49 protein-coding genes and 1 pseudogene (1 of these 50 only partly in view) are annotated in these 56,749 nt (G+C 72.1%); 29 read left to right on the top strand and 21 right to left on the bottom strand.

The features are described 5' to 3' along the window. Positions 1-763, bottom strand: the 5' portion of a protein-coding gene (locus EES43_RS28165; RefSeq protein WP_124271373.1) for a DeoR/GlpR family DNA-binding transcription regulator. 50 nt of this gene lie to the left of the window's left edge; 763 of the gene's 813 nt are visible here — the first part of the coding sequence; its start codon is at positions 761-763; the stop codon falls past the left edge of the window. Positions 764-1,636: 873 nt separating this feature from the next. Between EES43_RS28165 and EES43_RS28160 the strand changes: the two genes are divergently transcribed. Beyond that, complete coding sequence (locus EES43_RS28160; protein ID WP_164493296.1) at positions 1,637-4,402, top strand: helix-turn-helix transcriptional regulator; 2,766 nt, start codon at positions 1,637-1,639, stop codon at positions 4,400-4,402. 19 nt (positions 4,403-4,421) lie between these two features. On the opposite strand, the gene EES43_RS28155 is transcribed toward EES43_RS28160, so the two are convergent. Continuing rightward, positions 4,422-5,948 carry a cellulose binding domain-containing protein gene (locus EES43_RS28155; RefSeq protein WP_124271371.1) on the bottom strand — a complete coding sequence of 509 codons (1,527 nt, stop codon included), beginning with the start codon at positions 5,946-5,948 and terminating at the stop codon, positions 4,422-4,424. A 1,227-nt stretch (positions 5,949-7,175) separates the two neighbouring features. Between EES43_RS28155 and EES43_RS28150 the strand changes: the two genes are divergently transcribed. The 3 genes from EES43_RS28150 to EES43_RS28140 are packed head-to-tail and all read left to right on the top strand — an operon-like array spanning position 7,176 to position 9,066. Next, on the top strand, positions 7,176-7,712 hold the full coding sequence (locus EES43_RS28150) for a hypothetical protein (protein WP_124271370.1): 537 nt from the start codon (positions 7,176-7,178) through the stop codon (positions 7,710-7,712). Positions 7,713-7,723: 11 nt separating this feature from the next. Continuing rightward, positions 7,724-8,395 (top strand): hypothetical protein, encoded by a 672-nt coding sequence (locus EES43_RS28145; RefSeq protein WP_241192557.1) that lies wholly within the window; start codon positions 7,724-7,726, stop codon positions 8,393-8,395. A gap of 41 nt (positions 8,396-8,436) precedes the next feature. Next, positions 8,437-9,066 (top strand): hypothetical protein, encoded by a 630-nt coding sequence (locus tag EES43_RS28140; RefSeq protein ID WP_124271369.1) that lies wholly within the window; start codon positions 8,437-8,439, stop codon positions 9,064-9,066. Between the two features lie 110 nt (positions 9,067-9,176). Here EES43_RS28140 and EES43_RS28135 read toward each other — a convergent pair whose 3' ends face one another. The 3 genes from EES43_RS28135 to EES43_RS28125 all read right to left on the bottom strand — a co-directional run bounded on the left by EES43_RS28135 (position 9,177) and on the right by EES43_RS28125 (position 12,630). Further along, positions 9,177-10,142, bottom strand: a complete 966-nt coding sequence (locus EES43_RS28135) for a LysR family transcriptional regulator (protein WP_124271368.1) — start codon at positions 10,140-10,142, stop codon at positions 9,177-9,179. 543 nt (positions 10,143-10,685) lie between these two features. After that, positions 10,686-11,312 (bottom strand): hypothetical protein, encoded by a 627-nt coding sequence (locus EES43_RS28130; protein ID WP_124271367.1) that lies wholly within the window; start codon positions 11,310-11,312, stop codon positions 10,686-10,688. A gap of 442 nt (positions 11,313-11,754) precedes the next feature. Beyond that, positions 11,755-12,630, bottom strand: coding sequence for a hypothetical protein (locus EES43_RS28125; RefSeq protein WP_124271366.1), 876 nt, complete (start codon positions 12,628-12,630; stop codon positions 11,755-11,757). A 463-nt stretch (positions 12,631-13,093) separates the two neighbouring features. On the opposite strand from EES43_RS28125, the gene EES43_RS28120 reads away from it, so the two are divergent. Then, positions 13,094-13,321 (top strand): DUF6479 family protein, encoded by a 228-nt coding sequence (locus EES43_RS28120; RefSeq protein WP_124271365.1) that lies wholly within the window; start codon positions 13,094-13,096, stop codon positions 13,319-13,321. Positions 13,322-13,463: 142 nt separating this feature from the next. Here EES43_RS28120 and EES43_RS28115 read toward each other — a convergent pair whose 3' ends face one another. Continuing rightward, a complete protein-coding gene (locus tag EES43_RS28115; protein ID WP_124271364.1) occupies positions 13,464-13,925 on the bottom strand; it encodes an ATP-binding protein in 462 nt (153 codons plus the stop codon). Between the two features lie 136 nt (positions 13,926-14,061). Then, positions 14,062-14,919, bottom strand: a complete 858-nt coding sequence (locus tag EES43_RS28110) for an RNA polymerase sigma factor SigF (RefSeq protein ID WP_124271363.1) — start codon at positions 14,917-14,919, stop codon at positions 14,062-14,064. A gap of 202 nt (positions 14,920-15,121) precedes the next feature. Here EES43_RS28110 and EES43_RS28105 point away from each other — a divergent pair, with 202 nt between their 5' ends. From EES43_RS28105 to EES43_RS28095, 3 genes are read left to right on the top strand one after another with little or no spacing between them, the layout of a single operon-like run. Then, on the top strand, positions 15,122-16,456 hold the full coding sequence (locus EES43_RS28105; protein ID WP_241192556.1) for a PP2C family protein-serine/threonine phosphatase: 1,335 nt from the start codon (positions 15,122-15,124) through the stop codon (positions 16,454-16,456). Continuing rightward, positions 16,453-16,869, top strand: a complete 417-nt coding sequence (locus EES43_RS28100; protein ID WP_124271361.1) for an STAS domain-containing protein — start codon at positions 16,453-16,455, stop codon at positions 16,867-16,869. Before EES43_RS28105 ends, EES43_RS28100 begins: the two co-directional genes overlap by 4 nt. A 55-nt stretch (positions 16,870-16,924) precedes the next feature. After that, positions 16,925-17,257: an STAS domain-containing protein gene (locus EES43_RS28095; RefSeq protein ID WP_124271360.1), complete on the top strand. Its 333-nt coding sequence runs from the start codon at positions 16,925-16,927 to the stop codon at positions 17,255-17,257. Between the two features lie 122 nt (positions 17,258-17,379). Here the strand turns inward: EES43_RS28095 and EES43_RS28090 are convergent, their stop codons facing one another. The 4 genes from EES43_RS28090 to EES43_RS28075 form a co-directional block, all read right to left on the bottom strand. After that, positions 17,380-17,724: a sigma factor gene (locus EES43_RS28090; RefSeq protein WP_124271359.1), complete on the bottom strand. Its 345-nt coding sequence runs from the start codon at positions 17,722-17,724 to the stop codon at positions 17,380-17,382. Between the two features lie 79 nt (positions 17,725-17,803). Continuing rightward, positions 17,804-19,276 carry an FGGY-family carbohydrate kinase gene (locus EES43_RS28085; RefSeq protein ID WP_124271358.1) on the bottom strand — a complete coding sequence of 491 codons (1,473 nt, stop codon included), beginning with the start codon at positions 19,274-19,276 and terminating at the stop codon, positions 17,804-17,806. 110 nt (positions 19,277-19,386) lie between these two features. Next, entirely contained in the window at positions 19,387-20,163 is a 777-nt protein-coding gene (locus tag EES43_RS28080; RefSeq protein WP_124271357.1) for a DeoR/GlpR family DNA-binding transcription regulator, read from the bottom strand. A gap of 5 nt (positions 20,164-20,168) precedes the next feature. After that, complete coding sequence (locus tag EES43_RS28075; RefSeq protein ID WP_124271356.1) at positions 20,169-20,819, bottom strand: histidine phosphatase family protein; 651 nt, start codon at positions 20,817-20,819, stop codon at positions 20,169-20,171. A gap of 262 nt (positions 20,820-21,081) precedes the next feature. Between EES43_RS28075 and EES43_RS28070 the strand changes: the two genes are divergently transcribed. The 5 genes from EES43_RS28070 (at position 21,082) to EES43_RS28050 (ending at position 27,051) form a co-directional block, all read left to right on the top strand. Next, positions 21,082-22,137 (top strand): 2-hydroxyacid dehydrogenase, encoded by a 1,056-nt coding sequence (locus EES43_RS28070; RefSeq protein ID WP_124271355.1) that lies wholly within the window; start codon positions 21,082-21,084, stop codon positions 22,135-22,137. 52 nt (positions 22,138-22,189) lie between these two features. Further along, entirely contained in the window at positions 22,190-23,647 is a 1,458-nt protein-coding gene (locus EES43_RS28065) for an FGGY-family carbohydrate kinase (RefSeq protein WP_124271354.1), read from the top strand. 228 nt (positions 23,648-23,875) lie between these two features. Then, on the top strand, positions 23,876-24,973 hold the full coding sequence (locus EES43_RS28060; RefSeq protein WP_124271353.1) for a substrate-binding domain-containing protein: 1,098 nt from the start codon (positions 23,876-23,878) through the stop codon (positions 24,971-24,973). Positions 24,974-24,997: 24 nt separating this feature from the next. Beyond that, positions 24,998-25,801: an ATP-binding cassette domain-containing protein gene (locus EES43_RS28055; RefSeq protein ID WP_124271352.1), complete on the top strand. Its 804-nt coding sequence runs from the start codon at positions 24,998-25,000 to the stop codon at positions 25,799-25,801. 86 nt (positions 25,802-25,887) lie between these two features. After that, positions 25,888-27,051, top strand: a complete 1,164-nt coding sequence (locus tag EES43_RS28050) for a sugar ABC transporter permease (RefSeq protein WP_241192555.1) — start codon at positions 25,888-25,890, stop codon at positions 27,049-27,051. A 64-nt stretch (positions 27,052-27,115) separates the two neighbouring features. Here the strand turns inward: EES43_RS28050 and EES43_RS28045 are convergent, their stop codons facing one another. After that, positions 27,116-27,904: an SDR family NAD(P)-dependent oxidoreductase gene (locus tag EES43_RS28045; RefSeq protein ID WP_124271351.1), complete on the bottom strand. Its 789-nt coding sequence runs from the start codon at positions 27,902-27,904 to the stop codon at positions 27,116-27,118. Positions 27,905-27,994: 90 nt separating this feature from the next. On the opposite strand from EES43_RS28045, the gene EES43_RS28040 reads away from it, so the two are divergent. Together EES43_RS28040 and EES43_RS28035 are read left to right on the top strand one after the other, a co-directional pair. Then, positions 27,995-28,612 carry a TetR/AcrR family transcriptional regulator gene (locus EES43_RS28040; RefSeq protein ID WP_124271350.1) on the top strand — a complete coding sequence of 206 codons (618 nt, stop codon included), beginning with the start codon at positions 27,995-27,997 and terminating at the stop codon, positions 28,610-28,612. A 296-nt stretch (positions 28,613-28,908) separates the two neighbouring features. Continuing rightward, a complete protein-coding gene (locus EES43_RS28035) occupies positions 28,909-29,880 on the top strand; it encodes an aldo/keto reductase (RefSeq protein ID WP_241192554.1) in 972 nt (323 codons plus the stop codon). A gap of 418 nt (positions 29,881-30,298) precedes the next feature. On the opposite strand, the gene EES43_RS28030 is transcribed toward EES43_RS28035, so the two are convergent. Further along, a complete protein-coding gene (locus EES43_RS28030) occupies positions 30,299-30,652 on the bottom strand; it encodes a hypothetical protein (protein ID WP_124271349.1) in 354 nt (117 codons plus the stop codon). Between the two features lie 268 nt (positions 30,653-30,920). On the opposite strand from EES43_RS28030, the gene EES43_RS28025 reads away from it, so the two are divergent. Then, positions 30,921-32,201, top strand: a complete 1,281-nt coding sequence (locus tag EES43_RS28025; protein ID WP_124271348.1) for a sensor histidine kinase — start codon at positions 30,921-30,923, stop codon at positions 32,199-32,201. 93 nt (positions 32,202-32,294) lie between these two features. Here the strand turns inward: EES43_RS28025 and EES43_RS28020 are convergent, their stop codons facing one another. After that, the gene (locus EES43_RS28020; protein WP_124272186.1) at positions 32,295-32,966 is read right to left on the bottom strand and encodes a response regulator transcription factor; all 672 of its coding nucleotides are present in this window, start codon (positions 32,964-32,966) and stop codon (positions 32,295-32,297) included. A 501-nt stretch (positions 32,967-33,467) separates the two neighbouring features. Here EES43_RS28020 and EES43_RS28015 point away from each other — a divergent pair. The 10 genes from EES43_RS28015 (at position 33,468) to EES43_RS27970 (ending at position 42,651) form a co-directional block, all read left to right on the top strand. Next, positions 33,468-34,580: an LCP family protein gene (locus tag EES43_RS28015; protein WP_124271347.1), complete on the top strand. Its 1,113-nt coding sequence runs from the start codon at positions 33,468-33,470 to the stop codon at positions 34,578-34,580. A 110-nt stretch (positions 34,581-34,690) separates the two neighbouring features. Further along, positions 34,691-35,218, top strand: coding sequence for an ATP-binding protein (locus tag EES43_RS28010; RefSeq protein WP_346774338.1), 528 nt, complete (start codon positions 34,691-34,693; stop codon positions 35,216-35,218). A 268-nt stretch (positions 35,219-35,486) separates the two neighbouring features. Next, positions 35,487-36,227, top strand: coding sequence for a hypothetical protein (locus tag EES43_RS28005; RefSeq protein ID WP_206430138.1), 741 nt, complete (start codon positions 35,487-35,489; stop codon positions 36,225-36,227). Between the two features lie 224 nt (positions 36,228-36,451). Then, entirely contained in the window at positions 36,452-37,315 is an 864-nt protein-coding gene (locus tag EES43_RS28000; RefSeq protein WP_124272185.1) for an STAS domain-containing protein, read from the top strand. Further along, positions 37,312-37,752, top strand: coding sequence for an STAS domain-containing protein (locus EES43_RS27995; RefSeq protein ID WP_124271344.1), 441 nt, complete (start codon positions 37,312-37,314; stop codon positions 37,750-37,752). Before EES43_RS28000 ends, EES43_RS27995 begins: the two co-directional genes overlap by 4 nt. Next, positions 37,749-38,162 carry an ATP-binding protein gene (locus EES43_RS27990; protein ID WP_124271343.1) on the top strand — a complete coding sequence of 138 codons (414 nt, stop codon included), beginning with the start codon at positions 37,749-37,751 and terminating at the stop codon, positions 38,160-38,162. The genes EES43_RS27995 and EES43_RS27990 overlap by 4 nt, the downstream gene beginning before the upstream one ends. Next, positions 38,150-39,349, top strand: coding sequence for a SpoIIE family protein phosphatase (locus tag EES43_RS27985; protein ID WP_124271342.1), 1,200 nt, complete (start codon positions 38,150-38,152; stop codon positions 39,347-39,349). Before EES43_RS27990 ends, EES43_RS27985 begins: the two co-directional genes overlap by 13 nt. Further along, the gene (locus tag EES43_RS27980; protein ID WP_206430222.1) at positions 39,346-40,716 is read left to right on the top strand and encodes a PP2C family protein-serine/threonine phosphatase; all 1,371 of its coding nucleotides are present in this window, start codon (positions 39,346-39,348) and stop codon (positions 40,714-40,716) included. Before EES43_RS27985 ends, EES43_RS27980 begins: the two co-directional genes overlap by 4 nt. A gap of 248 nt (positions 40,717-40,964) precedes the next feature. Further along, positions 40,965-41,501, top strand: coding sequence for a hypothetical protein (locus EES43_RS27975; RefSeq protein ID WP_124271340.1), 537 nt, complete (start codon positions 40,965-40,967; stop codon positions 41,499-41,501). A 226-nt stretch (positions 41,502-41,727) separates the two neighbouring features. Then, positions 41,728-42,651 (top strand): NADP-dependent oxidoreductase, encoded by a 924-nt coding sequence (locus EES43_RS27970; RefSeq protein ID WP_124271339.1) that lies wholly within the window; start codon positions 41,728-41,730, stop codon positions 42,649-42,651. A gap of 112 nt (positions 42,652-42,763) precedes the next feature. On the opposite strand, the gene EES43_RS27965 is transcribed toward EES43_RS27970, so the two are convergent. Beyond that, a complete protein-coding gene (locus EES43_RS27965; protein ID WP_124271338.1) occupies positions 42,764-43,450 on the bottom strand; it encodes a DUF2848 domain-containing protein in 687 nt (228 codons plus the stop codon). Positions 43,451-43,615: 165 nt separating this feature from the next. Here EES43_RS27965 and EES43_RS27960 point away from each other — a divergent pair, with 165 nt between their 5' ends. After that, entirely contained in the window at positions 43,616-44,956 is a 1,341-nt protein-coding gene (locus EES43_RS27960) for an MFS transporter (protein WP_124271337.1), read from the top strand. Positions 44,957-44,989: 33 nt separating this feature from the next. Next, positions 44,990-45,808, top strand: coding sequence for a carbon-nitrogen hydrolase family protein (locus tag EES43_RS27955; RefSeq protein WP_124271336.1), 819 nt, complete (start codon positions 44,990-44,992; stop codon positions 45,806-45,808). A gap of 138 nt (positions 45,809-45,946) precedes the next feature. Here EES43_RS27955 and EES43_RS27950 read toward each other — a convergent pair whose 3' ends face one another. Next, on the bottom strand, positions 45,947-46,573 hold the full coding sequence (locus EES43_RS27950) for a GntR family transcriptional regulator (protein WP_124271335.1): 627 nt from the start codon (positions 46,571-46,573) through the stop codon (positions 45,947-45,949). Between the two features lie 121 nt (positions 46,574-46,694). Further along, entirely contained in the window at positions 46,695-48,926 is a 2,232-nt protein-coding gene (locus EES43_RS27945; RefSeq protein WP_124271334.1) for a sulfatase-like hydrolase/transferase, read from the bottom strand. 243 nt (positions 48,927-49,169) lie between these two features. On the opposite strand from EES43_RS27945, the gene EES43_RS27940 reads away from it, so the two are divergent. After that, positions 49,170-50,009 (top strand): formylglycine-generating enzyme family protein, encoded by an 840-nt coding sequence (locus EES43_RS27940; protein ID WP_241192731.1) that lies wholly within the window; start codon positions 49,170-49,172, stop codon positions 50,007-50,009. Positions 50,010-50,127: 118 nt separating this feature from the next. Here EES43_RS27940 and EES43_RS27935 read toward each other — a convergent pair whose 3' ends face one another. The 4 genes and pseudogenes from EES43_RS27935 to EES43_RS27920 form a co-directional block, all read right to left on the bottom strand. Next, entirely contained in the window at positions 50,128-52,170 is a 2,043-nt protein-coding gene (locus EES43_RS27935; protein ID WP_124271332.1) for a beta-galactosidase, read from the bottom strand. A 2-nt stretch (positions 52,171-52,172) separates the two neighbouring features. Continuing rightward, on the bottom strand, positions 52,173-54,428 hold the full coding sequence (locus tag EES43_RS27930) for an FAD-dependent oxidoreductase (RefSeq protein WP_124271331.1): 2,256 nt from the start codon (positions 54,426-54,428) through the stop codon (positions 52,173-52,175). Between the two features lie 157 nt (positions 54,429-54,585). After that, entirely contained in the window at positions 54,586-56,334 is a 1,749-nt protein-coding gene (locus EES43_RS27925; protein ID WP_124271330.1) for a glycoside hydrolase family 35 protein, read from the bottom strand. A gap of 122 nt (positions 56,335-56,456) precedes the next feature. Continuing rightward, positions 56,457-56,749, bottom strand: a pseudogene (locus EES43_RS27920) (hypothetical protein); the annotation flags it as partial.

Raw genomic sequence — 56,749 nt, 5'->3', positions numbered from 1 at the left:
TGGTCGTCGTCACACCGATCTTCCGAAGGGCCGCGACCATCGCGGCATTCGCGTGCGAGTCGGTCACCAGAGTGTGCACCGATCCGGTGTCGACGATCTTCGCCTGGCGGACCCGGCCGAGTTTCGTGCTGTCGGCGACGACTATCCGGTGTTCCGCCTGCTCCAGCATGATGCGGTCGATCTCCGCGCCGCGTGTGCTGTGCCGGGTGAAACCCGCTTCGGGGCTGATCCCGTCCGCGCCGACGATCGCGAAGTCGAAGCGGTAGGAACGCAACGACTTCTCGGCGCCCTTTCCGACCAGGTCGTTCGAGAGCGATCTCGCGGTCCCGCCGGTGACGACGACCTGGACCAGTTGCCGCGCCATGAGCGATGTCGCGGTGTCCAGCCCGTTGGTGACGACCGTCAGATCGCTGCGGGCGGCCAGGCTCTTGGCGACGAACCCGACCGTACTGCCGCCGCTCAACGCCATGACCAGCGGCCGGGAGGGGATGAGGGAGGAGGCCAGGGCCCCGATACGGCGTTTGGCCTCGGTGTTCTGCGAGTGCCGCAGACTCACCGGAAGCTCGGCTCCGCGCCGGGCCGCGGTGATCTTGCCGTAGGAGCGGCGTATGAGCCCGGTGCTCTCCATCACCGCCAGATCACGTCGGACGGTGGCACCGGAGACACCGAGAATGTTCGGCAGGAAGCGGACCTGGAGTTCACCGCGCTGCGAAAGCAGCGTGAGCATGACCGAGATGCGCTCGTCGCGTTTCCGGTCACTCATCGGCTGCTCCGCTGAACAAGTCCGCCAGAAATCCGGCCGGATCCACCATGAACAACAGTGGGCCACCTTTTGCCACTCGAATATGCCGAAAGGGCGGGGCTCGAATCTTGGTTACCAGATTTCATGGATTTTCCGTATGGCTGTACCGGCGGAGTTCCGCCAAGCGGCAATGGATTTCTGGGGCGCTCTTCGGCCGCCCGGAATTCGCCTGTTCCTCCGGCACCATCCGCAGCGTCACGACAGGCGGGCCGCAAAGGCCCGCTACATACCAACCAAGCGCCCACTGCGCGAGGCAGCAGACTGTTTCACCCACCGGTGGCAGGCACTCACCCGACAGCTGCCTCTTCGTCCGTTCGGCGGGATTCCCTCTCGCATTGCCCGGACGGACCGTCGGAGGCGACGATTTTGATGCAACTGTAAGGGCGCTCTATCGCATGGCTATCCCTTACGTGCTGAAGTGATCAATCAGACTGAGCATTTCAGGCCGTCGCGTATCCGCAGCTCAACGATTCGGGGACATATACCCCCAGCCCCGTCGGCCGGGCAGCGCCGCACCACGGCGGGCGTCGCGCCCGGCGATCCGCGCGGTACGCGCAGGCCGACGGCAACTCTCTCTCGTACACGCTCCGTGCGTACCAGGGAAAATCCCTAGGACGAGTCGCCGGGCTGTCAGGGACCGTGGTGAGGGAGCAGCGACGCGGCGCCCCGGACGGGGTCCGCCGACGTCAGGCCGCTTGCCGAGGCCGTGACGGACGGTTCCGGGCGCTCTCTGCCCACCGTTCGGATGGATATATCCTGGACTTCGCAAACCGGCCCATGACGGACCGCTTGTCACGGAGCGTGACGCCATCCTTCGAGCGCCGAGGCGGTGAAATGGACGACGATCCGTCCCGGCCGTTCGTCGGCCGCTTCAGAGAGCTGGAACGGCTCCGCAGCGCGGCGGCCACAGCGACGGCGGGCACTCCGACCGTCGTCCTGGTCTCCGGCCCCATGGGCATCGGCAAGTCCGCCCTGGTCGACACGTTCGTCGCCTCGGTCCACGAGCACTTCAGCGTGCTCTCCCTGGAAGGCTCGGCGCACGAGAAGAACAGCCCCTTCGCCGCCGCCGACCGGCTGCTGGCCCCGGTGCGCCCAGGCGGCCTCGGCGCCGCCGGGACGGGCGGCGGCCGGACGCGCGCCGGCGCGGCGCACGAGGGAGGCGACACCGCCGATCCGTCCGTGCTCGACGTCGGCGCCGAGCTCCTCGGCGCGCTCGACTCCGCCCGCCCCGTCCTGCTCCGCCTGGACGACGCCCAGGACGTCGACTTCAACACCCTTCAGGCGTGCGGCTTCGCGCTGCTGCGGCTCCGCGGCGACCGTGTGCTCGTCGTCATCGGCACGGACCGGCCCGCGCGCACCGTCGCCGACATGGGCATCAAAACGATGGAGCGGCGGCTTGAGCGCATCGAACTGGGCGGCCTGACCGTGCCCGAGGCCCGTTCGTACGTGCGTGAGCGGCTCGGCCGGACTCCCTCCGAACCATGGGTGATGACCCTGGTGGAGTGGAGCCATGGCAACCCGCTCTATCTGGAGGCCGTGCTGGGCGCACTGCCCGGCGTGCCGGCCGACCGCCTCGCGATCCGTATGCCCTCGTCCCTGGCCGAGGTGGTGGCCGAGTGGGCCCGCACGTCCGACCCGGCCGGCCGCCGGATTCTCGACCTGCTCGCGGTGCTGGACACCCCGGCCCCGGTTCCGCTGCTCAGCCGCCTCCTGGAGTCGGACACCGTGCTCGCGGACGCGCAGCCGCTGGCGGACCGGCACATGGTGGTCTGGTCGCAGGAGAGCGGTGTGCCACTGCTGGGCCTGCTGCACACGGGCCAACGGCAGGCGCTGTACTCGGCGCTGTCCCAGCCCGAGAGGTCCCGGCTGCACCGCCGGGTGGCCGACATGGTCGAACCACCGGAGCGGTGGTGGCACCAGGTGGCCGCCGCCGAGCGATTCGACCCGGGCCTCGCGGCGACGCTGCGGACCGCCGCCCGGCAGGAGGCGGAGGCGGGGCAGTTGGCGCTGGCCGCCCGGTGCAGCCTGGCGTCCTCCCAGGTCGATCCGAGTTCGAGCGGGCGGCAGGAGGCGCTGCTGAGCGCCGTACGGTTGCTGGTCGTGACGGGGCAGTACCAGTCCGCCCTCCACCACCGGGAACGCGTGCTGCACACGCCGACGGGTGCTCGCCGCAGCGAGGTTCTCGGCCTCCTGGACTTCGCCGCGGGCCAGGACACCTCCGCGCACCGGCAGTTGCGGGAGGCATGGACGGCCTACGAAGCACTCGGCGACCGCGGGAGCGCGGCGGTCGCGGCGGCCGAATCCGGCATGACGGCCTGCTCGTTGGGGCGCGGTGAGGAAGCCATGGCGTCCTCGGTGTTCGCGCTCAGGCACAGCCCGGACGATGTCGTCCGGGGCATGGCCCACGCCAACGCGGCCTACGGGCAGGCGCTCGTCAGCAGCCCGGCGCGGGGACTGCTCCGTCTGGGGCACCTGCCCGACGATCCCGCCGACGTCCCCTCCGCGGAGACCGACTCCCTCACCTACCGCGGCATGTTCCGGATGCTCTCCGGCGACCTGTCCGGCGCTCTCGGCGACCTCTCGGTGGCCGCGCGCCGGCGGAACTGGGGCATGTCGCGGATCTCCATGACCGGCCCCCTGCTGTACAGCGTGTGGTGCCACTTCTTCCTGGGCGACTGGCGGGCGGCGGGGCGGACGCTGTCCGTGGCGCGCGACGTGGCGCGGACGGCCGGCCGGCCGATGGACTTCTTCGCCGTGCACGGCCTGAGTTCGGTCCTGCACGCCTTCGCCGGGCAGCCGCAGGAGGCCTCCGCCGACCTCCTCGAGGCCGCGGAGCTGGAGCTCTCGCTGGATTTCCCGGGGCCCGGGTTCCACCTCTCCGCCACCCGGGCGATCGTGGAGTTCGGGGCGCGGAACTACGAACGGGCGGCTTCCCACCTCGACCGCGCCTACCGGGATCCCGCCCACGCCGGCCGCGCCCGGCTCTACGCACTGCCGCATCTGCCGATCCTGGGCGTCGCCCGCGCGCGCAGCGGCGAGGTCGAGCGGGCCGCACAGGTGCTCCGGCGGTTGGAGGCCGCCGACGGCCGGGGCGCGCTGCACCCGATCGCGTGCGACTGGGTCCGGGGGGCCGTGGCACGGGCCCGGGGCGACTTCGACGGTGCGGCCCTGGCCTACCGGAACGCCCTGGCCGTGCCGCACGGTTGCGGCGATCCGGTGCTGATCAGGACGCTCGTACGGTGCGACCTGGGCGAACTGCTGCTGGAGCGGGGCGAGACGGACTCCGGAGCGGCGGCCCTGCGCGAGGCGGAGTCTAGCTTCCGGGTCATGGGCGCGGACGTCCTCGCGGAGCAGGCCCGCTCGCGCGCCGGGGACGGACCGGGGACGACCACGACGGCACGTGATGTCTGGGGGGACCTGTCGGACCGTGAGAAGGACGTCGCCGACCTGGTGGCCCGGGGCTGGACGAACCGTGAGATAGCGGCCGAACTCTGTCTGAGCGCGAAGACCGTCGAATACCACCTGGGCAACATCTACACCAAGCACGGCCTGCGCGACCGGCGCGAGCTCCGCGACCTCGTGCAGGAACGGCTGGCCTGAGGCTTCACGCCGGTCCGCGTCAGAACCGGCAGGGCCGGCCGTCGACCCGGACGTCCGAGAGCCAGGGTCCTTGCCGCCGGCCGCGCAGCACCAGCCCTATGGTGACGGTGGCGCCCGCCGCGTACGTCCGGTTGTAGGTGTCCGCCGTCACGGCGACCCGGTCTCCCCGCGTCGTGGCCCGCCCGTGCCAGACCCGTTCGGCCTCGGCTCCTTCGGCGAGCGCGAAGCTGACCACCCAGCCCTCCTCCAGCGCTCTGCCCGGTACGAGGGTGAGGTCGGCCTGTATGCCGTCGGGCCAGCTGTTGCTCACGTTCAGGCGCGCCGGACAGACCGGGGGCGGCGGATCCGCGGACGGCTCGTCGGCGGGAGGCTTCTCGTCCTGCGAAGCTCCGGGCGAGGAGCCGGGGGTCGTACCGGGCGAGGAGCCGGGCTTCGCGCCGGGCGTCGACGAACGTGCCGAGGGCGACGGGCTGTCCGTCGGACGGGCCGAGACCGTCGCCGTCCTGCCGTCCGTCGGCCCGCCGGCCCCGGTCGGTACGGGAACGGGCCCGGCCGGCCCCGGCGACGCCGCCCGCGGGGGCGCGTCGCCGTCGCTCGTGGCCCCGGCCACGACGATCGTCGGCAGCAGTACGGCGACGGCGACGGCCGCCACCAGCCGCAGACGGCCGCCGAACGGCGCGGCGCGAGCGGCCCGTGCCGACGGGTGCTCCGTATCGTCGTCCCGGCCGGTGGGCGCGGCGGCCCCTTCGGCGAGTTGCTGCCGCCTGCGGGAGACGTAGACGGAGCCGCGCCAGGGCAGTACGGCCTCGGCGGCCAGGACGGGGAGCATCGGGTTGCCGGGGCTGAGGCAGGTGAACGCCTCGGTGCAGCCCGCGCATCCGTCGAGGTGCTGGAGCAGGTCCGCGGGGATGGTGGGGGCGCACTCGCGGGCGGCGGCGTCCAGCAGTCCGGCGTACGAGCGGCAGACGGGGTCCGGCTGCTGGAGGGAGTGCGTCACCCGGCAGCGCTCCCGGAACCGCTCGGTGACCCGGTCCACCTCCACCGAGACGTACTCCTCCGGCCGGGCCAGTCGGCGGGCGAGTTCCGCGACGGGAACGCCTTCCACGCAGCTCCACCAGAAGAGTTCGCCGTCGGCCGGCTCGAAGTCCCGCAGGCCGCGCAGGGCGAGGGAGTCCGGAGCCCGACCCGTCCGGCGCTCGGCCCGGTCGCGGCTCATCCACTGGGCGAGGCCGGGGGCCAGGACCGCCGCCCTGCTCCCGGTGGTGGCCCACACGGCGGCGGTGTCCAGGACGCGCCGGAGTGCGACGGGCACGGTGGGCAGTGTGCCGGGTCGCTCGCCGCCTCTTCGCGGGCTGTGCAGTTCGTGGCTCGCCGACTGGGCGGCGAGTTCCGCCGCCGCGGCACCGTCCTTGGTGCACAGCCGCGCGTACGTCAGGACGGGACCGGGCTCGGCTTCCCAGAGGCGGCGCCCCAGGTCGGGCAGGGGCGGCGCGACATCGAGGATCGAGCGGCGCTTCGGCAAGGGGTCAGCGGGCCAGTTCGACAAGGGTCCTCTTTCATGGATGGCTCCGAGAAGCGAAACCGCCCGCCGACGGCGGCGCGAAGGGGCGCTCCACGCGCCGGGCCCGGTGTCTCCGTGCGCGTTCGTGCCGCTTCGACAGTGCCACGGCCTCTGGGCCGGGACAAGATTCCCCGGGTGCGCCGGGGCTCGGGCCGCCGGCTCGCGAGGAGTCGTGGCGTCGGGCGTCGCGGAGGCGGAGGAGCCGTTCCGGGCGTCTCGCGGAGCGGGGGCGGCGGGGGCTGGTCCCCCGGTGCTGACGTGCCCTCACCTGCCGTTCCGGACAAGCTGCTTGGCCTCTCCGGCGGTGACTCTCCGTAGCGGCGGTCAGGGGCCCTCGCGCCGCCGGCGGAGTCGCGGTCCGCGACCCACCGGTCCCGCCGGAGGAGCCCGTCCGCCGTCCCTCCCGACGCGCGGCACGGGCGTCCGCGCGGGGGCGGCCACCAGGTCGCGCCGGCAGGGCGGGCCGGCTCCGGTCCGTCACCCTGCGCAGCGCCTGGGGTATGCGGCGCCGATCGTCTCCCGGCCGCCCGGACGCCGTCGCGAGGGCGTTCCGACGCGGACGGCCGGGCGGGGTCGGCCCAGCCTCACGGGCCGCGGGTCGTCCGCGGCCGGGGCTCGGGGCGTGAGCGGGCAAACGTTCACCTTATGGCGAGCAGCGGTCCGCACGCGAACGGGAAGTGCTCACCTCGCGCGAGCGATCTTCACCCCATTTCAGGTCCGGCATTTCTCGGCGGAGCCTGGAAAACTCCCTCTTTGGCCCCGGAACGCGCCCGCACGTCCATCGCGAGAACCTCCGCGCCTCCGCACCCACCGGGATAACTCACCGGTAACAAAGAACGGTTCACAAGGGCTTCCTCGATAATAAAATGGGCAGAGCCCGGCAAAACGCCTCTTCCTCAACGGCATTCACAACAACTCCTTCCCGAACCGGGCTTTCTGTTGAACCGTTCCGGCCGTCGGCTGCAAGATGAAGCATCTTCGGCACGACGGAGCCGGCCGGTCCCCTCCCCCCACCTCTCCCCCGCCTCACCGGCGGGGCCCCGGGACGCCCGCCTCGTCCGACCTCCCGGCCCGACCCCGGCCACCGCTCCGCGGGAAATCCCCGGCGGACCGAGTGCCGCCGTGTCCCGTCGTGGCCGAGTGCCCGCAGTCCACGCCGCGGAGGCGAATGCGCGTGGGACATGCCCTTTCGAGCGACAGGAGTTACCGCGCATGGGAAGCAGGAAACGGAAGACCGGGCTGGCGCTGATCACGACCGCCGGAATCCTGGGGGTCGCCTGTGCGGCCACTCTCACCATCGGCTCGGCGGGCGCCGCCCCCGACAGCACCGGAAGCCACTGCGCCGGCAACGTGGACAACGACGAGCAGAAGTGCTTCGACACCCAGGCGGAGGCGGAGGCGTACGCCGCCCAGCGGATCAAGGACGGAGCGGGCAGCGCGCAGACCGGAGTCGAGCAGCCGACCGACGTGGTGATCGGCACGCTCTTCGAGAACTGGCGCTTCGGTGGCGCCTCGTTGACCCTGTGGGGCAGCCGCCCCTGCAACGACGACGACACGGCCGAGTTCTACTACAACCTCCCGCAGGAGTGGCAGGGCAAGGTGTCAGCCGTGCAGGGCTGGGCGGAGTGCGACGTCGTCCTGCACGACAAGCCGTACATCGAGGGCGAGGGCTCCCAGCCCTTCCCGCAGCTGACGCCGGTCATCGACGGGCCGTGGAACGACATCGCCCAGTCCGTCGAGTTCCGGTGACGGGAGAGACAGTGACCGACAGCACACACACCGAGGCGCGCCCCTCCCCCCGCACGGGTGCGCGGGCGATGATGTCGCGCAACCGTGCCCGCGGAGCGGCCGTGCTGGTGGCACTGGTCACCACCGGGGCCGGTCTGATCGCGATGCCCTCCGCGCAGGCGGCCGACACCCGCCCCAGCGACGCCGAGCTCCTGTCGAAGTGCGACAACGGAACGAAGTTCTGCGTGTTCCACCCCTCCGGCTCGATGGAGAAGGTGGCCGGACCGACCCGGAAGGTGGGGGACGAGGACTACAACTGCACCTCCCTCACCCAGCGTTCGAGCATCGGATGGTCCGACACCACGGAGGAGTCCAACAGCCTCGGACTCTCCATGACCGTCGGCCTCGGCTGGGAGGGCGTCTTCAGCACCAGCATCACGACCTCCTACGAGCACACGTGGCGGCACGCGACGACCGAGAGCTCCACCACCTCCGTGGACGTGCGGCCCGGCCAGGTCGGCTGGGTGACGCGCACCCCGGACATGCAGAAGGTGAAGGGGACCTACGAGCTGATCTTCAAGGACCGCTTCCACGGCAAGCGCTACTGGTACGTCCCGTTCGAGGCCACCGGCCCCCTCGGCACCAGCAGCATGGCGCAGCGCACCCGGCCCATGACCGATGAAGAGAAGGCGAACCACTGCTGACGGCATGCGCCGCGCAGGCCCGACGAAGGAGATCCTGAACCATGTCGCGTACCCGTGCCCGCTGGGCGGCCGTACTGGCCGCCGTCATCACCGGCGGCAGTGTAATCGCCATGCCCTCCGCCCAGGCCGCGGACACCCGCCCCAGCGATGCCGAGCTCCTGTCGAAGTGCGACAACGGAACGAAGTTCTGCGTGTTCCATCCGGCGGGTGACGCGGACATCGTGCCCGGCGAGGCGCACCAGGTCGGGGATGTCGCCTACAACTGCACGGAGGATCCGCAGATGTCCAGCCGGACGTGGGAGGACACGACCGGCGAGTCGAACACCATGGGCGTCTCGCTCCGTCAGGAGCTGGAGAGCAAGTTCCCGTTCGGGCCGGTGTTCAAGCTGGCCTTCGAGGAGTCCTACAAGCGCACCTGGGCGAGCTCGCACACCGAGACCCAGACCACCCTGCTCAACGTCCCGGCGGGCGAGGTCGGTTGGGTGACGCGCGCACCCCGGATGCAGAAGGTGAAGGGGACCTACGAACTGATCTTCAAGGACCGCTTCCACGGCAAGCGCTACTGGTACGTCCCGTTCGAGGCCACCGGCCCGACCTCGGAGCAGCCCAGCGTCAAGACGCAGCGGAGCCGGGCGATGACGGCGGAGGAGCGGGGCATGTACTGCGCGTAGACGTTCCGTCCGGTGACCGGCAGGGGTCGCCGGACAGCCCCCCGCGGAGCGGGACGACGACGCACGCGCCCCTGTGCGCTCGTCCCGCTCCCCCCGGCGTGCCGGCCCGGTCACTTCGGTGACCGGGCCGGCACGCCGCCTCCGCCCAGCGCCGTCGCGGCGGGGAGCGGGATGTCGGCGGCCCGGGTGAGAGCGGCGAGCAACTGCTGCAGACCGGGCGGTGTGGCCAAGGTGCTCCAGATGGCGGAGTAGTGGCAGGGCGGAGCGTCGTCCAGGGGGAGCGGCACGAGTCCCTGCGCGGGTTGTGCCATGTACGAGGACGGCTGGAGCATCACGGCTTCGCCGCTGGTGAGCCGGGAGTGCGCGATGCTGAGCCAGGTCTCCCGCACTTCGGTGGGGGGAGCCGTCGTGGCCGCGAGCCGCTGAACGGCGCGCCAGTGGCCGGGATGGCTGGAGCGCGGCCAGCTGAGCCACTCGTATCCCGCGAGGTCCGCCACCACGAGCCGCTCCCGGCCGGCCAGCGGGTGCTGGGCGCCCACCACGGCACACCAACTCTCGCGGGCCACCGCACGGCTGGTGATGCGGCTCGCGCGGAATCCGAGCTCCAGGCCCACTCCGAGGTGGACGCGCCCCTCGGCCACGGCGTTCCTGAGGCCGACCTCGGTGTGCTGCTCGCTGCGCAGCCGGAGTTCGGGGGCGGTGCGTTCGAGGAGGCCGACGGCGCGCGGCAGCAGCCGGTGCTCGACGGAGGCGGTGTGGCCGATCAGGAGGATCGCGCCCTTGTCGACGCCGGCCTCCCGGGCGTCGTTGATCGCCTCGTCCATGGCCTGCAGGACGGGTTGCATGCGTTCCAGGAGGAGTTGCCCCGACGGGGTCAGTCCGACGTTGCGTGTGGTGCGGAGGAACAGTTGCATGCCCAGGCTGGCCTCCAGGGAACGGACTTGGGAGGAGACCGCCTGCTGGCTGAGGAAGAGCCGCGCTCCGGCACGGGTGAAGCTCAGTTCCTGAGCGACCACCATGAAGGTCCGGAGGAGGCGGATGTCGATCAGATCGGCTTCCTGCTTCGCGTCGCCCATGTGCGTTCCTTTCTCCGGCCCCGCCGGGGCCCTATGTCGCCGGCCTTCGCCGAGGGGGACGGCAGGTCCGTCGGCCGGCCGGGAACGGCGGGGCCTGTCGTCCCTCCACTCTTGGCACGGCCATGCTGTCCGTCCGGATCACGGCACGTTCTGCCGGGCCCGCGACGGCGGCGGCGCGCCGTCGTACGGCGGTTGCGCGCGGACGGCACCGATGTGCGCGGCGGCCGTACCGGATGGAGCCGTCACACTCCGCACGGTCCCGACAAATCCTGTGAAAGTCCAGCTCAGCGGCGTAGACGCGGCAGGGGCGGCAGGAGTGCGGCGATGCCCGGCGGCGGCCGACAGGCGGTGTACGCCGTCGGATCGCGCCGATACCGCGAGGGCCGGGTGCGCTCGTTTCACTCACGGAACCTGAGCGGTTCGCCACCGGCCGCCGAGCCGGCGACGCCGACGCGGGACCGCCCGCCCCGCGCTCCGTCCCCCGGGCGACGGGGCGGAACCGGAATGGCCTGAGCCGGGGGCGGGCGGTCCGGATGAAGGCGTTCAGAGCCAGCCGAGCGCCCCGAACACGACGAGGGCGAGCGCGTCGATGCCGAGGATGACCCCGACCGTGATGGCCTTGGTGCGCACCTTGGGCATGTCGTGGACCAGGAAGCAGGCCAGGAAGAACGGCACGTATCCGACGAGGAAGAGCACGAACGGGAAGCCGGCCTGCCACCAGCTCCACTCCCAGGTCAGTACGCCGGCCTTGTTGAGCAGTATCTCGACGCCGACGGCCGCGGCCGAGTTGGCCGCGATCAGCACCGGACGGTTCGGCAGCCCCAGGATGCGGGTCTCGCGCGGGGGCAGGAACTTCGCCGCCACGATGCCCATGACGGCGAACATGAAGCAGATCTCGATGTTCAGCCCGATCAGGATCTGGTAGGCGGTGTCCCCTCGCGCACCCCAGACCGGGGCCCGGCCGGTGAAGTGGAAGACCAGTGCGTTCCAGATCTCGTTGAACCAGTCCATGCCCCAGAGGGCGAGACCGGCGAAGAGCACGTTCCAGTTCCTGCGCTCGACCTCCACCGCGTACACGTAGAGCACGAGCAGCAGAAGTGGGATCACATACCACTCGAACTGGCTCGCGTCACGTAGTTGTTCCAGGGCCGCACGCGCGTTGTCCGTCATCGCTTCCTCGTCTCCGTATGGCTGCCGCGGCCTGACGGCGCAGCCGCTGTCACCGGACGACGGACGGGCCGGACGGCGACGACAGCCCGATTACCGGTCGGTAACTGTGGTGGCCGGGGCCCGCCCGGTCAAGAGGGTGCGAGGCGCCGCGCCCCGGGGCGGAGGCGACGGCCCGCCACCGCTCAGGGAGACCGGCCGGGCCGAACCGCGCCCGGACGGGCGGGAGAACGGCGGCCACCCGGCCCGGCGCGGCCGGCGGCCCCCGTGTCCCGCCGGCCGGGAGCCCCGCCGCGTCCCGCCGGCCGGCAGCCCCGCCGCGTCCCGTGCACGAGGGGACCCCGGCCTGACGGCGGGTCACACTGCTCAGCGCGCGTGCGCGCTTTCCCGTACGGCGCCCGGCCTCACGACCGGAACCGGGCGGCGCCGGCTACCGGCGTACGGCTCAGCCGGTGATGCCGGAGGACGCCTTCTCCACCTTCGCGGCGTCGACCGACTCACCCGCCGAGGGGGTGGCCGGCACGTCGAAGGTCTCGCCGAAGCCCGACAGCCGGATTGCTTCCTTCTTCCCCGTCGTGGCCTTCAGCAGGTACGGAGCGCCCTCGGTGGCGACGTAGTAGACGTTCGTCCTCTTCTCGGCGCCCTGGCCTTCCTGGACCTCGACCGCGACCGCCTTCTGCCCGTCGACCGTGGCCACCGGCCCCTTCACCGCTTCGGGCGCGTCCTTCGCGAACGCGCCCCCGGCCAAGGCGTCCCCGAGCATGCAGGTCGCCGAGACCATGAGCAGGGAGAACGAGGACTCGGAGCTTCCGTACAGGTACTTGCCCTTGGCCTCGGGCACCTTCGCGAGGGTCTGCTTGCCCTCCGAGGTGTTCCAGTACGCGTCCTCCATCTTGAGCCACACCTTGTCCCCCTTCTTCAGGACCTGGCTCGTCGTGCCCAGGTTGGTGAAGGTCCCGGCGCAGTTGCCGGAGGTGTCCATCCTGAAGTCGGCGGAACCGGTGTCGCCGCCGTCCGCGGTGATCCGCCAGGTCCCGGCTTCCTTGAGAGCCTTCAGGCTCGCGCGCAGGATCTCGTTCGCGGGGCGCTTCTCCACTCCGGAGGGCGCGCTGCCGCCCTTGCCGCCCTTGCCCTCCGGCGCGTCGTCGCCGCGCTGGTCACCGCTCTTACCGCCGTCCCCGGCCGGGCTGCCGCCCTTGCCCTCGCTCTTCCTGTCACCGCTGCCGCTGTCGCCGCTGCCGCTGCCGCCGCCGCACGCGGTGACGCCCAGAACGAGCGCCGCGCACATCGCGGCCGTCAGGGCACTGCTCTTCGTCCTCATGGAATGCTCTCTCGTCGATCAGATGGGGTGGAGCGCCTCCGCAGGCGCGGCCGGCTACGGCCGACGTCGCGGACGACACGGTTCCGGCCCCTGGGGACGGTCACGACTAGACCACGCGGCACTGACAGTGCGGCCGGTTGGAACAGCGGTTGCGGAGGCGAGCATTCCGGCCGAACGGAGGGAGCCGCGAGAACAATGCCCGAGGCATTCCCGCAGGTCAGAGAGAGTGGGTGGCGTTCCTGGCGAGAAAGAGGAGAGCCCGTGCGGCACGTTCTCGGCAGCGTACGGAACGCTCACAGGCACTGAGCGGTGAGGCCGGCGCACCCGTCGAGGACCCAGCGGACCGCCCGATGGGTGCGACGGGCGAGGGGCGGCGGGTCACGGGGTCGGGCTGTCGGACGGGTCCGTCCGACTCGGTGTCCCCGATCGGTGACAGAAGCGGCAGAGGGGGTAGGCGGCCGGTATGAACGCTTCTTCCGTTCCTCTCGCGGCCGACGTCACTCCATCCCTCCTGTTGATCATGATCGGCATCGTGGTCGCCGTGCTCCTGCTGGGCGCGTTCTGGCTCGGCAGCCGCCGCGCGGCACGCCGCAAGGACCCGGGGGTCCGGCCCTCGCCGATGGACCAGAACCCGCAGGCCGCCGCGCGGCAGGACTCGTGGCAGACACCCGACGAGCGTCCGGACCGCTGACCGCGCCCCGCGCCGCCGACGTCGCGCGCCCGGTGTGTCCGGCCGACGGACGCACCGGGCGGCTCGATCCCCGCGCGGCTGAGGGCGAGGAGGTCGGACGTGCCTCCGCTTCAGCCCTGGACGTGCTCCCGCTTCAGCCCTGTCAGCCGAGCACGTCTCCGGCGGGGTCGTCGGCCAGCAGGACCGCGGCGACGATCTGCTTGCCGACGGGCTCCCGTCGTACGGTGAAGCTGTGGCACACGGCCATCACGATCTCCAGACCGTGCTGCCCGATGCGGGTCGGGTCGGGCGCCAGGATGGAGGGCAGCTTCGGGTTGCTGTCCCACACGCCCACCCGGACCGCACCGTCCTCGACGTCCAGCGTCAGCAGGCAGGGACCCGGGGCGTACTTGCGCACGTTGGTCACCAGCTCGGTGACCACGAGCTGGACCGTGCCCATCACACGGCCCGACACCGGCAGCCCGTGGACGCCCTGCACGTCTCCGAGGAACGCGCGGGCGACGTCGCGGGCCTCCGCGATGTCCTCGCCGCCCTCGAAGACGGCCGACACCCCCAGGGTCCCGTCGCCCCTCGACTGCTGATGGTCCTGCGCCGTCCGGTACATGCAACCGCCTGATCTGAGAATCGTCCGACCACCCTCGTATACCCGGGGAACCGCAGGTGACTCCCGGCCGCCGCGAAGCTCCGGCACGTCGCCCGTCGCGCCCGCCGTGACTCGTCGGGTGAGCCCCCTCGAAGGGTCAGTCCTCGTCCGACATGCCGGTGCGGAGCTTGCCGATGATGCGTGTGAGCAGGCGCGAGATGTGCATCTGCGAGAGTCCGAGGCGCTCGCCGATCTGGGCCTGGGTCAGTTCCTGGCCGAAGCGCATCTGCACGATGAGCCGTTCGCGCTCGTTCAGCGTCTTCATCAGCGGGGCCAGCGCGTGGATGTTCTCCACCAGTTCCATGCCGGGATCGACATCGCCCGTCACGTCGGCGTGGGTGCGGCCGAGGGAGCTGCCCTGCTCCGTCTCGGTGGGCAGGTCCAGGGAGTCGGCGACGTAGCCGTTGGCGGCGACGAGGCCCTCGACGACCTCTTCCTCGCTGATCTCCAGGTGGGCCGCCAGTTCGGCGACCGTGGGATCGCGGTCCAGCCGGCCGGCCAGGTCCTCCTTGGTCCTGGCGAGGGTGACGCGCAGCTCCTGGAGGCGGCGCGGGACGTGGACCGACCAGGTGGTGTCGCGGAAGTAGCGCTTGATCTCGCCCACGATGTACGGGATGGCGAACGAGGTGAACTCGACCTCCCGCGACAGCTCGAAGCGGTCGATCGCCTTGATCAGGCCGATGGTGCCGACCTGGATGATGTCCTCCATCTGGCCGTTGCCGCGGTTGCGGTACCGCTTCGCCGCGAAGTGCACCAGGGACAGGTTCATCTCGATCAGCGTGTTGCGCGCGTACTGGTACTCCGGAGTGCCTTCCTCCAGGACGTGCAGTCGGCCGAAGAACAACTTGCCCAGTGCGCGGGCGTCCTTGGGGGCGACCTTCAGCGGTTCGTCGATCCGCGGAAGCGGCGGCAGCGGTTCCGTGTCCGGTTCCGCGGTCTGTATGGACGTGGTCATGAAGATCGTTCCTCCGCCGGTTCGCGCCCCTTCGATCCCCCTGGGGCAAGCCACGCTTACCCGTGATGAGGGGCCTCACTCGCCTGGTGCGGCATCCGCTCGAAGGCCGTCGTGGCAGGGGGGCGGGCAGGGGGTGCCCCCGGCCTCCGGGCAACGTGGTTTCCTTGGAGCCCGACGCGTGCGAGGAGTGATGATCAGCCCGGTGACCGTTGACCTGGATTCTGTCGCGGGGGTGCGCGGAGACGGCCTTCCGGCCGCCCTGTCCGACCCGCTGCGGCTGGCGGCGGTGGCCGCCACCGGTCTGCTGGACACCGGGCCCGAGGAGGTCTTCGAGGACCTCGCGTCGCTGGCGGCGCGGGTGACCGGGTCGGGCCGGGCCTTCGTGACCCTGGTCGACGGGGAGCGCTCGTTCTGGAAGTCGTGCGTCGGGGTCGACGCGACCGCTGCGGCGGACCGTCAGAACCCCGTCCGTGAGAGCTTCTGCTACTTCCTGGTGGGGCTGGGCGGCGAGCCGTTCGTCGTGCACGACGCGGCCGGCGACCCGCGTACCCGCGACCATCCCTCGGTGGGGCCGATGCGCATCGGCGCCTGGGCCGGCTTCCCCCTCCTGGCTCCGGGCGGTGAGGTGTTGGGGAGCTTCTGCGTCATCGACGACTCCCCCCGGATCTGGTCGGACGCCGACCTGACCACGCTGGAGACCCTGGCCCGCTCGGTGTCCGCCGAGATCCACCTGCGCCAGTCGCTGGAGTCCGCCCGGCAGGCCCACCGCGTCTCCGCCCGACTCGCCCACTCCCTCCAGCAGGGCCTGCTGCCACCGGCCCTGCACGCGATCCCCGGTCTGGAGACGGCCGCCTCCTACCTCCCGGCCTCCGCCGGCGGCGTCACCGGCGTCGAGGTCGGCGGCGACTTCTACGATCTCTTCCCCACCCGCGGCGCGTCCTTCGCCGCGGTGCTCGGCGACGTGTGCGGCAAGGGCGTGGAAGCGGCCAAGGTCACCGCGATGGCCCGCTACACCGTGCGGGCCATCGCCTCCCGGGCCCCGTCGCCGGCCGCGCTCCTGGGCGAGCTGAACACCGCGATGCTCACCCAGCACGCGCCCCGCTTCCTGACCGCCGCCTACACGGCCTTCCGGCTCACGCCCGCCGGGCTCGCGGGCCGGATCAGCCTGGCCGGGCACCCGCCCGCGCTGGTACGCCGCGCCGACGGACGCGTCCACCGACTCGGCGCGCCCGGAACACTCCTGGGGGTGGTGCCGGACGTCCGCCTCGCCGACGTCAGGTTCCGGCTGGCCCCCGGAGACCTGCTGCTCCTGTACACCGACGGCGCCTGCGAGGCCCGCCCCCGGCCCGGCTCGCCGCTGGGCTCCGCGCAACCGGTGTTCGGCGAGGACGAACTCGCCGCCGCACTGGCCGGCACCCGCGGCCTGGACGCCGAGACCACGGTCAAGGAGATCTGCGGCGCGCTGGCCGCCCACCACGGCGGCTGGGCCAGCGACGACACGGCCCTGCTCGCGCTGCGCGTGCCCCCGTCGTCATGACCGCCGGACCGGGCTCCCGGGACGGGCGGACCCGTCATGACGCCGCCGCGCCGAACCCGCCGGGCCCGCCGACGGACCACGGCCTGCTCGTACTGGAGACGTGCTTCGGCAGCCCGCTCGCCCAGGTGCTGTCCCTGCGGGGCACCGTCGGCATCAGCGACGAGCGGGAGCTCGAAGCCGCCTTCGCCCGGGCCGCCGCGCCCGGACATCCCGTCATCGTCGATCTGGGCGCCCTGTACTTCGGCGACGAGGCCCTCCTCGGCCTGCTGCTCGACCTGCGCGGCAGCCGGCACACCCTCCTCGTCGGACCGCTCAGCCCGTCCTTCGAACGCCGCCTGGCCCGTACCGGCACCCGCGACCTGTTCACCGTCCACCCGTCCCTGACCTCGGCACAGGCGTCCCTGGCCCCTTGATCGTCCGCCCCGGCCCCCGCGCTGACGCGGTGTCACGCCCGACCATAATGAGCGCATGTCACACCACGAGCCCCGAAGAGACGACGCCTCCCCGCTGCCGGTGCTCGCCCCCGCCGGCGACCTGGACCACGACTCCCTCGACCCCTGGCGGACGGCCATCGACGACGCCGTCACGACGCACGGCGGCCTGGTCCTGGACGCCGGCGGCATCACCTTCGCCGACTCCGCCTTCCTCCAGGTGGTCATCGCCACCCACCACGCGGCCGACCTGCGGATCGCCGCCCTCCCGCCGGGGGTGCGCCGACTGTTCGCCGTGGTGGGCGTCGACACCTTCCTGAACCTGTACGCCACGGTGGACGACGCCCTCGCGGCCCCGCCCTCGGCGTGACGCACCCCGCGCGCCGCGGAACGGAGGAGCGCCCCGGGCGGGCGCTCCCCGGGGGCACCCCGTCGTCGCCCCCGACCACGCCACCACCCCGGTCAACCCGCCGCCTCCCCAGGACCAGGGCACTACCTGCCGGGAAGGGCGGTGGCCTCGTGCACGAGCCAGGCGATGGCGTGAGGTCCGGGCCGGTAGGACGGTGCGTGCTTCCAGATCCGGGCGTAGATGGCCCGCAGCTGGTCCTCGACCGGTGTGCCGGGTTCGGCCCGTTCCCTGGCGATGCCCCACAGCATGGGCGCCGTCAGATCGTAGAGCGTGGAGAAGGCGCTGCGGCCACCGTGGGCGACCTGTACGAGGAGGTCGTCGAGGCTTGTGCCGGAGGTCTCGCCGACCGGGCAGGCGTGTTCGGGCGCTGGGGTGTACGGGCTGATCCGCCGGAGGCCGGAGGATGTACCGGTGGAGCGATGGTTCACCCGGGTCACCCTACGGGCTGTCCCCCACGCCGTGCAGGCGCTCCACGACAAACGCGGCTCCCGGCCCGCACGCGTCGCGTCAGTCCTCGGGCAGCCAGCCGCGCTCGCGCAGCGCCGCCGTGAAACGGCCGTAGCCGTCGTCCAGGGCGGAGCGCTCGTCCGGCTCCGGCTCGACGAGGGCGCCGGCGCGCACCATGGCCTCGGCGCTCGCCGAGAGGTTCTCGTGCAGCGTGCCGCTCGCGGCGAGGAGTGCGGCGCCGAACGCCGTCTCGGCCCGCTCGACGACCCGGACCGGGCGGTTCAGGACGGTGGCCCGGATCGCCGTCCACACCGGGCTGCGGCTGCCGCCCCCGGCGGCGTACAGGGGGCCGGACACGGGGATGCCGAGGCGTTCCACCCGTTCCAGGGCCAGGCGTTCCACGAAGGCGACCCCTTCTAGCGCGGCCCGGTGGGCCTCCGCCTCGTCGCGCGGGGAGCCCAGCGCGAAGCCGCGCGCCGCGCCGGAGACGAACGGGAACCGTTCTCCTTCCCGGCGCAGCGGATAGCACACGTACGCGGCGGGGCCGCGCGCCCCGGCGGCGGCGTCCAGTGCGGGCAGGCGGGCCGGGTCAACGTCGGCCAGGCACTCGCCTCCGGTGTTGGACGCCCCGCCGGGGAGCCACCACCCGTCGGGGTGGCGGTGGCTGTAGAGGGCTCCGGTCGCGTCGCGGACGAGGTCGGCCGAGACGCCCTTGAGGACGTACGTGGTGCCGAGGACGCCGACGAACCGGCCCGGCTCGACCGCCCCCGTGGCGATCTGGCCCGCGCAACCGTCCGTCATGCCCAGGCGTACGGAGCACCCTTCGGGCAGTCCGGTGGCCTCGGCGGCGCGCGGGCCGACGCGTCCGGCCTCGGTGCCGGGGGCCCGCACGTCCGGCAGCAGGGCGAGCGGGAAGTCGAACGCGTCGAAGACCTCGTGCGCCCATTCCCCGGCCAGGGGGTCGTAACCGGTCTTGAGGGCGTGGCTCCAGTCGGCGGGGACGGGACGGCCCGTCAGCTCGCGGCCGACGACGTCGGGTGTGTGCAGGACGTGGCGCAGGCCGGAACCGTACGTCCGCAGGCACCGGACCGCCCGCCCGAGGGCCGCCGTGGGCCCCACCGACAGGCCGAGCGCGTCCCAGCGGGCCCTGCCGGCCCGCTGCGCCTCGGCGTTGGCGTCGGCCGCCCGCCGGTCGTCGTACATCAGGGCCGGTCCGAGCGGTTCGCCGTCGGCCCCGGCCGGCACGATGGTTCCCGACGTGGCGGAGACGGCCACCGCGACCACCTCGCGTCCGCCCCGCGGCAGGGCGCTCGTGGTGCGGCGCAGGGCGGACCGTACGGCGGGCCACCAGGACCGGGCGTCCTGCTCGCTGGCGCCGTCGCCGCCGCGCACGGGAGGCGGCAGGTCCCGGCGCGCCTCGGCGAGCACGTGGCCGCGTCCGTCCACGCAGAGCACGCGGACGGAGGCGGTGGCCACGTCGACGCCGATCACGGCCGGCGAACGGGGTGCGGTCGCGTGGGGTTCACCGCTCATGGTGGAGATCGCCCTTCTCCGGCGGGACGGCGTGCTCGACGCGTCCTCCGGCCGGAGCGTTCGCGCCCTGGGAGATCGCCATGCGCTCCATCATGGCGGGCAGGTCGGGTTCACCGCGCGACGGACGCCACCGTCACCCGGGTCTGTTCGCGGAGTCTGCCGAGGAGTTCCGCCTCGACGCCGTCGTCCACGACGAGGCGGTCCAGGTCGCCGACGGGGCCCACCCGGTGCAGCGCGGTCCGGGCCAGCTTGGTGTGGTCCATGAGCATGACCTTCGTCGCGGCCGACGCCAGCATCGCCCGTTTCACGAGCACCACGTCCTGCTCCTGGTGGTAGGCCATCCTGGCGTCGAGGGCCGATGTCGAGACCGCGACGAGGTCGACGGAGAGCGCCCCCACCGCCTCGACGCAGGGCAGGCCGAGGAAGGAGTCGTGGGTGCGCGAGTACTCGCCGCCCAGGGCGATCAGGCGGATCCCCTCGCACGCGGTGAAGACGTCGACCACGCGGCGGGCGTTGGTGACGACGGTGAGCGGTGCGAGGCCGAGGAGCAGCGGGGCCATGGCGAGCACGGTGGTGGAGTCGTCGAGCATCACCGACATGCCGGGCTCCACCAGTTCGGCGGCGGCGCGCGCGACGGCGTCCTTCTGCGCCGTGTTGACGCCGAGGCGGTAGTCGAGACTCGACTCGAACACCGTGGAGGGCAGGGCGGAGGCGCCGCCGCGGAAGCGCCGCAGCACCCCGCGCCGCTCCAGGTCGTCGAGGTCGCGGTGGACGGTCATCAGGCTGACGCCCGCGAGCCGGGCGAGGGCGGCGCCGGTGGCGGTGCCCTGCTCCACGACGTGGTCGGCGATGAGTCGGCGGCGTTCTTCGGCGGATCTCCTGCTCATGGCGGTCAGTCTCCCGCAGCCCGCGAGGGCGGTGCGGGGGCGGGGGCGAGGGTGGTGGGGACGTTGAGGGAGCGCAGCGCGGTGGCGCCGCCGCGGATCTCGATCTCCGTGAGGGCCGCGTTGTCCAGGCGCGGGAAGGCGTGCCGGTAGCGGCCGAGGGGCAGGCCGAGCAGGTCGCACAGGGCGATCCGCAGCAGCGTGTTGTGGGCGACGACCAGCACCCTGCCGCCGGGGTGCCGGCGGGCGAGGTCGCGCAGGGCCTCGGTGGCGCGGGCTGCGGCGAGGCCGACCGGCTCGGATCCGGGGAAGGCTCCGGAGTCGGCGTCCTCACGGAAGCGGCGTACGGCGTCGGGGTCCTCCCGGGCCATCTCCTCGATCGTCCTGCCCTCGCCCCAGCCGAAGTCCACCTCCCGCAGGCCGTCGAGGACCTCGGGCGTCACGCCGAGCGCCGCGGCGGCGGGGCCGGCGGTCCGGCGCGCGCGGCCGAGCGGCGAGCAGGCGACCGCGTCCACACCGCCGCGGCCGGCCCACGCGCCCAGTTCGGCCGCCTGGTCCAGGCCGCGGGGCGTCAGGGCGACGTCGGTGACGCCGGCGTACCGGTTCTCCGCGTGCCACTCCGTCTCACCGTGCCGGACGAGGAGGAGGCGAGAGGTCATCGGAGGTCCTTGCGGGTCGGGTCGGGGCGGAGTCCGGGCCGGGCCGTCGGCGGCCCGCGACACGCGGAGCGGGCCCGGTGGACGGGCGCGGCGCTCCGCGCGCATTGCCGCTTCACGCAGGCGCTGTTAAATTTAACAGAAATTTCCACAGGCCAAGGGGCCGTCGCCCCCGCTTACGCGCGCTCCGCGCTCCGGCCGGATCGCCCCTCTCGATCGTCCTCCCCGCACGCCCCGGCTCTCCTCGCAGAAGGAATCCGACGTCATGCGCATCCTCGCCGCAGGCGACCACTTCGTCCGTCCCGAGCTGATCCGCGAGGCGGTGAACCGGGAGCTGGCGCGCACGGGCGGCGAGCCGCCGGAGTTCGCCGAACTCACCCTCCCCTGGCCCCACGAGCCGTTCGGACCGGTCGCGGAGGTCCACGAGGCGAGCGGTACGGAGGACGAGATCGTCGAGGCGCTGGACGGGGCGGCCATGTGCGTGACGCAGATGGCCCCGTTCACGGAGCGGGTCCTCGCCGCGTCGCCCGCCCTCCGGTTCGTCGCCGTCTCCCGGGGCGGACCGGTCAACGTCGACCTGGCCGCCGCCACCCGCCACGGGGTCGCGGTGAGCTTCGCCCCCGGCCGCAACGCCCCGGCCGCGGCGGAGTTCGCCGTGGGGCTGATGCTCGCCGCCCTGCGGCACATCGGCTCCGCCGACGCGGAGCTCAAGCGGGGCGTCTGGCGGGGCGATCTGTACGCGTACGAGGAGAGCGGCGGCGAGCTGAGCGGAGCCACGGTCGGCCTCGTCGGCTACGGGGCCATCGGCCGGATCGTGGCCCGGGTGCTGCTGGCCTTCGGCGCGCGGGTTCTGGTGGCCGACCCGTACGCGGACCCGGCGGCCGTCCGGGACGACGGCGTCGAACTCGTCGAGCTGGACGCCCTGCTGAGCCGCAGTTCGGTGGTGAGCCTGCACGCCCGCCTGACCGAGGAGACCCACCACCTGCTCGACCGCCGCCGTCTCGGACTGCTGCCGCCGGGTGCGGTCCTGGTCAACTCCGCGCGCGGGGGCCTGCTCGACCACGCGCCGCTGCCGGACCTGCTCCGCGAGGGCCGGCTCGGGGCGCTCGCCCTCGACGTCTACGACGTCGAGCCGATCCCGGCCGACTGGCCCCTGCGCGATGCGCCGAACGTCCTCACCACACCCCATCTCGCGGGCGCGACACGCCAGACGGCGCACCGAGCGGCGGCGATCACCGCCGCCGAGGTCGGCCGCTTCCTGCGCGGCGAGGAGCTGTCCCACCTCGCGAACCGGGACGTCGTGGGTTCCGGCCGGCCATGACGGCCGGCTCGCGCGTCCTCGAACCCATCGGCCCGCACGGGAGGTACCAGGCGTGAGCACCGTCGTCGGCGTGGACGTGGGAACGTCGGTCACCAAGGCCGTGGCGTTCGACGGGAACGGGCGCGCCCTGGCGTCCGCCTCCCGGCCCTCGCGTCTGGACGTGGCTTCCGGCGGACGGGTCGAGCAGGATCTCGACGAGGTGACGGCGGGCGTGGGCGAGGTCGTGCGCGAGGTCGCCGCCTCGCTCGGCCGGACGCCGGACGCCGTGGCGCTCACCGGGCAGGGGGACGGCCTGTGGCTGCGCGACCAGCGGGGCCGCCCGGTGCGGCCCGCCATCTCCTGGATGGACGCGCGGGCCTCCGCCCTGGTGACGCGCTGGCTGGCGGACGGCACGATCCGCACGGCGTACGCGCACACCGGTTCCGGTATGTTCCCCGGGTGCCACGGCCCGCTGCTGAACTGGCTCCGGGAGCACGAGCCGGAGTCACTGGACCGGGCCGCCGTCGCCGGGTACTGCGTCGACGCGGTGGCCCAGCGCCTCACCGGACAGGTGTGCCTCGACGCCTCCGACGCGACGCTGCCCTTCCTCGACCCCCGTACGCGGGTCTACGCGCCCGCGGCCCTGGAGGCGTGCGGTGTGGCGGACCAGGCGCGGCTGCTGCCGCTCCCCGCCGCACCCGGGACGGTGCTCGGGCTCGACGGTCGCGGCGCGGGGCTGCTGGGTCTGCCGGAGGGGCTGCCGGTCGTGGCCGGACCCTACGATCTGCCGGCCTGTGCGATCGGCAGCGGGGTCCGCGAGGTCGGCGACGGCGTCCTCATCCTCGGCACCACACTCGCCAGCCAGGTGCTGACCGACCGCGTCGACCTCGATCCGCTGGCCGAACCGGCCGGCATGTGGCTGTGCACGCCCGCCCCCGGGCAGTGGCTGCGCGCCATGCCGGCGATGGTGGGGACGGCGGCTCTGGAATGGGTGCTCGCGCTGGTCGGCGCGACCACGGCCGATCTGGACGCCCTGCTCACCGAGAGCCCGCCGGGCGCCCGGGGCGTCCGAGCCTTCCCCTTCCTGTCGGAGGCCGGGGAACGGGCCCCCTTCGTCGAGCCGTCGGCGCAGGGCCGGCTCGACGGGCTCAGCCTGGCCACCGGCCGGGCGGACGCCGTCCGGGCCGTCTGCGAGGCGATCGGGTACGCGGCCCGGCACTGCCTGGAGACGGCGGGGCTCAGCGGCACGCTCGCCCTGTGCGGCGGAGGCGCGCGGTCGGCGATGTGGGCGCGGCTGATCGCCGACGTGCTCGGCCGGCCCGTGCGTATCCCGCTGGAGGAGCAGGTCGGCGCGCTGGGCGTGGTGTCGGTCGCCAGGGCCTCGCTGTCCCCCGGGTACCGGGCGCCCGTGCCGCCCGGCGAGGCGGTCGACCCGCGCGAGGACCTGCGGGCGCTGTACGAGGACGGATACGCGCGCTACCGGGCCGAGTTGGGGACCGCGCGCGGCCAGTGGGCCGCCGGCTCCCGCTGAGGGCCGTCCCGCGTCAGGGGCGCTGGGGGCGTCCCGTCCGGACCCCTTGTTATTTTTGACATGCCCATTGACAGTACTAACGCGGCCGACGTTACGTTGACGCGCGGGAGGTCTTCCGGCTGAGGACCGAGCAGTCGCGGGCCGGCCTTCCGCGCACTGCGGTGAGGCTCTTCTCACCGGACCGGCCCGCTCCTTCGGACCCCGGCGCGGAACTTCAAGGAGAATCCCGTGAGGCAACGTTCCCTCAGAACGCTGGCGGCGATCCTGTCGGTGACGGCGATGACCGCTTCGGGCGCCGCCTGCTCGACGAAGGCGCCGAACGGGTCGGCGGGACCCGGCGGTGCGGGCGGCGGACCGGGCGCGAACGCGAAGATCGCGTTCCTGATGCCCGACCTCGCCTCGACCCGCTACGAGCTCTACGACGCCCCGCTCTTCACGGCGAAGACGAAGGAGCTGTGCGGCGGTTGCGAGGTGCTGTACCAGAACGCGGGCGGCGACGCGGTCGAACAGCAGCAACAGGCGGACTCCGCCCTCGCCCAGGGCGTCGACGTCCTGGTGATCGACCCGGTGGACTCCGCCGCCGCGGCGACGACCGTCCGTACGGCGCAGGGGCGCGGGGTCGCGGTCATCGCTTACGACCGGCCGATCCCGGCCGTCCGCGCCGACTACTACGTCTCGTTCGACAACGAGAAGATCGGCTCGATGATCGGCCGCTCCCTGGTCGACCACCTCAGGGCCACCTCGGCCGAGGGTGGTCTGCTCCAGGTCAACGGATCGCCGACCGACGCGGCGGCGGGCCTCATCAAGAAGGGCATGCGCAGCGCCGTCGACTCCAGCGGTTTCCGCCTCCTCGCCGAGTACGACACCCCGGCCTGGGAGCCCGCCAAGGCGCAGAGCTGGGTCAGCGGCCAGATCAGCAAGTTCCCCGGCGGGATCGCCGGAGTGGTGGCGGCCAACGACGGCACGGGCGGCGCTTCCATCGCCGCGTTCAAGGCGGCCGGAGTGACGGTACCGCCGGTGACCGGAAACGACGCCGAACTGGCCGCCGCACAGCGGATCATCAAGGGAGACCAGTACAACACCATCTCCAAGCCCATCAAAACCGTCGCGGAGGCCGCGGCCACCGCGGCGTTCGCCTTCGTCCGGGGCGAGAAGCCGCGGGGGAACACCGTGCTCTTCGGCACCCCTTCCGAACTCTTCACCCCGACCGTGGTCACCCGCCGCAACATCGCGGAGGTGCTGGTCGGCGGCGGAAAGCCGCTCAAGGCATCCGAGGTGTGCACGCGGACGTACGCGGCGGCCTGCGCCGCGGCGGGCGTCGGGTGACCCTGTCACCGAGGAAGGTCGATCATGTCTGCCGAGTTCCCGTCCTCCCCGGGGCGAGGGGGGCCACTGCTCTCGCTGCGCGGGATCAGCAAGTCCTTCGGCGCGGTCGCCGCGCTCACCGAGGTCGACCTCGACGTCGCCGCCGGACAGGTCGTCGCCCTGGTGGGCGACAACGGCGCGGGAAAGTCCACCCTGGTCAAAGTCCTCTCCGGGGTGCATCAGCCCGATGCCGGCGCCATCGGCTTCGCCGGCCGGTCCGTGACCGTCCCCTCCCCCGCCGCCGCGCAACGGCTCGGCATCGCGACCGTCTTCCAGGACCTCGCCCTGTGCGAGAACCTGAACGTCGTCGAGAACCTCTTCCTCGGGCGCGAACTGCGCGGCCTGCGCCTCGACGAGGTGGCCATGGAGGTCCGCGCCCGCGCCCTGCTCGGGGAGCTGTCGGCGGGAATCCCCTCGGTACGGGCCCCGGTCGCGACCCTGTCCGGGGGCCGGCGCCAGACGGTCGCCATCGCGCGGACGCTCCTCGGCGACCCCCGCGTGATCATCCTCGACGAGCCGACGGCCGCGCTGGGTGTGGCACAGACGGCCGAGGTCCTCAACCTGATCGAACGTCTGAGGGACTGGGGCCTGGGCGTGGTGATGGTCAGCCACAACATGGCGGACGTGCGGGCCGTCGCCGACACCGTGGCCGTCCTGCGGCTCGGCCGCAACAACGGCGTGTTCGACGCGGCCGGCACGTCGGCCTCCGATCTGGTGGCGGCCATCACCGGCGCCACCGACAACGTGGTCAGCCGCCGCGCGACACGGGACAGGGGTCAGGCGTCATGAGCGATCCGGCCACGACCGCGTGCGGTGCCGCCGAAAGCGGGGGACGGAAACCCCCGGCCCCTTCCGGCGGCCCGCGCGACCGCCGAATGCGCGTGCCCGCCCGGCCGCGCGGCGGCGACCTCGGACTGCTGCCCGTCCTCGCCGGGCTCGTCGCGATCTGGGTCGTGATGCAGATCCTCAACCCGCTCTTCCTGTCGAGCGCCAACCTCACGAACCTGGCGCTCGAAAGCGTGCCGGTCGGGATCATCGCGCTCGGAGTCGTCTGCGTCCTCCTCGTCGGCCAGATCGACCTGTCGGTCGGATCGGTCAGCGGGCTCGGCGCGGCCGTCCTCGCCGTCCTCTTCGTGGACCGGGGTCTGCCGGCCTGGCTCGCCGTGGCGGCGGCGCTGCTGCTCGCCGGCCTGATCGGCTGGTTCTACGCCCAGGTGCACAACCGGATCGGCGTACCCAGCTTCGTCATCACCCTCGGCGGCCTCCTCGGCTTCCTCGGTGTGCAGTTGTGGGTCCTGGGGCCCAAGGGCTCCATCAACCTGCCCTTCGACTCGGGCCTGGTGGCCTTCGCCCAACTCCACTTCCTGCCGCCCTGGCTGGCGTACACCCTGGTCCTCGCGGGAGCGGGGACCCTGTACGCGACCGGGGCCGCCCGCGCGGCCGAGCGCCGCCGGGCCGGGCTGCCCGCCGCGTCGCACCGCCTGCTCGCCGGGCGGAGCCTGGCGCTGCTGGCCGGGTCGGGCGCGGCCGTCTGGTATCTCAACCGGGACCGGGGCGTGGGCTGGATGTTCGTGTTCTTCCTCGCCCTGGTGCTGGCGCTCCACTACGTCCTGTCGCGTACGGCGTTCGGCAAGGCGATGTACGCGGTCGGCGGCAATGCGGAGGCCGCCCGGCGCGCGGGCGTCCCGGTGCACGCCGTCCTCACGGCCGCGTTCGTGCTGTGTACGACGCTCGCTTCGCTCGGCGGCGTGCTCGCGGCCTCCCGGCTGGCGGCGGCCAACCAGAGCAGCGGCGGCGGTGACGTCAATCTCAACGCGATCGCCGCGGCGGTCATCGGCGGCACCAGCCTGTTCGGCGGCAGGGGTTCCGCGTTCGCCGCGCTGCTCGGGGTTCTCGTGATCCAGTCCATCTCCAGCGGACTCACTCTGCTGAATCTCGACTCCGCCTACCGGTTCATGGTCACGGGCGGGGTACTGCTGTCAGCGGTGGCCCTGGACGCTGTGGCCCGGCGTTCGCGGGCCGCGCGGGGCCGGGCGTGAGGGGCGGTGTCGAGGTCGCTCGCCGAAAGCGCCCCGGCCCCCGCGGCACACGCCCCCGCCCCGTTCATGCCTTGAGCGCCTGCCCGGTCGCCGCCACCACGACGCGGCGCGGGAGGAGCGAGGTGGCGACGATGGTCAGGCGGTTGCCCAGCCCGGTGACGATGCTGGGCGGAGTGGAGTCGCGGTCCAGGGCGCGCCGGGTCGCGGTGACGACGTCCTCGGCGGTGGCGGCCCGTCCCACCATGGCGTCCTGGCTGCCGACGACGTCGAAGAACTCGGTGCGGGTGGTGCCGGGCGACACGGCCAGCACCCGGAGCGAGGACCTGCGGGTCTCGTGGGCGACCGCCTCGGTGAGGCTGAGGACGAACGCCTTGGTGGCGCCGTAGAGGGCCATGTTCGGCGTGGGCTGGTACGCGGCGGTGCTGGCCACGTTGACCAGCGCGCCGCGCCCGTCGGCCATCAGGTCGGGCAGGAAGGCCCGGGTGATGTCGGCGAGCGCGCCGGTGTTGAGCTGGATCATGCGGGCGATCTCGTCGGGATCCTGCTCGCGGAAGGGACCGTATCCGCCGAATCCGGCGTTGTTCACGACGGTCTGGACGCTCACGTTCCGGTCGGTCAGCTCCGTGCGCAGCCGCTGTCCCGCTCCGGGGCGCGCGAGGTCCGCGTCGACGACGGTGGCGGTGATCCGGTGGCGGGCGACGAGGTCGTCGGCCAGGGCGTCGAGCCGGTCGCGGCGGCGGGCGACGAGCACCACGTCGGCTCCGAGGCGGGCCCACTGGCGGGCGAACTCGACGCCCAGCCCGGAGCTGGCGCCGGTGATCAGAGCGGTGGTTCCCCGGTAGGTCATGGGCATCGTGTTGTACTCCTCTTCAATGATCCCCGGATCATCAATGTAGGCAGTGCCATCATTGTTGTCAACGACAACATCGAAGGGGAGATCACGATGGGCGGTGGGACGTACCACCACGGCAACCTGCGGGCCGGCCTGCTGGCGCGAGCCGAGGCGGTGCTGGAGGAATCCGGGGTGGACGGGCTCTCGCTGCGGAGCCTCGCCCGGGATCTGGGCGTCAGCCACGCGGCGCCGGCCCGCCACTTCCGTGACCGGCAGGCGCTCCTGGAGGCGCTGGCCGCAGGCGGATTCACCCAGCTCAACGAACGTATGCGGGCGGCGGCCGAGGGCGGGGAGCCCGTACGCGAACGGATCGACGCCCTGGGACGCGCCTATGTGCACTTCGCGGTGGAGCACATGGCCCTGCTGAACCTGATGTTCTCCGTCAAGCACGACGCCGTTCCGGACGCGGAGCTGCGGGAACTCGGCCACCAGAGCCTGACCATCGCCGCCGGACTGCTCACGGAGGCGCAGCGGGCGTCGGTCGTCCGTCCGGGCGACCCGACGATGCTGGCGCAGGTCGCCTTCTCGACCCTGCACGGACTCGCGACCCTGTCGGTGGGGTCGCTGCTGGACGACACGCCGCTGGCCGACGCGGTCGACCTGGCGATCGAGGTGCTCATGAACGGGATGGGCGACAACGCGGCGAAGGACGCGGCGACGGTGTCCTGACTCCGCGTCGTGGCGGAGCGGCCCGCTCCGCCACGCCCCGGGCCGCGAGGGCCCAACCGATCAGATTCTCCGAGCGATTACGGCGGGTGCCGCGACCCTCCCCGGGATCGTGGCACAGCGGGCCTCGGGGACGCGTACGCCGGGGCCCGGCCGCTGAGGCCCGTCCTCCTCCGCCGCCACGGCACCGTAAGGACCGTGCCGTTCGCGCACCCCGCGGCGGGCCGGTCCTCCGCGTCGGCCCGGACCGGCCGCGACGCCGTTTGGCCGTGACGCCCGCCCGTGGAAGGGTGATCGTCATGACGACGAATGCGGACGCGGCCCAGAACCTCGACGGGGAGCGGCTGTTGTACGGGTGCATGGGGCTCGGCGGGGACTGGGACACCACACCGTACGGGCCGAAGGACATCGCCGAGGCCGAGGCCGCGGTGGAGGCGGCACTCGACAGCGGGATCACGGTCTTCGACCACGCCGACATCTACCGGCACGGGAAGTCCGAGGCGGTGTTCGGCGAAGTCCTCTCCCGAGCGCCCGGACTGCGCGAGCGCATCGTACTGCAGACCAAGTGCGGTATCCGGCTGGCGGACGGCGACCGGCCGGGCCTGTACGACCTGCGCGGCGACACCATCCTCCGCCGGGTCGAGGAGAGCCTGGAGCGTCTGCGCACGGACGTCGTCGACGTCCTGCTCCTGCACCGCCCGGATCCGCTGGCCGACCCGGCGGAGGTGGCCGGCGCTCTGATGTCGCTGCACCGGCAGAAGCTGGTGCGCGGCTTCGGCGTGTCCAACATGAGCGCCGCTCAGATCGCCCTGCTCCAGGCGCACCTGGACGTTCCCCTGGTCGCGAACCAGTTGGAGATGAGCCTGCACCGCAGGGACTGGGTGGAGTCCGGCGTACTGGTGAACACTCCCGGGGCGGCGTCCGTCGGGTTCCCGCACGGGACGGTGGAGCACTGCCGGGCCGAGAACATCCGCCTCCAGGCGTGGGGCGCGCTGGCGCAGGGCCGGTTCACCGGACGGCAGGAGACGGCCGCCGAGCGGGCCACGGCACAGCATGTCGCTTCGCTCGCGGAGGCGAAGGGCACCACGCCCGAGACGATCCTGCTGTGGTGGCTCCAGAGGCACCCCGCGCGGATCGCACCGGTCGTGGGCAGCGCACGGCCCGAGCGCATCCGGGCGTGCGGCGACGCGGCACGGCGGGCCCCGGAACTCACCCATGAAGAGTGGTACGAACTCTGGATCACCGCCCGCGGCGGCTCGCCTCTGCCGTAACCACGCCGGGGACGGCGGCGGCTGTCCCGCGGCCACGAGCACACATGTGAGGCCCCGGCCGGGACGGCCGGGGCCTCTGCCTCTCCGCCTGCCTCGCCCTCCCCCTCGCCGTCGCCGTACCGACGGCTTCCCGTGGCGTGCGGTGCCGGGACCAAGTCTCCCGCAGGGTTTCTTTGACCTCGCCGCAACACTCGACTAATACGCGCCCTCCTACCATCGCAGTGCGTTGACGCATGGCGCCGCCCTGCGACGCGACGTGGAGGCCGCCGGCCGCGGCCTCCACGCGACCTGCCGCAGCGCGCCGGCCCGTCCCCTCCCGGCTTCGGCCACCCGGAGCGGAACTCTCCGAAGCATCGTTACGACAGGCGAACACAACATGTCCCACTACCGACCGGATCCGACAGGATCACCCCGCACCTCAGCGCCCGATATCGTCGTTCATCGACACACCGCGCACGAGATCATTACGTTTCACGGGCACATGGAGGGCCACGACCGGGAGATCCGGCACGACATCCTGGCCGGGGTGAACCAGCGCCGCCCGCCCAGCGTCGTGATCGACCTCCGCCGGCTGCACCACGCCGATCACCACCTGCTGCAATTCCTGCTGGAAATCCAGCGCGCCCAGACGTCCGCCGGCCGCGTCCTGTTCATTTCGGGCCCCCTCCAGCCGGTCATCGGCCGCCTTTTCGACCTCACCGGCGCCCTCGTCTATTTCACGTTCACCGCCACACCGCCTCTTCCGCAGCGAGGATGCGAGAAGTGCGTGCATCCCGGCCGCCGTATCCCTCGGGGGCGACACAGAACACCGCCCTGTGATGCACCGCGTGATGCGCCGCACGCCGGCCCGTCAGGGACCACGGACAGTCTTTAGGGTAATTCCCTGATCCGCACGGCCCAGGGTCCGATTACGCTGACCCGCGAATTCCGGTGGCCGCCAGGGACCGGGCGAACGGCCCGCTCCCGACCCGACCGCGACGCGCCGCCATGGTTCGCCGAGAAGCACACGCAGAGATCCGGAAGGCGGAGGGCATCAGGCGATGAGGAGCCGCATCGCATTGCTGGCCAGCGTCTCCACGGCCCTATGTCTGATCCTCTTCGCACTTCCCTTCGTGGCCTATCTGAGGAGCAGCTACATCTCGGACGTGGACAAGCTGGCCGACGTCAACGTGCAGATGATCGCCAGCATCGCCGAGGAGCGATCGGCCAAGGTACCCGAGTTGCTGAACGCGCTCGAAAAGGAGCAAGTCCCCGAAGCGCAGGCCCTTGTGTCGCTCAACCGTGGAGCCGCGGTTTTCGGTGACCCCAGTCGTTGCCTGATCGATCGCGGAGCGGAGGCCGACGATCGCGGTACGTCCTTCTCGTGGTGCGGACCACTTCGCGTGGCGGCCAGGTCTCTCGCCCCAGCGGGCGAGCCGGACTCCTGGGCGGTCGTGGCGATCGACACCAGCGGCCAGTGGGATTCCCTCTTCCACACGACGATGATCACCTTGGGCGCGCTGCTCGCACTACCGGCGGTCGCGGTCGTGATCGCGAAGCGTCTGGGACGGTCGATCACCCGGCCCGTGGACCGGCTCGTCGGGGCCGCCCGCCGGGTGAGCCGAGGGGACCTGGGGGCCCGTGTGACGCCTTCGGGGCCGAAGGAGCTCCGCGTGCTGGGGAAATCCTTCAACGAGCTGGTGGGCAGGATCGAGATCCTGATGAAAGCCGAACGCGAGTCCGCCGCCGATCTCTCCCACGGCCTGAGGACTCCGCTCACCGCCCTCGCTCTTCAGGCGGAGACGCTGAAGCACCGACACGAGGCGGAGATGATTCGGAGCTCGGTGACCCGCGTGCAGGAAGTCCTCGACCAGATCATCGATCAGTCTCGCAACCCTGCGGGAGGACAGTTCGAGCGACTGACAGACATCGATGCGATCATCACCGACCGCTTCTTCTTCTGGTGGACCATGCTGGAGGACGAGAAGCGCCCCTGCGAGCTGAAGCGGGCCGGCAGAGCCGTCTTCGTCGCGCTCCCGCCGCGCGACCTCATAGCCGTGATCGACAATCTGATCGACAACGTCATCACCCACACCCCTCCGGGAACGGCCCTCGACGTCTCCCTCACGGTCACCGGGCCGTCGGTCACCTTGACCGTCGAGGACGACGGGCCCGGCATCCGCGACCACCGAGCCGTCGAACGCGGACGCAGTGGCCGGGGGTCCAGCGGCCTCGGCCTCGACATCGTCCGCAGCACCGCTCTTCGAGCCGGGGGCGACGTGGCGATCGAACGGTCGGCGTCCGGCGGAGCCAGAATCGCGGTGTCCTTCCCGACATGCTGACGATTCACCGCGCCGTACCCGCACCCGTCACTCACGGGAACCCCCGACTGAGGCCGCTGGTCTCAGGGCTGTCCCGTGACAGGGTGCGGTCCGTCAGCGTCCGGGGTTCACCACTTTGATTCCCACACCCCTCACCGTGTGGAGATAGGCGGGTGCCGCCGCCGTCTCGCCCAGGTGGCGTCGAAGCCAGGACAGATGCACGGCGAGCGTCTTGTCCGCACAGGACATCTCGTCCTCCCATATCTCCGCCCGCAGCTCGCTCTTGCTGACGACCCGGCCGGCGTTCTCCACGAGATAGGCGAGGATGCGGAATTCCTTCGGCCGGAGCGGCAGAACCCTTCCGTCCAGTTCCGCGGTGTGCCCGCGCGGATCGACGACGAGTCCGCCGATACGCAGTTCCTCCTGCTCGGAAGCCTGCCGGCATCGCCGGGTGACGGCCATCATCCTGGCGTTCAGGACGGAAACGGTGAAGGGCTTGACCAGGTAGTCGTCGGCCCCCAGGCCCAGTCCACGAACGATCTGCGCGTCCGCGTCCCTTCCCGAAGTGATCAGCACCGGGGTGGTCAGGGTCGTGCGCAGCATCTTCAGCACGTCCAGCCCGTCGAGATCGGGCAGACCGAGATCGAGCAGGATGAAATCCGGATTACGTGTCATGGCCATACCCAGGCCCTCGGACCCCGTTCCGCAGGTCACCACCTCGTGCCGCAAAGCCCTCAGCCCGTCGGCGATCCCCTCGCGCACCTTCTCATCGTCTTCGACGATCATTACTTTCACGGGCTGTGCACCTCGATGAGTTGACGCGAGAGAATCACCGATCGAGCATCATGGCATCTCACGCTTAACGTCGGGTTAAACGTGCGCCCGCACGCCGTGCGTCTTCGCGTGGCCTGCCACCGGGCCGAAAGCGCGAATGTCGTACGCCGGTCCGGCTCTCCGGCGTCGTTCCGACAACGCGGCGAGGTGCCGTAGCGGTCGTCCCGCGCCCGCCAGGGATCGCGGACAGCCCTCAGGGGCGTCCGTCTCCGTGGCGCGGCCGGTTTATCCGTCCTCGCACCTCGGTCCAGCGCGGCGTTCACCCCGCTCCCCCTACGTTGACGGAGAAGTCGTCGCCGGGCTCCGAACGCCCGGCTGTTCCCGGCCGTCGCGCGGAGAAACGTGGGCGGGTCCGTGGCGGATCGTCCGGCAGCGGTGGATCCGGACGACCGGCCGAGGACGAACGGGGCCGCCGGTGGACTCCGTCGTCCGCCCAGGGAGTGATGGAACAGCATGTCCGACCAGGAGAAGTCCACCGGAACCGAACCGCGGGCAGCACTCGCGCGCGACGGTGTGCGCGGCACGGGGCGTCATCGCCGGCGCACCGGCCGTCGCGGAGGAGCCGTGCTGCTGACCGTCGTACTCGGCCTGGGGGTACTCGGCGCTTCCGGCGCGGCCTACCTGCTGCGACGGCTGGACGACAGCCTCACCACGGTGGACGTCGACCGGGCCCTGGGCGACCGGCGGCCGTCCGCGGAACCCCGGGGCGCGATGAACATACTGGTCCTGGGCTCCGACTCACGGGCGGGTGCCGACGGCAGATTCGGCCGGGATGAGGGCGGAAGCCGTTCGGACACCGCGATGGTCGTCCATCTCGACGCCGCGGGGCACCGGGCGGACGTGGTCAGCATTCCACGCGACACCCTGATGCGCCGCCCCCGCGGTGCTCCCTGCCGGCAGCACGACAGCGGTGGCCGGATCATGTTCAACGAAGCGCTGTCGTCGGGCGGCCCGGCCTGCGCGGTGGCAGCGGCGGAGCAGCTGTCCGGTCTGCGGATGGACCACTTCGTCGAGATCGGCTTCCAGGGATTCGTCGAGGTGATCGACGCTCTGGGCGGAGTGGACGTCACCACCACCGAGGCGATCCATGACCGATACAGCCACCTCGACCTGCCCGCCGGCAGCCACCGCCTGGACGGGAGGACGGCACTGGCTCTCGTCCGCACCCGGCACGGCGTCGGGGATGGGAGCGACCTCGGGCGTATCGCCCTGCAACAGGCGTTCGTGAAAGCGCTCGCCGCCAGGTTCCGCGCGGTCGACGTGCTCAGGCAGCCCGCGAAGCTGTACCGCCTCGCCGGGATCGGGGCTCGCAGCATCACCACGGATTCCTCCCTCGGATCCGCCAGGGCGCTGGCGGGACTGGCCCACCGGATGGAGGGGGTGGACTCCCGGAACATCACCGCTGTCACGCTCCCGGTCGGCGCCGATACCCGCGATCCCAACCGGGTGGTGCCTCAGGAGGAGCCGTGCCGGTCGCTCTGGAAGGCCCTGCGCGCCGATCGGCGCGTCCCCGACCGAGTACGCGAGGCATCCGGTGAACGGGGAACGGCCGGCGTGGTCAGGTGAGGGCGGTCCCGCGCCAGCCCTGAGGCGGTCCCTGGCGGGAGCGGAGGACTGGGAATTGTTCCTGGGGCCGCGGCACCGTGCCGCACGTAGGAAGGAAGCGCCAGGCCCCTATGCGAATGAGGCTCCGTTGCCAGTCCGGGAGGTCTCTCATGACCAGCACGCGCAGTACCGCCGGGGCGTGCACCCCAACATCGCCACGTGCCCACCTGACCTGTAGCGCCACGCCGCGAACAGCGGTAGAGCCTGACTTCTCCAGAACGCTCCCGCACCGTCGGGACTCCGTGCGGACTGCCAGGTCCGTGACTCGCGCGGCCCTGTCCACCTGGGGTGTCGAGGAAGTCGCGGCGCAGGACGTCCTGCTCGTGGTCTCGGAGCTCGTCACCAATGCCGTCGAGCACGCCCAACCGCCTGTGTGCCTGCACGTCACGCAGAGCGCGGACCACCGCGTCGTCTGCATCGCGGTCGCCGACGGCGGGCCGGCGCCGGCGGACCTCGCTTCGACTCCACCGCCCGAGTCCTTCGACGAAGGCGGCAGAGGCCGGGACGTCATCGCCGCGCTGACCGCCAACCCCGAGACCTCCAAGGGCCGGTACGGGGCTGTTCACTGGGCGGAGGTAGCCGCGGGGGAAGCGGCCTGAGCTGCACGCGCGGGCGCGGGCGGGGCACGTGACCGACGACCGGCTCCGCGCCGGCGGGGTGGCCTCGGGGCCGTTCAGACCTGCGAAAACCGTCGGCCATCGCCGGCCGCCTGTATCACCCGTTCATTTAACTGAACGCCAACACGAGGGAAAAAATACCTGGTTGCTTTTTCTTGAAGTGGCGCTTGCGTACTGTTTGCCGCATTTCTCTTTTCCTCCGCATCGGCTCACGATAGCTTTTCCGGAAAGTCCACCGGAGGAGAAATCCATGCCCAAGTATTTCCGTGCCGTCGCCATGGCCACCGTATCGGTCGCGGCCATGACCGCAGCCGGCCTCACCCCGCAGGCCCACGCCGACGACGGGTCGAAGAAGTGCGAGTCGGACGGGATCTGCTATCTGGTGGTGGGCCCTTCCGACACCGCCGTACGGAACTGGCTTCTCAACGACGTCTGTCCACGGGACGGCGCCACGTGCGAGATCCAGACCGACGGGGTGGAGGACGGGTACGCGCCCGCCGTGAGCCTGGCGGACGCGGCCTCCGGCTTCTCAGTCCTCAACAACTGCGGTTCGGAGACCGCCGAACAGCGGGTGACCTGGGCGTACAGGTCGTCCACGTCGACCTCTGTGGAGATAGGCGGCGGGGCGTCCGTCGGCATAGAGGGCTTGTTCCAGGCGTCGATAGAAACCAAGTACGGAACGAGAGTGGAGGACACGAAGGAGGTCGGAGAGACCGACGTCCTCAAGGCGCCTCCGGGCAAACAGAGCTGGTTCGAACTGAAGCCCGCCGTCAAGACGTACACGGGAACCCTCAAGATAGACACAGGTGTCGACACCTATTTCGAGATCCCTGGGATCAAGGCCTCCTTCCCGAGCCCCGACCACGGATCGATCCTGACCGTACGGGAAGCGCCCGCGCAGTGCGCGACCGGAGCGGCGGTCAATCCGAAACAGCTCAAGGGCGTCGACGAGGGCACGGAAGTCTCCAGCAGGACAGTCGGTAGCTCGTGAGAGCCGTCTGAAAGCCGAGCTCCCGGGGCGGGAGCGGGGCGGAGGACCGTGGCGCGTCGTCCGCGGTCCTCCGTCCGCCGGACGCCGCCGGCTGTCCGCCATCCGCTGCTCGGGCGCCCGGCGACCGCCGCCCGTACCACACGGAAAGTGTCCTGGGTGGAACCCTGCGGCCACCCCGATGGCCTAAGGTCACAGGGAGACTGTCTGGTCTCCCCGTGAAGAGGATGTGTGCAGTGGCCGGTGAGGATGTTTCGGATCGTCTGATCGCCTTGTTGACGGTCCGGGGCGAAGACCTCGGCGCGGAGTGGGCGGACAAGGTGACCGGGTCGCTGGGCGGGCGGGTCAGCCGCGCGGAGGTCCAGCGGGAGCTGGGGGAGATCTTCACCGCGCTGGTGTCGGCTCTGGGCAGCGGCAGCCTGGACGGGCGCGGCGAGGCGTTCGGCGAGGTCCGCGCGCTGCTCGCCGAGCTGTCGCGCAACCGGGCGCAGCAGGGCTTCACGCCCACCGAGACCGCGGTCAGCGTGTTCGCGCTCAAGGAGGTCCTGGAGCCGTCACCGGACGGCGGGGACGGCGACCTGGGGGCGTATGTGACGTTCGCCGGGCTGCTGGACGCGCTGGGCCTGTTCACCATCGAGGTCTACACCCGTGCCCGCGAGGAGCTGATCTCGGCGCAGGCGGAGCAGTTGCTGGAGCTGTCGACGCCGGTCGTGAAGCTGTGGGACGGCGTGATCGGTGTGCCCCTGGTGGGCACGCTGGACTCGGCGCGCACCATGGTGGTGATGGAGAAGATGCTGCAGGCGCTGATCGACACCGGCTCCGAGCAGGCCATCATCGACATCACCGGCGTTCCCGCGGTGGACACCGAGGTCGCGCAGCACCTGCTGAAGACCGTCGTCGCGGCCCGGCTGATGGGCGCGGAGTGCACCATCTCGGGTATTCGCCCGCAGATCGCGCAGACGATCGTGGCCCTCGGAATCGACTTCGGCGACATCGTCACCAAGGCGACGCTGGCCGACGCGCTGCGGCACGCGCTGCGCCGCTCCGGCGTCGCCCTGTCGCGCGCGGTGCCGCAGGCCGGCAGCCGATGAGCGAGCGCGTTCCGGTCCTCCGGATCGGACAGGTGCTGCTGGTCTCCATCCAGACGGACCTCGACGACCAGGCGGTCATGCTGCTGCAGGACGATCTCGCGGCCACGGTGGTGGAGTCCGGCGCTCACGGCGTGGTCATCGACATCACCGCCGTGGAGATCGTGGATTCCTTCGTGGGCCGGATGCTGGCGACGATCGCTTCGATCTCGCGGCTGCTGGACGCGCAGACCGTCGTCGTGGGGATGCGCCCGGCCGTCGCCATCACGCTGGTCGAACTCGGCCTGTCCCTGGGCGGAGTGCGGACGGCGCTGACCCTGGACAAGGGGCTGCGCGTGCTGGAGCAGGCCCGTGCCGGGGCTCAGGGCGAACCTCTGTCCGCGTTCCCGGCCGAGGCCGGTTCCGAGGGCGTCGGGCCGGATACCGCGGCCGGCCGGTGAGCCCCGCCTCCCGTGGCCCGGAGGTTCTGGAGATCACTGCCAACGCCGGGGTGGTACGGGCACGTCAGCTGGTGCGCGCCCTGGCCCAGGAGTGCCGGTTCTCCCTGGTGGAGCAGACCAAACTGATCACGGCCGCCAGTGAGCTGGCCCGTAACACCCTCGTCCACGGCGGCGGCGGCACCATGACCGCCGCCCTGGTGGAGGAACGCGGCCGACGCGGAGCGCGTCTGGTCTTCACCGATCAGGGGCCCGGCATCGCGGACGTCGATCTGGCCCTGACCGACGGCTGGACGTCGGGAGGCGGCATGGGGCTGGGGCTGTCGGGCTCCAGACGGCTCGTGGACGATTTCGTCCTGGACACCGAAGTGGGGCGCGGCACCGTCGTCACCATCACCAAGTGGGTACGGTGACGACGCCCGAGCCACCGCTGCTGGTGGACTGCGAGGACGTGGCCTGGTTCCGCGATCAGCCGGAAGGGGCTCGCGGCGCGGCTGCCGCCCTGGGGCGGCGGATCGGTCTGGGCGAGCGGCGCACGGCCGAACTGGTGCTGGCCGTCGCCGAACTCGCGGGCAACGTCACCAAACACGCCGTCGACGGCTCCCTGCTGCTGCGCGTACTGCGCAACGAGGCCGTGGCCGGGGTGGAGGTCGTGGCGGTGGACGGAGGTCCCGGTATGGCGGACGTCCGGGCCGCTCTGCGGGACGGGATGTCGACGGCCGGCACGCTGGGCATCGGCCTCGGCGCCGTCCAGCGTCTGGCCGACACCTTCGACATCCACTCCCAGGCGGGAGTCGGCAGTGTGCAGTTGGCCCGCTTCTGGCCGCATCCCCGGCCTCGATCGGTGTCCGGTGAGCCCGCCGTCGGCGGGATCACCCGTCCGATCGGCGGCGAGCAGGTCTGCGGTGACGCGTGGTCCGCGCGCACGGACACCGGGCACGCGCCCCAGCCGCAGGACGCAACGCCCGCCGCTCCCGGCGCGGCGGGGCCGGCGCGGCACGACTGGTCGGCCCTGACCGGGATCCGGCCGCACGCGGACCCGCGGCGCGCCTCCGCCCTCGGCCGCTCGGTTCCGGTACGCGCCGCCCTCGCCGGTCCCGGCGAGGGCGTGCTGGTGATGTCGTGCGACGGGCTGGGGCACGGTCCGATGGCGTCGCTGGCCGCGCGGGCCGCGGTCCAGGCCTTCCGCGCCGGAGGCGCGCGGACCCCCGAGCAGGCGATGGAGCAGATCCACCGGGCCCTGCGCGGCACCCGCGGCGCGGCCGTCGCCGTCGCCCGTCTGGAGCCCGGCGGCCGGCTGCTCTTCTGCGGCATCGGAAACATCACCGCCGCGCTGGTCACCACCACGACCCGCGCCACTCTGCTCTCCCACCCCGGCATCGTCGGGCACCAGATGCACCAGCTCCGCACGTACGAACACCGCCTCCCCGACCACGGGGTCCTGGTCATGCACTCGGACGGGCTGAGCGAACGATGGACCGCCGCCGATCTGGCCGGTCTGCTGCACCACCCGCCGGCCCTCATCGCCGCCGGACTGCTGCGGCATGCCGGGACCCGTCGCGACGATGCCAGCGCGGTGGTCGCCAAGGCGCCACGGTGAACACGTCCGTTCCCCGTCCCCGCGATCACACCGCTCTACTGGTCTCGCCGCTCAGCACCGAGCAGGACGTCTTCGCGCTGCGCCGCCGCGCCAAGACCATCGCCCGGGCGGTCGGTCTGGACGGCCGCGACCAGGTACGGCTGGCCACGGCGCTCAGCGAGCTGGGGCGCGATCTGCTGCGCCCCGCCGTGATGACGGCCTCCTTCGCGCTGCAGCAGCACCCGCCCGCCCTCCAGGCCGTCCTGCAGTGGCGTGACGAGCGCACCCCGAGCAGCGAGTCGCTGAACGCCGTCACCCGGCTGCTGCCGCAGACCCGTTTCGAACCCGCTCCCGGCGCCGCGCACCTCCCGGCACCGTCCGCGCCCCGATCCTGCGGGGGCCGGATCGAGATCACCTGTGCCATCTCCGAACGTGCCGCCGGAGACCTCAAGGCGGAACAGGTCCTGGCGCTCCTGGAGTCCGAATCCCCGGCCAGCGCGATCGACGACCTCCAGGCCCAGACCCGGGACCTGATCGCCGCACTGCAGGAGGCCCACGCCCAACGGGACGAACTGGAACGCCTCAACGAGGAGCTGACCGAGACCAACGCCGGGGTGATGGCCCTGTACGCGGAGCTGACGGTCGAGCACAAGGACGTCGTGGAGCGCTTCGGGCAGGAGCACGAGCTGGCCCTGACCCTGCAACGTACGTTCCTGCCCGCCGCCCTGCCCCGTACGCCCGGGGCGGAACTCGCCGTCCGCTATCTGCCGGCCACCTCCTCGACCGAGATCGGCGGCGACTTCTACGAGGCCGTCAACACTCCGCACGGGCTGCTCCTCGCGGTCGGCGACGTCGTCGGCCACTCCCTCCGGGCGGCCACCGTCATGGGCGAGCTCCGGCACGCACTGCGCGCCTACGCGGCCCAGGACCACCAGCCGCACGTCCTGCTCCAGCACCTGGACCGCCTCCTGGGACTGCACCAGCCGGGATGGACCGCCACGGTCTGCATCGTGCTCATCGAACCGGGCAACGCCCGCCTGGAGGTGGCCAACGCCGGCCACCTGCCGCCCCTCCTCCTGACCCCCGGCACCACGCCGCGCTATCTGACGGAACACGGACCGCTGCTGGGCCTGGGCCTGCCGCAGCCCGTCGCCGTCAGCCACGCCATCGAGCCCGGCAGCCGACTGCTCATGATCACCGACGGCCTCGTCGAGACACGTGGCAGCGACCTCCAGGACCGCCTGCGCCTCCTGGGCGCCGCAGCCGCCGACGCACCCGGCGACCCGGAGGCCCTGTGCGACGAGTTGGTGGACGCCTTCGGCACCGACCCGGAGGACGACATCATCGTCTTCGCCGCGCGCCTGCACCCGCCGCCATCGCCCCACTGACACGGCGGCTCCGGCGTCGTCGCCGTCGTCGCGCGTTCGTGCTGTGAGCTGCCCGACGGCGTACGGTGCTTCGCGCACGCGGTGGTCGCCACGCTCGACGCCCCCAGACCGGACGACCGCCGACCGGTGGGCACAGAGGTGAACACCGCCGCGACATGCCTCGCAGGAACACCCACCGCGCGGACGGCGCGATAGGGAGTCTCCAACGCGGCCCGCAAGAGGCCGTCCACGCGAGAGGGATTCCCGAAGTGAACAAGCGCGCGTCGTCACTCGCCACCGTACTGCTGGCCGGCACCTGCCTCTTGGGAACGGCCACGGCCGCCACCGCCTCCGGCGACGGTGGCGACGGCAACACCAAACTCACGGCCATCGCCGTCTCCAACGGTTCGGGGCAGGCCAACGCCACGGTGAACGGCGCGGGCCAGCCGGGTTCCACCAACCCCACGCCTCCCGTGATCGGCGACCCCTCGACAGGCACGCTCCAGTACGGAACGACCGTCGACGCCACCATCGCGAGCGTCAACGTCAGCATGAGCTACTCCTGCCCCACGGGATCCCCCTCGGACTCCCGGATCGACGTCGTCGTCGGGCAGGACAACGGCTCGCAGGGGGTGGCCGGCACCACGGTCACGTGCGACGGGACCGTCAGAACCCTGCAGCTGAACGTCGCCGCCGCGACCACGACCCTGTACGTCCCCGGCCGCACCATCGTCACGATTCAGCTGTACTCCCCCAGCGACCCCAACGCGCTCTTCGTGCACTTCGACACGACAGTGAACATCTGACGGACGTGAGCGGCGGGGCCGGCGGAACACGGGCGGCGCGGGTCGCTCCGGGTGATGCCGGCACCCGCCGCACCGCACGCGCGCGCAGCCTTGTCCGAGCGGCCCCAGGGGAAGATCGGACCGCTCACTCCACCGCGCAGGTATGAACCGCGCCCGCCTCTCGGGCAACCGCCGGGCAACAATGTTGCACACGCCCGTATCACGCGTTTGCATGTATATTGTCGGTATGAAGGCCATAACACTCAAGCGCTACGGATCCGCCGACGACCTGGAGCTCTCCGATCACCCCGAGCCGAAGGTGGCTCCCGGCGAAGTGCTCGTCCGGGTGCGGGCGGCAGGGGTGAATCCGGTGGACTGGAAGCTCGCCGAAGGACGGCTGGACGGGCTGATGGAGAGCCGGTTCCCGCAGATTCCGGGGTGGGACGTGGCCGGCGTCGTGGAGCGCGTGGGGTTCGACGTCGCGGAGTTCGCGGTCGGCGACGAGGTCTTCGGTTACATCCGCAAGGACACGGTCCAGCTCGGCGCCTACGCCGAGCTGGTGTCGGCCCACGTCCGCATGCTCGCGCACAAGCCGGCGTCGCTCTCCTGGGAGCAGGCCGCGGGTCTGCCGCTGGCGGGGCTGACCGCGTACCAGGCCATCGAGCGGGTGAAGGTGGCCGCAGGCCAGACCGTGCTCATCCACGCCGCCGCGGGCGGAGTCGGTTCGCTGGGAGCGCAGATCGCGCGGGCGCGGGGCGCACGCGTGATCGGCACCGCGAGCGAGCACAACCACGCGTTCCTGCGCGGGCTGGGCGTGGAGCCCGTCGTGTACGGAGAGGGGCTGGCGGACCGCGTTCTCGCCCTGGCGCCCGGAGGCGTCGACGCCGTCCTCGACTTCGTCGGCGGAGAGGCGCTGGAGGTCTCCTGGCGACTTCTGCGCGAACCCGGTCGGCTGGCCTCGATCGTGGAGCCCGGGGCCCGGTCCGGCGGCGGCCACTACGTCTGGGTGCGTCCTGACGCCGACGGCCTGGCGGCGCTCGCCCGTCTCGCCGAGGAGGGCAGGCTCAGCGTCCCGGTGGCCCGCGCCCTCCCGCTGGCCGAAGCGGCGGAGGCATGGAGGATCAGCCGTGCGGGCCGCACCCGCGGCAAGCTGGTCCTGACCGTCGGCTGAACCGCACGCCACACCTCGGCCGCGCCCTCTCGCGCGCCCTTCGTCCTGGCCGCGGCGGAGGGCGGTGCGGGCCGAGGGCCGCCGTACGGCGGCTCCCGGCCCGGCGGCGTGGTCAGCCGATCGGTTCGGCCATCGGCACCACGTCGTAGGCCAGCTCGATCACCGCTCCCGTGGCCGGGTCCCCGAGTTCGACGCGCCAGCGGTCGGCGAACTGGTCGACGCCACCCGCCATGGGGATGGTGCCCGAGATCAGCACGGTCCCCGGTCGCAGGTCGCCGCGCTCGCGCAGCACCTCAACCCAGTATCCGGGCGTGAGCAGTTCGGCCAGCGTGCCGTCCTGGATGGCCGTCTCCCGGCCCGCGTGGCTCACCCAGGCCCGCAGCGTCAGGTCGTCCAGCCGCTCCTGCACGTCGGCCAGCCGCCATGCCTGCCGGGCCAGGACGTCAGGGCCCGCGTTCTTGCTCCACGCCACCCCGTGCACCTCCAGGTCGCGGTCGGTGTGGTCGCAGGCGGCGGTCAGCAGCACGTCCCCGTCGGCGTCCACCACCAGGGCCCACTCCGCCTCGCCCGACGTACGCCCGTGCTGCACGCTCACCTGGTCGGTGTGCTGGGCCAGGTAGGGGGCGACGGGGTAGAGAGCGGGGATCACCGACGGGGCCGGCACCCCCAGCTCGGCCAGTTCGGCGACGTGCGCGGCGACGTCCTCCTGGCTGCGACCGGCGTAGCCGGCGTTCAGCACCTGGACGACATCGACGCGCCGGGTGGTGCCGTCGGGCAGTTCGAAGGTCAGGAGTGCCACGGGTCTCTCCACATCTTTCAGGGGTCGCGACGTTGATTGTTTGCGCCAAAGCCTTGCGCATACGACCTGTATACAAGAAGTATGCCGCTAGGTCGATAGCGCACCTCAGCAAGGAGAGGCATCGTGAACGACAGCACGCATACGGGCCTGAGCAGGGAAGATGAGATGCAAGCTCAACGTTTCGAAGGGTCGGCGGTCCGCCGCGCCTTTTTCGCCAGTCTCACCGGTACCGCCCTGGAGTGGTACGACTTCGCCATCTACTCGGTGGCCGCCGCGCTGGTCTTCGGCGAGGTCTTCTTCCCCTCGGACGATCCGGCCACCGGCACACTGCTGGCCTTCTCGACGTACGCCGTCGGTTACGTGTCCCGACCTCTGGGAGGGTTCGTCTTCGGGCGGCTCGGCGACAAGATCGGCCGCAAGAAGGTCCTCATCGCGACACTCGTCCTGATCGGGGTCGCGACCCTCCTGATCGGTCTGCTTCCGTCGCACGCCACGATCGGCGTGGCGGCCCCCATCGCCCTGGTCGTCCTCCGCTTCGCGCAGGGTGTCGGCGTGGGCGGCGAGTGGGGCGGGGCGGTGCTGCTCTCCAGCGAGTTCGGTGATCCGAAGCGGCGCGGCTTCCTCGCGTCGGCCGCGCAGATCGGCCCGCCCGCCGGAAACCTGATGGCCAACGGTGTGCTCGCCGCCCTCGGCGTCATGCTGACCGAGGAGCAGTTCATCTCGTGGGGCTGGCGTGTGGCCTTCCTCCTCTCCGGGGTCCTGGTCTTCTTCGGCCTGTGGATCCGCGCGAAGCTGGAGGAGACCCCGGTCTTCAAGGCGATGGAGGCCGAGCAGACGCGGCCCGAGGCGCCGATCCGCGAAGTGTTCGCCTCGCACCCGCGCGCGCTGACCGCCGCGATCCTCAGCCGGGTCGCCCCGGACGTGCTGTACGCGCTGTTCACCGTCTTCGTGCTGACCTACGCCACGGGCGAGCTGGGCATGTCGCGCGGCGCGGCGCTCTCCGCCGTATTGATCGGCTCCACGTTCCAGGTCTTCCTCATCCCGCTGGCCGGAGCGCTCTCCGACCGGGTCAGCCGGCGCATGCTGTACGGCGTCTCGGCCGTGGCGGCGGGCGTGTGGCCCTTCCTGTTCTTCCCGATGATCGGCGAGGGCAACTGGCCGCTGCTCGCCCTGGGCGTCGTGGTGGCGCTTGCCATCCACTCGCTGATGTACGGGCCGCAGGCCGCGTTCATCGCCGAGCAGTTCTCGCCCCGGTTGCGCTACACCGGGTCCTCCCTCGCCTACACGCTGGCCGGGGTCATCGGCGGAGCCGTCGCGCCTCTGCTGTTCACCACGCTGCTCGACGCGTACGACTCCTGGATCCCGCTGGCCCTCTACGTGGCGGTCACAGCGGTGGTCACCATCATCGGCGTGAGCCTGGGCCGGGACGGCAAGGACGCCGATGAGGAGGAACTGCCCGGCGGAGGGAAGCCCGCCACCCTCGTCGAGCCCGCAACGAACCACTGAACGCCGTCGTCCGCAAGGGAGTTGGAACAGTCCATGCGCATCGCGCTGAGCCAGATCACCACGGGACCCGATCCGGAGCGGAATCTGGGACTTCTTCGCGCCGAGGCACGTCGGGCCGCGGCCGAGGACGCCCGTGTCATCGTCTTCCCGGAGGCCGCGATGGCGTGCTTCGGTACCCCGCTCGCGCCGCTCGCCGAACCGCTCGACGGCCCGTGGGCCACGTCGGTACGGCTCCTGGCCGAGGAGAGCGGGCTGGTCGTCGTCGCGGGCATGTTCACGCCGGCGCCGGACGGCAAGGTGGCCAACACCCTGCTCGCCACCGGCCCGGGTGTCGAGGCCGCCTACGACAAGATCCACCTCTACGACGCCTTCGGCTATGCCGAGTCCGACGCCGTGGCGGCGGGATCCGAGGTCGTGACCATCGACGTGGACGGCGTCCGGATCGGGCTGGCCACGTGTTACGACGTGCGCTTCCCCGAACTCTTCCGGGCGCACGCCGACGCCGGAGCCGTGCTCTCGGTGCTCCCGGCCTCCTGGGGCGCGGGCCCCGGCAAGCGCGAGCAGTGGGAGCTGCTGATCCGGGCGCGGGCCCTGGACGCCACCCTCTTCCTGGCCGCCGTGGGCCAGGCCGACCCGGCGGCCTCCGACGACGGAGCGGGCGGCGGACCGGCCGGGTCCACCGCGCCCACCGGGATCGGGCACAGCGCGTTCGTCGGGCCCGACGGGACCGTGCGGCAGCGGCTCGGGGCCGCACCCGGGATGCTCGTCGCGGACGTGGATCCGCAGGAGGTCGCATCGGTCCGGCGGACCATTCCGGTGCTGGCCAACCGGAGGCTGCCGCAGGCCCGTTGAGAGGGCACGCCGAAGAGCGGAGAGACGGGGCGGAGCCCCGGCGGAGGGGTGTCCGGCCGATCGGGGCCGGACACCCCCTGAGAGCTGCCCGGCAAGCTCTGGGGGTGGACGGCCCTCCACGTCCTGGCGGGACGGCCCTCAACCCGCGAGCAGGACCTTGAGCGTCGTCTCCAGGTGTGCGTCGATCGCCGCTCGGGCGGCCGGCCGGTCCCCGGAGGCGATGGCCGCCAGAATGTCCTGATGCTCGGTCAGGACGGACTCCTGCCTGCCCTGCTGGTTGTACAGCGCCACCACGCCGGCCCGGATCTGCCGGCTGCGCAGCCCGTCGTAGTGCCGGTCGAGCAGGGAGTTGCCCGCCGCCGCGACGATCGTCGCGTGGAAGAGGTGGTCCACGGCGATGAACTCCCGGGCGAACTCGGGTCGGCTCAGCGTCCGTTGGCGCTCCAGGAGTCCGGTCAGTCCGGAGATCAGGTCCGGCGCTCCCGGCATGACCCGCTCCGCCGCGTACCGCTCGACGATGCCGCGCAGCTCCATCAGCTCGGTGATCTCGCGCCCCGAGAGCGGAACGATCTGCGCTCCGCGCTTGGGGACCAGCCGTACGAGGTCCTCGGCGGCGAGCAGCAGCAGCGCCTCGCGGACGGGGGTGCGGGAGACGCCGATGCGGTTCGCCAGCTCCTGTTCGGAGAGGAACTCGCCCTGGCGGTCCGGATCGGTGAGAACGTCCTCCTTGAGGAAGGCGTACGCCTTCTCCCTGCCCGACGTCATCGGTCCCTCCGCGGCCACAACTGCATACAGCTAGTATACAGCTTCGAAGCGTGCCGGGACACGGTCTCGCACCTCGGACGCGGGCCGTGGCCGAGGGGCCGAGCGGCCCGCGTCCGGCCGGTCAGACGGTGATCCCGGCGTCCGCCCATGACGTGTGGTCGTACGCGCCGTTGCCGTTGGCGTCCTCCACGAGCAGCCGCAGCGCGAACACACCCGTCACGTCCACGTCGACGCGCTTCGGGCCTCCCGCGGCGGTCAGCGTTCCGCTGTCGAAGAGGGGCACGCCGTCGCCGAGGACACGGGCCCTGACCGCTCCGGCGTCGGACTGGCGGGCGGAGAAGTCGTCGATGCCGACGTGGGCGGTCAGGCGCTTCGCACGGCCGCCCAGATGGAAGAGGACGTCCGACCTGGCGTGCACGCCGAGTCCCTTCGCGTACACGGTTCCGCTCAGGCTGATCGGGGATCCGTCTCCGGCGGCCTGTTTGCCGTTGGAGGCGTCGCGCTCGACCGGCCCCCAGGCGTTGACGGCCGAGACCCAGGTCAGGTCGCTCATATAGGCGTCGGCGGCGGGAGGTTGGGGCAGCGACGCCACGGCGGTGACGGTTCTGGTGTCGCCGAACGCCAGAGCGCCGCCGCCGAACGTCGCGGTGGCCTCCGCGCGCAGGGTGGCGGCCGCGCCCACCCTCAGGGTCGAGGGCGGGGTCACCTCCCAGGTCACCGTGAACGAGCCGCCGCCGGCCAGGGAACTCGCGGTCGAGGGCGTGGTCGCGCGGGCCTGCCAGCCGGTCGGGACGACGAGCCGCACCTCGGGGCCGGCCCAGGCCGAGGCCGAGGCGTTGCCGAAGGACGTGTCGACCGTGAAGATCCGGCCGGGGACCGCGAGGGTCGTGCCCGCGAGCCTCACCCCGTACGGCTCACGGGGGTAGGAGTCGGCCCACGAGGAGCGCATCAGGGCGGTCAGTTCGGCGACCGCCGCCGGGTTGGCCGCGGCGATGTCCTTCGTCTCGCCCGGATCCTGGGCGATGTCGTACAGCTCCAGCGCCCACTGGCTGTCCGGCGCCGACCGGTCGCGGGCGGGCGCGAAGCGGATCGCCTTCAGGTCGCCCCTGCGGACGGCCTCCGCCAGCCGCTTCCCGCGGTTCCTGTCCACCTGCTCGCTGAGCCGGCCCGAGTAGGGGTCGTTGCGCATCCAGTACAGATACGGGTTCGGCGCGGTCGCGACGCCCGACAGCAGGGGCGCCACCGACGTCCCGTCCAGGTCGCCGGGTGCGGGCGCGCCGGCCAGCTCGGCGAAGGTGGGCAGCAGGTCGAGCTGCGGCGTCGGCCGGTCGGTGACGCCCGCCGCGATCGTGCCCGGCTGCCAGGCGATGAGCGGGACGCGCACCCCGCCTTCGTGCAGATTGCGCTTGTAGCCGCGCAGCGGGCCGTTCGCGTCGAAGAAGTCCGGGTTGACCGGGCCTTCGGGACCGCCCTCCTCGTGCGGTCCGTTGTCGCTGGTGACGAGGACCAGGGTGTCCTGCTCGATGCCGAGGGACTTCAGGCGGTCGGTGACGTTGCCGACGAGCGTGTCCAGGCGGGTGATCTGGGCGGCGTGCGCCTTCTCGGGCTTGCCCCAGGTCGTGCCGGCGTACGCACCCATGTCCTTGTCGGGGATCACGTTGGGGAAGTGCGGCAGGGTGGGGGTGAGGAAGAGCAGGAACGGCTCGTCGGCGTGGTCGTCGAGGAAGTCCAGCGCGCGCCGCTCGATCAGATCGGCCGCGAACGCTCCCTGGGCTCCGTCGGCGTTCTCCGGTATCGGGGACCACTCCGCGTTGCGCCACAGGTGGTCGGGGTAGTACTCGTGCGCGTGTCCGTGGTTGATGTATCCGTAGAACTCCTCGAAACCACGGGAGTTGGGGTGGCTGGGCTGGTCTGCCAGATCCGGCCCGAAGCCCCACTTGCCGATGCACCCGGTGCGGTAGCCGCGGGTGCGGAGCACCTCGGCGAACGTGGTGTCGCCTTCGCGCAGCCTGCCCTGGCCCTCGTCCCCGGCGAACGGGTTCTGCCGCACCGCCGCGTGTCCGCTGTGCAGGCCCGTCAGCAGCGAGCAGCGCGAGGGGGCGCAGACCGCCGCCGCCGAGTACGCCTGCGTGAAGCGCAGGCCCTGAGCGGCGAGGGCGTCGATGCGCGGTGTGGTGATCTTCTTCTGGCCGTAGGCGCCGAGTTCGCCGTATCCGAGGTCGTCGGCGAGGATCAGCACGATGTTCGGGGCGCGGCGGGCGGCGCGCGGCGCGGCGGCGGCCGGGGCCCCGGGCAGGGCCGCGAGAGCCAGTGCCGCGGCGGAACCGGCGAGGAACTGACGGCGGTTGGGCATGACGCCTCCATGACGGGAACGTGTTCGTGATCGCGTTCTTGTGCGAGTCTTTCCATGGTTCAAAATGTTTGCATCTGATGATCTCTGTTGGATCAGGAGGAGTCCATGGACGTGCACGACTCTGCTCCCCCGGCTGCCGGGAGACCCGGCGCCGGTTCGGCGTGCTGTGCGCCCGCCGGAGGTGGCGGCGCCCGTCCCGCGACGCCCGGCCTGCCGCGGGCGCGACGCCCCGTCGGCGCCGGCATGGTGGCGCTGCCCGGCGGCACGTTCCGTATGGGCAACGAGGACGCCCACGCCAACCCGGGGGACGGCGAGGGGCCGGTGCGCGAGGTCACCGTCTCGCCCTTCCGCCTGGACCGGACCGCGATCACCAACGCGCGCTTCGCCTCCTTCGTGAAGGACACCGGATACGTCACGGCCGCCGAACGCTTCGGCTGGTCCTACGTGTTCGCGGGTTTCCTCACCCCCGAGCGCGTACGCGCGACGCGCGGAGCGTCCGGCACCCCGTGGTGGCGCGGCGTCGAGGGGGCGGCATGGCGGACTCCCGAGGGGCCCGGCTCCGGCATCGGCGACCGGGCCCAGCACCCTGTCACGCATGTGACGTGGGACGACGCGCAGGCGTACGCGGCATGGGCGGGCAAGCGGCTGCCGACCGAGGCCGAGTGGGAGTACGCGGCGCGCGGCGGTCTCGACCAGGCCCGCTATCCGTGGGGCGACGACCTCACCCCGCGCGGCCGGTGGCGCTGCAACATCTGGCAGGGCGAGTTCCCCGTCGTCAACACCTTCGAGGACGGCTACCAGGGCACCGCTCCGGTCGACGCGTACCGGCCCAACGCGTACGGCCTGCACAACATGGTGGGCAACGTGTGGGAGTGGGTCGCCGACCGCTTCACCGCCTCCCACCCGGCGGCGCCCCGCACAGACCCGCGCGGGCCCGAGGAGGGGGCGAGCCGGGTCATGCGCGGCGGCTCCTACCTGTGCCACGACTCCTACTGCAACCGCTACCGGGTGGCGGCGCGCACCGCCAACACCCCGGACTCCAGCAGTGGCAACTGCGGCTTCCGCTGCGCGGCGGACGCCTGAGGCGCGCGGGGCGGACGCCCGGCCGGGGGCGGACACGCGCCGGCGGCCGGGACCGCCCGCGCGGTGCGCCCGGCCGCCCCGCGTACGGACGGCGGCTCGACGTGCCCGCCCGGGGCTGTCAGCGGTCCGGACCGACCACCCTCACCGCACCGGGCGGCACGGCGAGCGCGCCGGTGGTGCGTTCGCCGGTCAGCAGCTCGGTGCCGGAGTCCGGCAGTGGCACGCGGGCGGGCCGCGCGGAGTGGTTGACGACGAACAGGTAGTCGCCGCCGTCGCCCGAGCGGCGCACCACCTCCACGTCGTGGGGCAGGTCGTCGCGTTCGGCCAGCCCGGCGTCGGCGCGGGCCGCCCGCAGGACCGAGGCGGTCCCCGCCGCGTCCATCCGGGTGGACACGTACCAGGCGGCGCCCGCGCCCAGTCGGTGGCGGGTCACCGCCGCGCGTCCCGCCGACGGTCCGTCGTCATAGCTCCACACGGTCTCGGCCCCGGCGGGGACGACCGCCTCGGACCACATGTCCGCGCGGGCCGACGTCCCGTCCGGGCCGTTCACGCGGACCGTCTCGCCGGGCAGCAGCGGCGACCACTCCTCCACGGTCAGCCCCAGCACGTCGCGCAGGGCGCCGGGGTAGGGGCCCGGGTGGACCGCGTCGTGCTCGTCGACGATGCCGGAGAAGTACGAGACGACGAGGGTCCCGCCGTTCTCGACGTAGCGGCGCAGGTTCTCCCCCGCGCTCAGGGTGGTGAGGTAGAGCGCGGGCACCACCACGAGCGGGTAGCCGGACAGGTCCGCTTCGGGGTGGGCGAAGTCGACCGTCAGGTGCCGGTCGTACAGGGCCTCGTAGAAGCTGTCCGCACGCTCCTGGGGCCGGTGGTCGACGCTGGGCTGCCCCTCGGCGCTCTGCGCCCACCAGGAGTGCCAGTCCCACACCATGGCGGCGTCCGCCACGGTCCGGGAGCCCTTGACCTCGGCCAGCGCCTCCAGGCCCGCGCCCAGTGCCGTCACTTCGCGCCAGACGCGGGTCTCCGTGCCGCCCTGCGGAACCATCGCGGAGTGGAACTTCTCGCTGCCGCGCCGCGACTGGCGCCACTGGAAGAACAGCGCGCCCTCCGAACCGCGGGCCACGTGGGCGAGTGAGTTGCGGGCCATCTCGCCGGGGGCCTTGGCCGGGTTGCGGGGTTGCCAGTTGACCCCGGAGGTGGAGTGTTCGAGCAGCAGCCAGGGAGCGCCGCCCGCCACCGAGCGGGTGAGGTCGGCGGCCATGGCGAGGTTCACGTGGGTGCGGCGGCCGTCGGTGATCAGGTAGTGGTCGTTGGTGACGACGTCGACCTCCCGGCCCCAGGCCCAGTAGTCGACGGTGTCGCACTGGCTGAGCGCGGTCATGAAGTTGGTGGTCACCGGGACACCGGGCGAGAGGCGGTGCAGGATGTCGCGTTCGGCGCGGAAGTTCTCCCGCATGGCGGCGTCCGCGAACCGCTTGTAGTCCAGTTGCTGCGACGGGTTGCACGTCCCGGGGGTCAGGCGTGGCGGGTCGATCTGCTCGTAGGAGGTGTAGCGCTGGCCCCAGAAGGCCGTGCCCCACGCCTCGTTGAGGGCGTCGAGGGCGCCGTGGCGGTCGGCGAGCCATCTGCGGAAGCCGGCCGCGCAGGTGTCGCAGTAGCACGCGCTCACCGGCGCGCCGTACTCGTTGTGGACGTGCCACAGGGCGAGAGCGGGATGCCCGGCGTAGTGCCGGGCCACTTCGGCGGTGATGCGGGCGGCGGCCTCGCGGTAGGCGGGGCTGTTGTGGCAGATGGCGCCGCGCGATCCGAAGGAGTACCGGACGCCCTCGCGGGTGACGGGCAGCGCCTCGGGGTGCGCCCGGTAGAACCAGGCGGGCGGGGCCACGGTCGGGGTCGCGAGGTCGACGCGGACGCCGTGCTCGTGCAGGAGGTCGACGACGCGGTCCAGCCACCCGAAGTCGTGGACGCCTTCTTCCGGTTCGAGCAGGGCCCAGGAGAAGATGCCGACGCTGACCAGGTTGACGCCGGCCTCCCGCATCAGCCGGACGTCCTCCTGCCAGACCTCCTCGGGCCACTGCTCGGGGTTGTAGTCCCCGCCGAAGGCGAGTCCGGGCAGGCGGGCAAGGGTGTGCCGCGGAGCGGCGGTGCGGTGTTCCGGCATGGTCAGCCCAGCTCCGTTCCGAAGACGCGCAGCGCCACCACCGTGGCCCACTCGGACCCGTTGGTGGCATGGACCTTCAGCCGCAGGGCGGTGGCCGCGACCGGCTCGTCCAGGAGGTGGGACCTGCGGCGTTCGCGGTTGTCCCGCACCCGGGCCAGGGTCCGCCAGCCGCCGTCCACCAGCGCCTCGACGCTGTAGTCCCGCACCAGCTCGGGGACGACGGGGAACGGGGTGCGGTGGTGGTGGAGGTTGACGAGGTCGAGGTCGACGTCGTCGTTGAAGACGGCGTCGACGCAACCGATGGTGCGGGGCTCCGCCCAGTCGAGCCGGATCCAGGGCTCGGGGTCGGTGGCGAGCGACTGCGACGACCACATGCGCGGCCCGTCGTAGGGCCGTTGCAGCGGACCGGTCGCCTGCCCCGCCTCGTAGGCACTGCTCTCGCCCCTCACCACGACGGCCGGGCACCGGCGGCGCAGCTCCTCGGCGGACCAGGCGTTGGACTGCGGCCGGCCGCTGTCGGTGCGCGGTGTACGGCTCACCAGTCCCAGTACGCCGTAGGGTCCCGGCCGGTCGAGTACGACCAGGGCCGCGTCGGGGTTGCGGCGCAGCAGCACGACCACGTTCTGCCCGCCGGGCGCCTCGTGGGAGAAGGGGGCGCGCACCCACTGCTCGCCGGGCGCGAGTTCGAGCGAGGCGCGGTCCAGCTCCTTCACGGGGATGTGGTTCTCGCCGCCGCCGGTCGACCACAGCTCCAGCTCCACGGTCGTCGCGCGGGACACGTCGAGAAGGAGGTCGACGGCGTCGATGGCGGGCTCCACGGGCAGGACGAGCCCGATGTCGTGGCCGTCGAGGGGCTGCCGGCTCGTGTGCTCGCCGGGCCGGGGCTGGGCGCCGATCACGCGCAGCTCGCTCGACGCGGTGGCGCGGGCGGACCGTGCGAGGTCCGCGGGGTCGTGCCATTCGACGCCGAGCAGTGAGGCGTCGTGGCGCAGGAGCGTCTGCTGGAGCAGGTCGAGGTGTTCGCCGGCCAGCCGGCGCGGCGTCAGGCCGTCGCGGGCGCAGAGCGCGGCGGCGACGCCGGACGCCTCGCCGGTGACGGCGCAGGTGGCCATGACGCGGGTGGTGCCGAACGCCACGTGGCTGGCGGATATGTCGCGTCCGGCCAGCAGGAGGTTGCCGACGTTGCGCGAGTACAGGCTGCGGAACGGGATGTGGTAGAGACCGGCCGAGAACAGGTGCTTGGAGCCGTCGTCCTCCGCGTACATGCCGCCGGCCGGATGCAGGTCGATGGACCAGCCGCCGAAGCCCACCGCGTCCGGGAACCGCGTCTGCTCGATGATGTCCTGCTGGGTGAGGACGTGGTCGCCGACGAAGCGCCGGTACTCCCTCTTGCCCGGCACCGAGCCCACCCACTCCAGGGTGAGGGTGTCGGCGTCGAACTCGCCGGAGTTCTTGATGTGGTCCCAGATGCCGTAGACGACGGCCCACAGCTCGTCCCGGATCGCTTCGTTGTCGCCGACGGCGTCCAGCTCGCCGCCGTACTCGATCCACCAGTAGTCGCAGCCGTTGGCGGTCGTGCTGATGGGCCGGTTGCGCACGATGGAGGTGGCGGCGACGTCCTTGGCGATGGACGGCGGCACGAACCTGACGGGCTCTTTGGTGTCCTTCGTGTAGAAGAACATCGTGCTGCCCAGCATGTCGGAGTCCGCCTGGTCGGGGGCCCACTCCTCGCCGAACTCGTGCGCGGCCTCGCGCCCGGAGCGGTACCAGGCGCCCGCCTGTTCGCCGACCAGTCCGTCGCCGGTGGCGTCGACGAAGAGCGGGCTGGAGAAGCGGATGATCCGCTCCGATCCCATCTGCCACCCGCTGACGGCGCGCACGGTCCGGGCGTCGTCGGCCCCGTCCGCCTCCACCTCGCGTACGTCGGTGTTGAGGAAGAGCCGGATGTTGGGCTCGGCGCGGACGGCGTCCAGCACGACCTGGTCCCACAGGAACGGGTTGCCCTCGGGGTTGCGGTACTGGTTCTCGCGGAACAGCTCGCCCATGACGCCGGTCTCCCGGGCGTACTTCTGCGCGCCGTGCGCCGTCGCCCCGCAGACCCAGACCCGGATCTCGCTGCTCGCGTTGCCGCCGAGCACCGGCCGGTTGTTGATCAGGGCGACCCGGGCGCCGGTGCGGGCCGCGCCGATCGCCGCCGCGACCCCCGCGAGTCCGCCCCCGACGACGGTTACGTCGGTGTCGACCGATAGCCGCTGCATGCCAGCTCACCTTCTCGTGCGTGCGCCCCGGGAAAACCTGCCCGAAAGACTTTATCAATTGTGATGATCACATCTGAATTTCAGGAAAAACTTTATCAGAGGCTTCCGGTGTGCGCCGGTGGTTTCACCCGGGATCACGGGACGGCCCCCGGGCGGCCTACTCGGCCGGGCCGAGATCCGGACTCACGTCCAGACGCACCACGTCCGTTGCGCTGCCGTGGAGTTCGAGTACGACGACCTCGTTGGCTCCCGGGCGCAGGACGGGTCCGGGCACGTACAGCGAGTGCTGCGGCCCTCGGGACCAGAAGCGGCCCAGCGGGAAGCCGTTGACCCAGGCGTTGCCCTTGGTCCAGCCCGGGAGGTGCAGGAACGTGTCGGCCGGCTCCGCCACCTCGAACGTTCCCCGGTGGAACGCCGGACCGGCATCGGTCCCGGCCGGCGAGAACGCCAGGGCCGCCGGGTCGTCCAGCGGAAGCGGTGTGCAGGTCCACCCGGACAGCGGCTCGCCGTCGAAGGTGACGGGGCCCGCGACGCCCTTCCAGTCGCGCAGCCCCGCGCCGTAGTTCACCCGGCCCTGGTTCTCGACGAGGAGCGTGAGGCTCGCTCCGGCGGCCGGCGACCGCAGGCTCAGCGCCTGCTCGCGCCGCTCCCGCTCCAGGACGCCGATCGGCTGCCCGTCCACGAAGACCTGGCAGCGGTCGTGGACCTCCCCGAGGCGCAGTACGCCGTCGCCGGCGGCGGGCAGCGTCGTCCGGTACAGGACGAAGCCGAACGCCTGGCCCAACTCCTCCATGGTGAGCGGCCGTTCCGCCTGCCGGGCGGTGCCGAGCCGGTCGGCCTGGGCGAGCAGGGAGGCCCGTTCCGTGAGCCGGATGTCCGGCAGGCTCAGCTTGCGGCTCGCGGGCGGCACGGGCTCGGCGGGCACCGTCGCGTACCGGGCGATGATCTCCCGGAACCTGCCGTACTTGTCGGTGGGATCACCGGCCTCGTCGAGCGGGGCGTCGTAGTCGTAGGAGGTGATGGTGGGCCGGTAGTGCCCCTTGTCGTTCGCCCCGTTGGTGAAACCGAAGTTGGTGCCGCCGTGGAACATGTAGATGTTGACGCTCGCGTCCGCCGCGAGGATCTCGTCGAGCGTGCCGCAGACCTCGTCCGCGGATCGCCTGTTGTGTCCGCTCCCCCACCGGTCGAACCAACCCGACCAGAACTCGCCGCACATCAGCGGGCCCCGGGGCTGGTGCTCCCGCAGGCTCCGCAGGCGGGCCGCCGCTCCCCGGCTGAAGTTGACGGTGCGCAGGATGCCGGGAATGCCGCCGTCGGCCAGGTCGCCCGCCTGGTCGGAGGTGAAGAGCGGAACGTCGACCCCGCCCTGCTGGAGCAGGGTCACGAGGTGGGCGAGGTGAGCGCTGTCGCGCAGCCCCGAGGCCCCGTACTCGTTCTCCACCTGGACGGCGACGACAGGTCCGCCCTCGGTCGCCAGATGGGGGCGGATGTGCGGCAGGAGCAGCTCGAAGTACCGGTCGACCGGCTCCTGGTAGCGGGGGTCGGACGTGCGGAGCCGCACGTCGGGGTCGGCCAGCAGCCAGGCCGGCAGACCGCCCGCCTCCCACTCGGCGCAGATGTACGGGCCCGGACGGAGCAGCACGTGCAACCCCTCGGCGGCGGCGAGCTCCAGGAAGCGCGGCAGGTCCAGGCCGTCCTCCAGCCGGAGCGGCCCGCCCCGCCGGGGCTGGTGGAGGTTCCAGGGGATGTACACGTCGACGGTGTTGAGGCCCATCAGGCGTGCCTTGTGCAGCCGGTCGGCCCACTGTTCGGGGTGGACCCGGAAGTAGTGCAGGCTGCCGGAGACGATGCGGAAGGGCGCGCCGTCGAGGAGGAACCCGTCGTCGGTGATGGTCAGTTCGGGCATGAGTGTGTCTCGTTCTGTCTCGTGTGGCGTGTGTCGTGTGTCGCGTACGGGGAGCTGAAGGGGGAGGTGGGTGGGTGGGGTGGTCGAAGGCGTGCCGGGCCCGTGTTCCGGAGGTGGGCCGGTCAGTGCGAGGGGTAGGCGAAGACGGCGCGGTTGCGGGGAGCGTGTTCGGCTTCGTCGCCGTGGCCGGCACGGCCGTAGATGCGGTCCGGGATCCGCTGGGCGACCAGGGCCCACAGCAGCGCGCCGATCAGGGAGTCGCTGGAGCGTCCGGCGAAGTAGTCCGTCCAGGAGCCGCCGACCCCGGTGCCGGTGTGCAGCGCCACATCGACCTCGGCGGCGATGGGGGACTGCGGGCTGCCGGTGATGACGGCGGTCAGCGCACCGTGCTCCCTCGCCTTCGCCACGAACTTCA

Source organism: Streptomyces sp. ADI96-02 (assembly GCF_003846185.1).
Taxonomy (GTDB): Bacteria; Actinomycetota; Actinomycetes; order Streptomycetales; family Streptomycetaceae; genus Streptomyces.
The sequence above is the reverse complement of the archived record's forward strand: the minus strand, read 5'-3'. Positions and strand labels throughout refer to the sequence as shown.

Bases quoted from the DNA above. Each gene is read 5' to 3' on its own strand.
- EES43_RS27930 (WP_124271331.1), bottom strand. From the start codon at position 54,428: ATGCAGCGGCTATCGGTCGACACCGACGTAACCGTCGTCGGGGGCGGA.
- EES43_RS28075 (WP_124271356.1), bottom strand. From the start codon at position 20,819: ATGACCTCTCGCCTCCTCCTCGTCCGGCACGGTGAGACGGAGTGGCAC.
- EES43_RS28150 (WP_124271370.1), top strand. From the start codon at position 7,176: ATGGGAAGCAGGAAACGGAAGACCGGGCTGGCGCTGATCACGACCGCC.
- EES43_RS28080 (WP_124271357.1), bottom strand. From the start codon at position 20,163: ATGAGCAGGAGATCCGCCGAAGAACGCCGCCGACTCATCGCCGACCAC.
- EES43_RS28110 (WP_124271363.1), bottom strand. From the start codon at position 14,919: ATGACCACGTCCATACAGACCGCGGAACCGGACACGGAACCGCTGCCG.
- EES43_RS28055 (WP_124271352.1), top strand. From the start codon at position 24,998: ATGTCTGCCGAGTTCCCGTCCTCCCCGGGGCGAGGGGGGCCACTGCTC.
- EES43_RS28140 (WP_124271369.1), top strand. From the start codon at position 8,437: ATGTCGCGTACCCGTGCCCGCTGGGCGGCCGTACTGGCCGCCGTCATC.
- EES43_RS28005 (WP_206430138.1), top strand. From the start codon at position 35,487: ATGCCCAAGTATTTCCGTGCCGTCGCCATGGCCACCGTATCGGTCGCG.
- EES43_RS27970 (WP_124271339.1), top strand. From the start codon at position 41,728: ATGAAGGCCATAACACTCAAGCGCTACGGATCCGCCGACGACCTGGAG.
- EES43_RS28115 (WP_124271364.1), bottom strand. From the start codon at position 13,925: ATGTACCGGACGGCGCAGGACCATCAGCAGTCGAGGGGCGACGGGACC.
- EES43_RS27995 (WP_124271344.1), top strand. From the start codon at position 37,312: ATGAGCGAGCGCGTTCCGGTCCTCCGGATCGGACAGGTGCTGCTGGTC.
- EES43_RS27940 (WP_241192731.1), top strand. From the start codon at position 49,170: ATGGTGGCGCTGCCCGGCGGCACGTTCCGTATGGGCAACGAGGACGCC.
- EES43_RS28015 (WP_124271347.1), top strand. From the start codon at position 33,468: ATGTCCGACCAGGAGAAGTCCACCGGAACCGAACCGCGGGCAGCACTC.
- EES43_RS28085 (WP_124271358.1), bottom strand. From the start codon at position 19,276: ATGAGCGGTGAACCCCACGCGACCGCACCCCGTTCGCCGGCCGTGATC.
- EES43_RS28025 (WP_124271348.1), top strand. From the start codon at position 30,921: ATGAGGAGCCGCATCGCATTGCTGGCCAGCGTCTCCACGGCCCTATGT.
- EES43_RS27950 (WP_124271335.1), bottom strand. From the start codon at position 46,573: ATGACGTCGGGCAGGGAGAAGGCGTACGCCTTCCTCAAGGAGGACGTT.
- EES43_RS27925 (WP_124271330.1), bottom strand. From the start codon at position 56,334: ATGCCCGAACTGACCATCACCGACGACGGGTTCCTCCTCGACGGCGCG.
- EES43_RS27960 (WP_124271337.1), top strand. From the start codon at position 43,616: ATGCAAGCTCAACGTTTCGAAGGGTCGGCGGTCCGCCGCGCCTTTTTC.
- EES43_RS28050 (WP_241192555.1), top strand. From the start codon at position 25,888: ATGCGCGTGCCCGCCCGGCCGCGCGGCGGCGACCTCGGACTGCTGCCC.
- EES43_RS28040 (WP_124271350.1), top strand. From the start codon at position 27,995: ATGGGCGGTGGGACGTACCACCACGGCAACCTGCGGGCCGGCCTGCTG.
- EES43_RS28010 (WP_346774338.1), top strand. From the start codon at position 34,691: ATGCGAATGAGGCTCCGTTGCCAGTCCGGGAGGTCTCTCATGACCAGC.
- EES43_RS28020 (WP_124272186.1), bottom strand. From the start codon at position 32,966: ATGATCGTCGAAGACGATGAGAAGGTGCGCGAGGGGATCGCCGACGGG.
- EES43_RS28070 (WP_124271355.1), top strand. From the start codon at position 21,082: ATGCGCATCCTCGCCGCAGGCGACCACTTCGTCCGTCCCGAGCTGATC.
- EES43_RS28130 (WP_124271367.1), bottom strand. From the start codon at position 11,312: ATGACGGACAACGCGCGTGCGGCCCTGGAACAACTACGTGACGCGAGC.
- EES43_RS28160 (WP_164493296.1), top strand. From the start codon at position 1,637: ATGGACGACGATCCGTCCCGGCCGTTCGTCGGCCGCTTCAGAGAGCTG.
- EES43_RS28045 (WP_124271351.1), bottom strand. From the start codon at position 27,904: ATGCCCATGACCTACCGGGGAACCACCGCTCTGATCACCGGCGCCAGC.
- EES43_RS27955 (WP_124271336.1), top strand. From the start codon at position 44,990: ATGCGCATCGCGCTGAGCCAGATCACCACGGGACCCGATCCGGAGCGG.
- EES43_RS28035 (WP_241192554.1), top strand. From the start codon at position 28,909: ATGACGACGAATGCGGACGCGGCCCAGAACCTCGACGGGGAGCGGCTG.
- EES43_RS28000 (WP_124272185.1), top strand. From the start codon at position 36,452: ATGTGTGCAGTGGCCGGTGAGGATGTTTCGGATCGTCTGATCGCCTTG.
- EES43_RS28120 (WP_124271365.1), top strand. From the start codon at position 13,094: ATGAACGCTTCTTCCGTTCCTCTCGCGGCCGACGTCACTCCATCCCTC.
- EES43_RS28135 (WP_124271368.1), bottom strand. From the start codon at position 10,142: ATGGGCGACGCGAAGCAGGAAGCCGATCTGATCGACATCCGCCTCCTC.
- EES43_RS27945 (WP_124271334.1), bottom strand. From the start codon at position 48,926: ATGCCCAACCGCCGTCAGTTCCTCGCCGGTTCCGCCGCGGCACTGGCT.
- EES43_RS28030 (WP_124271349.1), bottom strand. From the start codon at position 30,652: ATGCACGCACTTCTCGCATCCTCGCTGCGGAAGAGGCGGTGTGGCGGT.
- EES43_RS28100 (WP_124271361.1), top strand. From the start codon at position 16,453: ATGACCGCCGGACCGGGCTCCCGGGACGGGCGGACCCGTCATGACGCC.
- EES43_RS27935 (WP_124271332.1), bottom strand. From the start codon at position 52,170: ATGCCGGAACACCGCACCGCCGCTCCGCGGCACACCCTTGCCCGCCTG.
- EES43_RS28125 (WP_124271366.1), bottom strand. From the start codon at position 12,630: ATGAGGACGAAGAGCAGTGCCCTGACGGCCGCGATGTGCGCGGCGCTC.
- EES43_RS28095 (WP_124271360.1), top strand. From the start codon at position 16,925: ATGTCACACCACGAGCCCCGAAGAGACGACGCCTCCCCGCTGCCGGTG.